This window comes from Chloroflexota bacterium, assembly GCA_014360905.1.
Taxonomy (GTDB): Bacteria; Chloroflexota; Anaerolineae; order UBA2200; family UBA2200; genus JACIWX01.
The window spans coordinates 1-50,567 of the sequence record JACIWW010000023.1; the positions used below are offsets into that span (position 1 = coordinate 1).

Here is a 50,567-nt window from a genome sequence, read left to right on the forward strand (position 1 = left end):
ACCAGGAGGCCAAGGAGATATGCGAGCAACTGGGCGACCAGCGGGGCAAGAGCGCCACGCTGCATGAGATGGCCTATATTTACCGTGTGCGCGGCGACCTGGATGGGGCGATGCGCCTGTACCAGGAGTCGCTGGCCATCAACGAGCAACTGGGCGACCTGCAGGGCAAGAGCGCCACGCTGCATGAGATGGCCTATATTTACTGTGTGCGCGGCGACCTGGATGGGGCGATGCGCCTGTACCAGGAGTCGCTGGCCATCAAGGAGCAACTGGGCGACCTAAGGGGCAAGAGCGCCACGCTGGCCATGATGGGACAGGTCCTCGCACTGCAGGAACAAAACGAACTAGCCCTGCGCGCTTTTCTGGAAGCTTTCATTACCCTGTCCCGCATGGGCGCCGCCGACGCCGTAAAGGTAGCAGAGATTATCCAGGACTTTCGCGCACAGATTGGCGCAGACGCCTTCGCGGAACTGTGGCGGCGGGTTACCGGCCAAGAGGAACTGCCTGCCTGGTTGGAGGGAGAGCAATCTTGAAAGCCCTCATCACTGGTGGCGCTGGCTTCATCGGCAGCCACTTAGCCGAGTACCTGCTCGCGCAGGGGCATGAAGTTGCCGTCATAGACAACCTCTCCACGGGGCGGCTGGAGAACGTCCAGCACCTGATGACCCATTCCCGCTTTCACCTCGCCATTGACACCATCACCAGCGAACTGGTGCTGGACCGCCTGGCGAGCGAATGCGACTGCATCTACCATCTCGCTGCCGCCGTGGGCGTGAAACTCATCGTGCAGTCGCCAGTGTACACCATCGAGACCAACATCATAGGCACTGCCGCCGTCTTCCGCGCCGCCAAGCGCTATCGCCGCCCGATTATCCTTGCGTCCACCTCCGAAATCTACGGCAAGAACGAGCACGTGCCCTTTGCCGAGGACGACGACCGCCTGCTGGGTCCCACCACGCGCAGTCGTTGGTGCTACTCCGAGTCCAAGGCAGTGGACGAGTTCCTGGCGCTGGCTTATTGGAAGGAATGCGGCTTGCCCGTGGTCATCGTGCGCCTCTTCAACACCATCGGACCGCGCCAAACCGGGCGTTACGGCATGGTCGTGCCGCGCTTTGTGGCGCAGGCGCTGGCGGGGGAACCGCTCACCGTGTATGGCGATGGGCGCCAAACCCGTTGCTTCGCCGACGTGCGCGACATCGTGCGCGGCATGGTCGCCCTGGCGGAATGCCCGCAGGCGCGGGGGCAAGTGTTCAACCTGGGCTCCGACCGCGAGATTGCCATCGCCGATCTGGCACGTCTGGTCATTGACATCACGGGCAGCAAATCGGAGATCGTCTACATCCCATACGAACAGGCGTATGAGGCGGGCTTCGAGGACATGCAGCGTCGCGTGCCGGATGTCTCCAAAGTCGCTGCGTTCATCGGCTGGCGGGCAACCATCCCGCTCGAGGAGAGCATCCGCGCCGTGGCGGAGTACATCAAGTCCCAGAAACCAGGTTTCTGAGAGAGAATTACCACAAAGGCACCAAGACGCAAAGGTGATTCGATTCCTGCTTGCGGCGGACAACAGTCCGCCGTGTCGTGGAGTGGGCTGTTGCCCGTGTCGAGCAGGTGACAACGAAGACCTGACCAATTGCGCCCCTACCCTGGCTTGCGGCGGACAACAGTCCGCCGTGTCGTGGCGTGGGCTGTTGCCCGTGTCGAGCAGGTGACAACGAAGACCTGACCAATTGCGCTCTTACAGCGCTCATGGGCGCCAGGGATTGAAATCCCTGGCTAAAATTGACAAGCCCCTTCAGGGGCTTCTCACATTCAGCCGGGGAATTCATTCCCCCGCCCATGCCCTGCAATGCCTGCTTGCGGCGGACAACAGTCCGCCGTGTCGTGGCGTGGACTGTTGTCCACGCCGAGCAGGTGACAACGAAGACCTGACCAATTGCGCCCCTACCCTGGCTTGCGGCGGACAACAGTCCGCCGTCTCGTGGCGTGGGCTGTTGCCCACGCCGAGCAGGTGACAACGAAGACCTGACCGGTCTGGAACAAGCGAGGCAGACACAGAGCATGCAGAGAACTCAAGACGCGCGTCGTAAAAGGGCGGGGATAGGGCTTGTCCTCGTGGGCATCCTCTTGCTGTTGCTCTCCATCGTCTGGTATGCCCTCACCCCTAGCCCCTCTGCCAAAGGTCGAGGGGAGTTCTTCACCCCCAGCCCATCTGCCGCCGCGAGCGTGGCAACGCTCATTCCCAGCGCCTTTGCCCAAGCCACTATCCGCCTCGCTCCTACTGCGGCTGCCATAGCCACGGAACTGCCCCCGCCGACTCCCATCCCCACTGCCGGCCCTGCCTCGAGCCGAACTTCCGCACCGGTGCGCATCGTCATCCCGTCCATCAGCGTGGATGCCCCTGTGGTAGAAGTTGGCTGGCATGTGGTTTGGCTTGAGGGCGAGGCGCGTGGCGTATGGGATACCGTTGCAGGAGCAGCCGGGCATCACCGCGGCAGCGCCGATCCTGGTCACTCTGGCAACTGCGTTCTCTCTGCCCACAGTTCCGATGCTGGCGGAGCGGTCTTTCGCCGCCTGGACGAACTGGCTGAAGGGGACTTGGTGCAACTTTACAATCTAGACGGAATGTGCTATACTTATATTGTTACCACTGTATTTACCGTGGATGAGACCGGGGCGACAGCGGCAGAGAAGCGTCAGCATGCCACCTGGTTAGACCCGACCGATCAACCTGTCCTCACGTTGGTTACCTGTTGGCCGGCTTGGGCCTATACGCACCGCATCATTGTCCGGGCAAGTCTGCATGTGCCCTGATGGTATTGACTTTGTCAGACCTGCGAAGTTTAGGGAAATGTTACAGGTCTGAATACAGGAAGACGAGTTGGGGATTCGTACATTTTCGCTCGCCCTGGTGTGTGCACTCCTTTTTGCCTCGGGTTGCCATTCCCCGCGACAGAAGGAAGCGCCTTTCTCCACCCCCTTTGGCGTGGGCGTGGGCGATGCGCCAGTTACGGCAGCACAACTGGATGCACTAGGGCCAGTTTGGTACCTGGATTGGACTTGGCGTGGGCCAGCCTTGGAAGGGCATGAAAGGCTCTACATGATCGGTTGCGCTGAAGTGAAGGGGGATCGTGGCGCCATTCCTGCAGCGATGCGCGCTAGCGGTGCTTCCTGGTGGGCATTGGGCAACGAACCCAACGATCCCTCTCAGGATAATCGCACGCCAGAGGAATACGCCGAACTGTACCATGTCTTTGAGGAGTGGGCCAAGAGCGCTCCCCGCTGCCGTATCCTGCCGGCAGGGATCGCCAACGCGGACTGGCGGTGGACCGAAGCCTTCCGCGAAGCGTTTCGCCAGAAGTACGGACGCTATCCGCGCGTGGATGGCTGGAACATACACAACTACATCCTGGAAGCAGGCCTGGACCCGTATGATGTAGGCGAGTTCCAACGGCGCATCCTGGCTTTCCATCGCTGGATGGAGCGCATCGGCGATGGACACAAGCCGCTTTTCCTGACTGAGTTCGGCGTCCTGTATGGGAATGGCTGCTGCGACCGTCCAGTGGACCCGCCGGAAAAAATCCAGCAATTCATGCGCGATGCCGTGCATTGGCTGGTTGAGTCGGAAGTCGTGTCCTGCTGGGCTTGGTTTGCGACTTACTCGAAACATTACAATGGCAGCCTGATGACCAAAGAAGGGCAATTGAACGATTTGGGCGTTCTGTACCGTGAGCTAACCAAAAAGGCTGTCAACGAATAAGACACGAATGAACGAATGATATGGCCAATGAAATGCCTCTCAAGTCAGAAGTGTACTAGCGGCAACGCGAGCAAGGCAAATCGTCGCCATATCAAATCTTGTTAGGGTGGGAGGAGGAAGATGGATAAAAATCGCTCGTTTTGGACTGCTCTCCGTAACAAGGAGAACATTATCCCCAGGTTCGTGCTCGTTTTGGGAGTCGCCCTATTATTGACCATTCTTTACGGAACTGCGCGCACGCCGTGGGCTTTGCCGGCAAATGCACTGGCGGGTCAGGGTGTGGCCCAGACGGAGACGCCGACAGAGTACACCATCCCACCTCCCACAGAGACGCCCACGCCGACGGAGTACACCATCCCACCTCCCACGGAGACGCCGACACCTACTTCTACCTGTCCGCCGTGTCCGCCCTGTCCCACCTGTCCCGCTCCGCCTACGCTGACGCCAACGCCCACTCCGTATGCCACTGGCCCAGGTATCTGCCCGCGTGCCGGCTACCCGGACTATGCGCCGCACGGCCCGCCTGACTTTGACATGCACCAGGGCGAATGGCGTGCTGCTGGGCAGTGGACGCACTCTGGCCCGGCTGTCGCAGCGAATGCCCTGTGGTGGCTGGACTCCAAGGCGGAGTACGAACTGGGGAACAAGTACGGGTTGGTGACGGCCTATGGCCCCTGGTATGACCATCACGCCGACAACGTTCCGCCGTTAGCGGAAGAACTCGCAGGCAAATTGCAGACGAGCAACCGCGGCACGAAAGTGGAGGACATGGTCGCTGGTCTGGAGGAGTACATCTTCACCAAAGGGCTAAGCGATTCCTACGTCGTCGAGGTGATCAAGGGGCCCGACAAGGACTGGCTGTGGCTGGACGCCCAGTACCATGACGATTTTGTGCTGCTTTTGCTTGGCTTCTGGCAACAGGAACGCGGCGCATGGACCCGTGTAGGTGGCCACTGGGTGGGGGTCTGCTGTGCAGACCCGTATGCTTGGGGCGTGGAGCTCGTGGATCCGTTCTTCGACCACGCTGCCCATGGCTATCCTGGTTGGTCTTTTGGCGGCATACCTATCACCTATACCCAGCACAACGACGCCGCTGAGGTCAGTTATGACGCCTATGCCTTTGCCGATACGGACGTGCCCGGTGCGCAGTGGTCGCCGGCCGACTATGCGCACGTCCAGTTAGGGGAAATCGTGACCAACAGTCTTGGCCAGAACTTTGGCTGCATGTTGGAGAAGTACCGCGGACCGTACAAGGCTGGCCTGCCCATCCACGTGGCAGTGGATTATGCTGTCGTGATCCGTCCTGGCGCGCGCTGCAGCGTGGCGACGCCAACACCGACCAAGACGCCAGCCGCCTATGAAATGGAAATCACCAAGAGCCATCTTCCTGACACCGTCATGGTTAACTCGGACTTTTGGTTCCACATCTTTGTCACCAACACGGGTGCATCGCTGCTGCACAACGTTATGGTGACCGACACGCTGCCCAGTGCGATTGACCCCGATGCAGTGGAGCCGGGCATTGGGCCGCCATCTGCCTGCTTGCCCGGCGGGACCTTCGACCCAGCAACGATGGTTGTCACTTGGTCGCTTGGCACTCTGGAACCGGGCGCATCCGCTGCTCTCTGCATCAAGGCGCAGACCCATTCCGCTGCTGCCGGCACTTGCGTCACCAACACCGTCGTTGCGGAAAGCCTGGAATGCGCAGTGATTACCGCTACGGACACGATTTGCATCTATGCCCCGCAGACTCCTACGATCACTAGCTCGCCCACGCCTAGCGAGACCTTATCGCCGACCCCAACTAGCACGAGCACGCTGACACCCATACCAACGCCTACGAGCACTGCTACCCCAACTGTGCCGCCTGGCTGTCCTACTTGTCCGCCTTGTCCCACCTGTCCCCCGCCGACTATGCCGACGGCAACGCCCACTCCCTACGGGACCGGACCTGGTATTTGCCCGCGTGTCGGCTACCCGGACTATGCGCCGCATGGCCCGCCAGACTTTGACATGCGCCAGGAGGAGTGGCACGCTACCGAGCAGTGGACCCATTCGGGCCCCGCTGCCGCAGCGGATGCCCTGTGGTGGCTGGATTCCAAGGCGGAGTACGAACTGGGGAACAAGTATGCCCTGGTGACGAACTATGGCCCCTGGTACGATCATGATGAAGAGAATGTTCCACCATTAGTGGAAGACCTCGCGGGCAAATTGCAGACGAGCAGTTACGGTACAACTGTGGAAGACATGGTCGCCGGTCTGGAGGAATATATCCATGCTCAGGGGTTAAGCAGCTCTCTAGTTGTAGAGGCGATCAAAGGTCCAACCTGGCGCTGGCTGTGGTACGATGCCCAGGAGCATGATGACTTCATCGTGCTACTGCTGGGCTTCTGGCAACAGGAACGCGGCATCTGGACCCGTGTAGGTGGCCACTGGGTGGGAGCCTGCTGCGCAGACCCGTATGCTTGGGGCTTGGAGCTCGTGGATCCGTTCTTCGACCACGCTGCCCATGGCTATCCCGGACAGGCTTTCGGCGGCGTACCCATTACCTATACCCAGCACAACGACGCCGCTGAGGTCAGTTATGATGCCTATGCTTTTGCCGATGCGGATGTGCCCGGTGCCAAGTGGTCGCCACGCGATTATGCGCACGTCCAGTTAGGGGAAATTGTGACCAACAGCCTTGGCCAGAACTTTGGCTGCATGTTGGAGAAGTACCGCGGACCGTACAAGGCTGGCCTGCCCATCCATGTGGCGGTGGATTATGCCGTGGTGATCCGCCGTGGTGCGCGCTGCAACGTGTACGGGCTCAGTTTGCCGCTTGTGTTCAGGAATCGGGTCATATCCGCAGCGGAAGACCGCCACACGTATCGCGGACCTCGGCCATGAGGAGGTCTGGCTAGCAAATAGACCATGCGCTATCTCGCCAAGCACCATGTGCGGGCAATGACAGGCACGCGGCTGCTGTTCGTTGTTCTGTCTCTTACACTAACTTTGTTGGGGACTGGCTCATCGGCGATGCCTGCCGAGCCGTCGAGAGAGGCAGCGCAGAAAGCGCTGACGCAGGCAGGACTGAGCCTGTCCCCAGCAGAACTGACGGTGGCGGCTTTTGCGCCCTTCTCTGTTGACATCATGGTACATTGCGGCGATCATGCCGACGGCGTGGCCACTGAGTTGTCTTTCAACCCCGCCTATCTGCAGGTAGTCTCGATTGTCCCCGATACCTCCCAATTTGTGCTGCCCCTGCGCAATACGTATGATAACCAGGCGGGCATAGTGCGCTATGACGCAGGAGCAGCGCTGGATTGTCGCATCCGAGGTACCTGTCCCACGGGCATCGTACGCATTGCCACCGTCAATTTGCGTGTGGTCACGCGCGCTCTGCCCGTTACCTATCTCGGTTTGCGCGGACAGATGTCTTGGGGCGGGGCAAATACCTTTGATGGGGTTGGCAGTGGCAGCACCATCACCATTCTGTTGCCCAGCATCCTGTACTGCTACCTGCCGCTCATCAGGAACAAATGATAAAGACCTGTCAGGCCTGGACTGAAAATCCCTGGCTGCTCTAGAGGAACTCAATTGATGAATCGGTCTGTCTTCATAACTCTCTGTGTGCTGCTGTCCATCCTGTGGCTGGCTTTCCCTAGCCATGCTCAGAATCCGCAATGTCCATTGCCCACTTGGCGCTTTGGTGTGGACATGAACCCGGCATTCGGCAAGATCACGGACTATGACGTGGCAGCCTTGCACATTGGCTGGTATTCTGATTGGACTACCAGCCTGACCCCACTGCGCCCTGGCGGCATCGAGTATGCCCAATTGATTTGGGTGTACAATGGCGTGCCCGCGCTCTCCCTGGATACAGTGGGGACGTTGGTAGATGCCAACCCCGGATCGCTGTGGATGATTGGCAATGAGCCGGAGTGCACGTATGTGCCAGGTGGGGGCAATAACACACCTCAGCAGTACGCAGATGCCTATCACCAGTTGTACACATTCATCAAGGAGCGCGATCCCACCGCCCAGATCGCCATCGGAGGGGTGGTGCAGCCCACGCCCTTGCGTCTCAAGTGGCTAGACCTCGTGCTGGAGTATTACCAGACGACCTACGGCCAGCCCATGCCCGTGGATGTGTGGAACATCCACAACATGATCCTGCAAGAACTGCGGGGGTCATGGGGTTGTGGCATCCCAAAGGGGCTGAGCGAGAACCAGGGACGGCTGTACACCGTGGATGACAATGACAATTTTGCGATTTTCCGGCAGCACGTAATTGACTTCCGCACCTGGATGCGCGACCGAGGTCAGCGGGACAAGCCACTCATCATCAGCGAGTACGGCGTGCTGATGCGTGCGGACTGGTATCCCCAGTTCAGCCCAGCACGGGTCAGTGCCTTTGTGAACGCTACCTTTGACTACTTGCTGACTGCTCATGACGATAGCCTGGGTTATCCCGCCGATGGCAACCGTCTGGTGCAGCGCTGGCTATGGAACAGCCTCAACGATGCCCCTTATAACTTCAATGGGGGGCTTTTTGCCCACGACTACCCCATCTATCCCGGCAAACTCACACCGATAGGACTCAACTTCAAACAGTACATGGATGGGCTGCTTGCTGGGTCTTCCTGCTTCACTGGGGCTATCCAGCTGGAAGGGCGCCCGGCACCTCCGCAAGCCTCCTACGTACTCACCGCAACGGTGAGCCTTTACCCTGTTGGCTGTCCTTATCCCGACATCCGCAGCGTACAGACCGACGCCATGGGACGCTTTCGCGTGTGCCACGTGGCGCCAGGCATATATGACATCGTAGTCAAAGTCTACAACACCCTTGCTAACCGTCTGGACGGAGTGGCGATAACGACAGCGGAGCCGCTCGTTGATTTTGGTCTATTGCGTTCCGGTGATGCCAACAACGACAATTGCGTCAATATCCTGGATTTTTCCCTTCTAGGTGCCGCTTATGGCACCTGTGCTGGCGATTCTCGTTTTGATTACCGCGCCGATTTCAATGGCGATGGCTGCATCAGCCTCCTCGATTTTTCCTGGCTGGTCACTCGTTTCAGCGAGGTCGGGGCTACCTATCCGTGAAGGCGCAGGAGTTCATTGGTGTCGTGGCCTGATCATCGGCGTAGCATGAGCAGAGGGTTATGGCTTGCTGTCTTTGTCATTTTGGTGCTGGCGGGCGCCATGGGCGGGAAATGGGCGCTGCCGGGCACAGTGGCACTTGGACAGACTATCCCCAGACCCACCGCAACGGCCACTCCTACCGCGACAAGCCCTGCGCTGCCCACGCCCACCTGGACGCCACGCCCCACCTGGACACGGGTGCCAACCAGCCCGCCAGAACTGCCTACCGCCACGCTACTGGCTGTGCTTGCATCGCCCACGCCAACCCAGAGCCGGGTGCCCACACTCACCCCAGCAGGCTTGCCTACCCCTACCGCTTCGCCTACGCTGCCTTGGGCGACGCCCTCCGCCAGCCCGACACCCATAGCCGAACCAGCCGCTCTGCTGTTGGTGGTTGAGGTGCCACACCCCATTGCCGGTCCCGCTGATCGCGTTACTTTCATCTTGCAGGTGGCCAATGTGGGCTACGAGGCAGCCGAGGGAGTTCGTGTATCCGTCACCTGGCCTGATGACCTCCTGGTGCAATCGGTTGATTGCGCCACTTGTGCCGTCAGTCAGATGCCAGGGCGCTTGACCTTGGCTATTGGACGCTTGGCACCTGGAGGGCAGGTCATTGCCCCTGTTGTGGCGGTGGTGGCTGAGGATGCTTGGCCTGGTCAATTGCTGCGCACGGATTGGACGCTGACTGCCGAGGGCATGCCCGCGCAGCAGGTAGAAGCCATGGTCGAGTTGCCTTGGGCCGAGTTGCCGGCCACCGGATGATATATGTCAAACAACCAGGGTGGGACGTGTAGTTCAATATGAGAGGCCATACCATGCTAAATTCTTCGCGTTCTCCGCGGCTTGGCTGTTGGCTCTTGCTCATCGTCGCGCTGATCGTCTTGCTTGTGCTTGGCTACAAGGCAGTCAGGCTCTGGCCGCATGTCTCTGCTTTGCTGAACAGGGCCGAGGCGCTGCGTACGCTGATTGGTGCCGATGTCGCCAGCCTGAGTCCCGCTGACATGGCTCGGATACGCGCACAACTGGGCGATACACGGGAAGACCTGCAGGCTATTCGCCAGGAAATCGGCTTCCTCCTGCCGCTGATCGAGCGCCTGGGTTGGGTGCCGCGCATTGGGCATGACTTGGCAGCAGCGCCGGCTTTGTTGGAGACGGGCATCCACTTGTGCGATGCCGGCTGGTGGGGGCTATTGGGGTTGGAACCGCTCATGGAGACCCTCTCTAAGCCCATCCAGCAGCTAGGTCAGACGACTCTCGAAGCGGCTTTGCCTGTGCTCGTCGTCTCCCGTCCCCGTTTCGCCGAGGCAGAAGCCGCTCTAGCCCAGGCGAACAAGGCATGGAGCCGCCTGGATGGGCGAGTGCTTTCCCCGCGCCTGGCCGAATGGAAAGCGCGCCTGGATCAATACCTGCCCCTTTTGTACGGAGCAACCCGATTAGCCCAAGTTGCCCCAGACCTTTTGGGACAGGGGCAGCCGGTCAACTACCTAATCCTGGCACAGAACAATCACGAACTACGTCCCACCGGTGGTTTTATCAGCGGCGCTGGGATGATGCAGTTTTCCGCGGGCAAAATCGTCACCATGACCTTCCAGGATAGCTATGCCGTGGATGCACAGTGCGACCTCGGCGCACATCCACCCCCGCCTGAACCGCTGCGCGAGTACATCTGGGCACCAGCGCTGATGTTCCGCGATGCCAACTGGTCTCCAGACTTTCCCACCTCAGCCGCGGTCATGACGAGTATCTACCGCCTGTGTCGCGGGGTGCAGGCTGACGGCGTGATTGCCTTTGACCTCGATGGCGTAGCCAATTTGCTGCGCGGGCTGGGGTCCGTGCAGCCGGAGGGCTATCCGGAAGCGGTGACCGCCGATACGTTCCTGCAATACGTTGCCCAGTACTGGGCGAATCCTCTGCATGCGCTCGACACGGCGGAGCAGGAGACCGGAGAGTGGTGGCTTCGCCGCAAGGATTTCATGGCCGATCTGCTCCAGGCTGCGTTACGGAGAATTACCACCGCGCCGCAATCCATCAATGTGCCGCAATTTGGCCTGACCATGCTCCAGTCCCTGCGCAGCAAGCATCTTCTGGTCTATCTGCGCAACCCTGCAGCAGCGCATGTCTTGTCTGACATGTCTTGGGATGGCGCACTGCGCCCCTGGGACGGCGACTATTGCCTGATTGCGGATGCCAACGTTGGCTTCCGCAAGGTAAACCCCCATATCCAACAGCACATGAATTATCAGGTAGATTTGAGCCCAGACAGCCCGCCACGGGCTATGCTGACCTTGTATTACCAAAACAAGAGCACGGGGACACAGGAATGCATTGCCGGGTCGTATTACGATGATACCTACCAGGAAATGATGCAGGGCTGCTACTGGGACTATGTGCGGGTGTATGTGCCTCGTGGCAGCCGCCTGCTCGCGGTGGAGGGCAGCGACCTTGCGCCAGGAATCACGGAAGATGAAGGCAAAACGGTCTTTAGCGCCTTTCTGGTCCTCGCTCCTGGCGCAAGTCGCACGCTAACATTTCACTATGAATTACCCTCCTCCGTTTTCCCTCAAGGGGAGGGGGTGAGGTCCTACCGTCTGCTCCTGCAGAAGCAAGCCGGCACGTTCAACATACCCGTGCAGGTGAGCATCTCTGGACGCCTGCTGCTTCTCGACCCATCCCAGTCGGATGTGTGGACAACCGATGAAGCAGGAAGGGTGTACTTCGCTCTGGACAGCGATATCCGCTTGACCTGGGTCGAACCAGGCGCGCGAGAAACGCCAGCAGTGTGGATGACTGCTATTCTCGGCCTTGCAGGCCTGGCGATGATCCTGGTGGGGCTGGGGATTTTCTACCGTGGTCTCACCACCAAAACACAAAGGCACAAAGAACAAGAGTGACTGCTTTTGTATCTTGTTGACTTACTTGCTCCGCGTGGACAACAATCCGCGCACAAACCATATCGCTCCGCGCGGACAACAGTCCGCGCAAAACGGCTGGGCTGTTGCCTAGCCTGAGCGAACTGTATTGCTCTGCGCGGACAACAGTCCGCGCAAAACGGCTGGGCTGTTGCCCAGCCTGAGCGAACTGTATTGCTCTGCGCGGACAACAGTCCGCACCAGATGGAGCGAACAAGCGCACACTTAAAACAGTAAGGAGATACCCTTGAGTACACGCTGGCGACCCATATTTGATCCAACTCATCTCTACTTTGTGACTACAGCAACAGCCAACCGCACACAGATCTTCCGAAGGGATATCATCAAACGGACTCTTGTAGACGCCCTGTACTTTACCAGTCTGATGAACAATACCCACTTGTTCGCCTTTGTTGTAATGCCTAATCACATTCACGTCATCATCCAATGCACGGAGGGCTTTCCTCTACAGAAATGGACTCGCGCATTCAAAACGTGTACCTCGCAATTGATTGTCCGCCTCTATCAAATGGAGCAAAACTGGCATGAGCTGAGCCTTCTCGCCACTGCCGGCACACAAGCTGGGACGCAGAGGTATAAGGTGTGGGAAAACGGTTATCTAGCTAAGAATGTAGTTGGACCGGAATTCCTGATTCAGAAACTCACGTATATTCACAACAATCCAGTGCAGTCCCATTGGCAATTGGCTAGTGCGCCAGAGGAGTACCAATGGTCAAGCGCGCGTTTCTACTTGCAGGATGACAAAGAATGCCTGATTCCCATTCAGGATGTAAGGGAGTTGTTGGCTTGAGGGAATCCGTGCTGTACAGCATTGCTCTGCGTGGACAGCAATCCTTTCTCTTGCTCTGTGCGGACAGCAGTCCTTTCTCCTGCTCCGCGTGGACAACAATCCGCGCACAAACCATATCGCTCCGCGCGGACAACAGTCCGCGCAAAACGGCTGGGCTGTTGCCCAGCCTGAGCGGGTTTGTATCAAAACGGCTGGGCTGTTGCCCAGCCCAAGCACTATGATGAAGAAAAGCAAACCCTTTCCCATGCCAGGCAAAGAAGTTGACACACCACGCTCTGCACTGCCCACCATTTACGCGGTGTCCGCTGCTGTCGCCGTTGCTCTGTGCGTGCTGGCCATCTATGCCCGCACCATGGCTCCCACTATCACCCTGCGTCACAATGGCGCGGATAGCGGCGACCTGGTTACCGCCGCCATCAACTTGGGCGTGCCTCACCCAACTGGCTATCCGCTGTACACTTTGATCGCCCACTGCTTCACCCGCCTGCCCGGCATCGAGCCTGCCCGTGGGGTGAATCTCCTGTCGGCATTGGCGGCGGCGTTATCCGTTGCCGCCGTTTTCTGGGCGTCCTATCGCCTGCTTGTCATGCATGAGGACGATGGCTTGCTTGCGTTGGTAGCATCCGGCAGCGCTGCCGGGCTGTATGCCTTCAGCGAGTTGCTGTGGTCTCAGGCTACCATCGCCGAGGTCTATAGCCTGAACGCCCTCCTAGTGGCAGTGTTGTTGGCATTGATGCTCTCCCTTCCTCTGCCAACTCGGCTTTATGCGGTGGCGTTCCTGTTTGGACTTGGTCTGGCGCATCACCTCACCATCGTCTGGCTGATTCCTGCCCTCTGGCCCTACGCAGGTGTTGCCCGCGCATGGCTGAGCAGACGGCGGGTGTTCTACCTGGCTCTCTGCCTGCTCCCGGGATTGCTCCTGTATCTGTACATTCCCATCCGTGCGGCTGCCCGTCCCGTGCCCAACTGGGGGGGAGCGGATAACCTCTCCGGCTTCCTATGGCTGGTCACCGGCGAAGCCTACCGCCGTTACCTCGGCGGTGTGTTGCCTCTCCACTTCCTACAGCGCCTCTCGGCATGGGCAGGCATTTGGGTGCGCGATCTACATGTCCTCGGATTGGCGCTGGCTTTGTTGGGACTGTGGCGCGGACTGGAGACCGACCGGCGGTTCACCTGCTTTGGGCTGACTTATGTCGTGCTGCTCAGCGTGTACGCTATGCTTTACATAACTCATGACTCCTACCTGTATCTGCTCCCTGCAGCCGGGGTCATCGCCCTGTGGACCGCACGGGGTGCCATGCTCTTGTTGCACGACGTGCAAAAGCAGGCAAGGGCGAAACGTGTCCCGCAACTAGTTCTCGCTGTTGCCATCCTCCTCTTGCTGGCATTGCCCGTTGCTTCCGTGATGGCGCGCTTTCGCGAGATGGACCTCAGCGCAGACCGCCAGGCCTATAACTTTGCCCAAGGAGTACTCCAGATGGCTGCTCCCGGCGCCATTGTCATCTCCAAGAGCGACACACAGACCTTGCCGCTTTGGTATGTGCGCTATGGACTGGGCATGCGCCCCGATGTCATGGTAGTGGATCGCTATCTCCTGGCATTTGATTGGTACCGCCGTGATCTGGCTGTGCAGCATCCAGCCCTGGCGATGGTGACGAAAGCACATGACAGCCAAGAGGCAGTGAGTCTTCTGGTGTTGGAAACCCCTCCGGGGCAAGCCGTGCACCTCACCTATGCCGATAACTTGCTTTTCACCCTTGCTTCCTGGGTGCAGGAAGGCTCCTTGTTCACCCTCTTCCGCCAGTGAAGCGCTATGCTGGCCTCCGTGATCATCCCTGCCTATAACGCACAGACAACTATTGCCCGCTGCCTGACGGCATTGCGCCAACAGACCCTGCCTCCAGAGGAGTACGAGATCATCGTCGTGGATGATGCCTCAACCGATGGGACAGTAGAGATAGCACGGGAGCATGGCGCAGCCGTCATCGTTCAAACCGTGCGCAGCGGCCCAGCGGCTGCGCGCAATGCGGGCGCTGCTCAGGCTCAGGGCGATGTCCTCCTCTTCATTGACGCTGACTGCGAAGCAGCCCCGGACTGGTGTACAGAGATGCTGCGCCCCTTTGCCGACCCAACTGTCTGTGGCGTGTACGGTGCCTACCGCACGCGCCAGACCAGCCTGGCGGCTCGCTTTGCCCAGGCGGAATTTGAGGAGCGCTATGCCCGTCTGATCCAGCGACAAGACATTGACTTCATCGCCACGCATGCGGCAGCCATCCGTCGGGATGTGTTTCTGGCGCAAGGAGGCTTCCGTCTCGATATGTGGGGCAATGAGGACGTGGAGCTGGCCTTCCGCCTGTCGCGCAGTGGGTATAGGTTGGTCTTTGCGCCACATGCCATTGTCTACCACGAGCATCCATCCACGCTGAGGCGCTACCTGCAGGCCAAAGTTTCGCGCGGCTACTGGCGCACGCTAGCCTACGCTCGGCATCCACCCAAAGCGCTTTCCGACGCGTATACTCCTCCGTGGCTGAAACTGCAGGTTGTGGGGCTGGTGGCGCTGGCCATTGCCATGGTGGCCGGCGCGTTGCGCCCATCGTTCCTTCCCTTTGCTTTGTCTCTGCTGGCGGCTTTGCTCCTCACCACAGTGCCCTTCGTTCGCTTTGTGTGGCGGACGCAACCAGGGCTTCTCTGGATAGCACCCTGGCTCTCCCTGGCGCGCTCTGCGGCTCTGGCCCTCGGCGTCTGTGCTGGGCTGATTGCGGTTGCCATCCATTTGCTGCGCCGTTAGTTCGTTGGTTCGTAATGAGCGCTTTAGCGCTCAGCGCACTGGAGTGCGCATGACCAACCCGTTTGAGTAACCCTTGACACACTCCTCGAAGAGGCTGCTCACAACCTACCGCCCATTGCTTGGCCTAGCCTTAGGCGTGCTGGTTACTGCTAGCGCATTCCTGTTTGTCGCACGCGAATGGGACTGGCGCGTCACCTGGGCTGTGCTGAGCCAGTCCGACCTGCGTTACCTAGCGCTCGCCCTGTGCGCCATGCTGGGCAACATCGCCTGCAAGACACTGCGCTGGCAGTGGCTCTTCTATCCTCAGGGGCAGCATTTCAGCCGCAGAAATCTGTTGATGGCGCTGCTGCTTGGCCAACTTGGCAATATCCTGCTGCCCACGCGCTTGGGAGACCTCGCACGTATCTGGGTGCTGAGTCAGGGGCAGCGCATCGCGCTGAGCCTGTCCCTGCTGACCGTTGTGGCGGAGAAAGCCATGGACAGCGTGATGATGCTGCTCGTGCTCGCAATCCTACTCCCCTTTGTTCCGCTACTGCCTTGGCTGAGCAAGACTCATCTTGTCCTCGCAGGTGCACTGATTATCCTCCTTGTGGCATTGGTCTGGTTGGCAGTGCAAGAGTCGCTTCGTCAGCGCCTAATGCGGGCCATGAGGCGCCTGCGCCTTGGTCCTGTCGCGAATTGGGCAGAACGGGCCATGGATGCCATTGTCCACTTGCGCAAACTGCAGGCATGGCCAGTGCAATTGCGCCTATGGGCGCTGTCTGCTGCTATCTGGCTGCTCTCTGGCTTGGTCAACCACTTTGCGTTCCGCGCGGTGCGACTGAACCTGCCCTTTGCCGCGGGGTTGCTCCTTGCGGTGACCGAAATCAGCGGCACGAACGTGGCCTACGCTCCTGCGGCGTTGGGCGTGTACCATTCCATCTGTATCCTCACGTTGTCCCTCTTCGGCGTGCGCTTTGCGCCTGCGTTGAGCGCTGCTTTGCTGTTGTACCTGGTCGTGTATGCGCCCATCATCGTGGGTGGCTTGCTAGCAGTGTGGCTAGAGGGATTCGACCTGGGTCAGTTCAGCAAGCGGAGCAGCCCGCTCGAACAAAAACCTTCCTGACCAACCTCCTCACTCTCCACTCCTCACTCATCACTCCTCACTTCTCACTCTCCATTCCTCACTCTAACGAAATTCTAACATTTCTCTTGTGCAATTCTAATACACGTTTGCTACGATATAGGTGCAAAATTAGAGCAGCAGGAGGTGAACTATGGCTAGCCTGATCAAGTGGGAACCCTTCAGCGATTTGATCTCTCTGCGCGACGCAATGGATCGCCTCTTCGAGGAGAGCTTTGTCCGCATGCGTGGCCTGCCTACGCTCTGGGGCGCCGAAACGCTGGCTCTGGACATGTACGAGACGCCCGATAGCGTGGTGGTCAAGACCGCAGTGCCCGGGGTCAAGCCCGAGGACATCGAGATCACCATTACCGGCGACATCCTGACCATCAAGGGCGAGACCAAGGCTGAGGAGAAGGTTGAGAAGGCCAATTACATCCGCCAGGAGCGGCGCTATGGCGCATTCCAGCGCTCGGTGCAACTGCCAGGCGCACTGGTGTCGGACAAAGCAGAGGCCACCTTCGAGAACGGCGTCCTGACATTGACTATCCCCAAGTCTGAAGAGGCGAAACCCAAGACGATCAAAGTAGAGACCAAGAAGAAATAACATAGCGCAACCCTCCTGCGGGTCCCCCACCTGCAGGAGGGCGAGTTTTCTAACGCAGAACACGCTGAGAACGCAGGGATTTCTCGATGATTTCCCTCTGCGTTCTCTTCGTTGTTTTTAGCAAGGGGTATCAAGCGGCGCGAGATGCTTCACTTCGTTCAGCGTGATATCAGAGGGTTGCATTTTGAGCGCAGCGAAGAATTTTGCTGCCAGAAGCCTGGTTTTTGTGGCTTTTTTGCGCTGTAAGTGTTCAGATTAGGGCTGGGTTCGGTGAGTTGGAGGACAGCTCGTTTTCTACTATTCGTGCCTAGCTATCGTGGCACTACTGTATCTTGCGACACGAGGGTGCTCGCTTAAGATTCTTTACCTCAAATCTGAACAGTTACTTTGCGCTAAACTATTGACATAGCCCTTAAAATACGCTATAATATATATACTAAGATGAACAGACAGGAACACTGGGCCTCCGTTCATTCCATCCTAAAAGTCGTTGCTTTGTGCAAGGGGGCACCATTTGTGGTGTCCCCTTTTCCCTGCATTTACGGTGTAACCAGTGTTCCTTAATCCCATAGATAGGTGAAGGAATGGCTGAAGCGACTTTAAAAGAAAAAGAAAAGACCCTGGATCCAGCGCGAGAATTGATCGAGAAAGCCGAAGAGCAAGGCTATCTGACGGTAGAAGATGTGCTCGAGTACTTCCCTGAGGCGGAGAAGAACTTGCCTCAGTTGGAGGACCTTTTGACATACCTCTATAACGAGGGCATCGAGATCATTTCCGAAGAAGAGGAAGAAGAGGAGAAGGAAGAGGCCAAAGAGCAGGAGGAAATGGAGCCCGAGATCGAGGAGGAGGTCTTTGATCTAAGTGGCATCAGCAGCGACGATACCATCAGCCTCTATCTGAAGGAAATGGCCAGCGTGCCCTTGCTGAAGGCGGAGGAAGAGATCCAGTTGGCCAAACAACTGGAGCGGGGCAAAGCAGCCCGGCGCAAGTTGGAGAAGGATGGGCAGAACCCCGTGCTGCGCGAAAAGTACCTGCGCGAGATCGAACTGGGCAACGCGGCGCGTGCCCATCTCATCAAAGCCAACACACGCCTCGTGGTCAGCATCGCCAAACGCTATATGGGGCAGGGTGTGCCCTTCCTAGACCTCATCCAGGAGGGCAACCTGGGCCTGATGAAGGCGGTGGAGAAATTCGATTACCGCCGTGGCTGCAAGTTCAGCACCTATGCTACTTGGTGGATCCGCCAGAGCATCACCCGTGCCTTGGCGGAGCAAGGGCGCATTATTCGCCTGCCGTCCCATGTAGGCGACCGCATCCGCAAAGTATATCGCACGGCGCAACAATTGGAGCAGGATAGCGGGAAAAAGCCAACGCCTACCGAGATTGCGAGGCGCATGGGTGTGGATCCAGCCAAGGTTCGCTGGTTGCTGAAGGTATCCCGTCGGCCGCTTTCCCTGGAAAAGCCGGTGGGCGAGGAAGAGGATAGCGAACTGGGTGAGTTCATCGAGGACGAGGACAGCCCTACGCCCACCGACACGGTGACGCAGAACCTGTTGGCGGAGAAGGTGGAGGAAATCCTCTCCACACTCAGCCCGCGTGAGGCACGTATCCTGCGCCTGCGCTTTGGCCTGCAGGATGGACGCTCCTACACTTTGAAGGAAGTGGGCGAGAAATTCGGACTGACGCGCGAGCGCATCCGACAGATAGAGCGCGAAGCGCTCAACCGCTTGCGCCACCCCAGCCGCAGCCGCCAACTACGCGATTACATGCGTTAACAACAGAAGCCAGGTTTCTGAGAGAAGCCTGGTTTCTTCTACAGTCCGTCAGACCCGGCGCGGGCTGTTGCAGGGGTAAGCCATCAACAATAGGAAAACGAATCCTCGAATGATGCTGCGGTGATTTGTTTATTCGTTCCCCCATTTTTTGACGGCCGTCACTCAATAGCTCGCGGCGGACTGTTGTCCGCCTGGAGCGTGGAGGGATAGGACGGCTTTTCTGTCTGCCTTCCTAAGTTTTGACAAACAGCCCCATCTTGGACTAATATTGCATAGATCGTGGCGCATATCTGCGTTTGAGCGTATATTCGAGACCACTTTTACGTCATGAGTAATGACAGAATGAGGAAGCTTCTTGGCTGATGATGCCGCGTTGCTGGACCGCATTCGTCAACACGATACGGTAGCCTTGGCTCAAGTGTACGATGAATACTACGAGCGCATCTATCATTACGTCTATCGCTATGTAGGCCAGGTTGATGCTGCCGAAGACTTGACGGCTAATGTCTTTCTCCGTCTGCTGAAAGCGGTCCAGAGTGGTTCCTGCCCGCGCACGAATCTCTCTGCCTGGCTCTACCGCGTGGCGCACAACCTGGTGGTGGATACCTTCCGGCGCAAACCAGTAGCGGAGTTGGAACTGGCCGATTGGTTGGAGAGCAGCGATGGGGACCTGCTGCAGACCGTTGAGCAACGCCTGCAGATGGAACGTGTGCATCGTGCGTTGCGCCAACTCACGCCGAGTCAACAGCAGGTGCTCGTGCTGCGTTTTCTGGAGGGATTGGACAACCGTGAGATTGCGCTCATCTTGGGCAAAAGCGTAGGAGCAGTGTGCGCATTGCAACACCGCGCTTTGTTGGCGCTGCGTCAAGTGCTGGCATATGATCAGAATCAAGGGCCAGGAGCGACTCCGGTCTCCGCAGAAAGTGGACATGACCAGGAAGAGATGGAGCAGCAAGCACTCCAAGAGCGCCACAGGTCTTGCGTGGCCGCACCCTTGATCACGCGCATTGGACTGCATTTCTTCCTCGAGGCGTTGCCCCTTCTCATGGCAGCCATCCAAGGTGAGGAAGGCGCAAGCGAGGCGGCTTGTGAGGTCATGTCATGATGCACACCGAAGCCAAAGTACTGCACAAAGGCATTGACCATCTGCTTGCGGGCGGGACAGTGGAGGAATACCTGGGGCAGGCAGAGGTCAGTCGTTTGCCTGCCTCCAGCCGGGAAGAATTGCTCTCCCTCCTGGGACTCGCCACCGTTCTGCTACAACTGCGCCAAGTGCCCATCCCCGCACCGCAAGCCAAAGCAGCCAATCGCGCTCGCTTCTTGGGCGAGGCGGTGCGGCTGAAGGAAGAACGCCGTGTGCAACCCCTGTGGCTCCGGCTGCGCCTCCCAGAGCGGATTGGACGGGGTCTCTTGGGCGCGGCGCTTGCGGTGATCCTCGTGCTAGCCATTGGCTCAGGAGTGGCCAATGCTGCGGCAAATAGCCTGCCTGGTTCATCGCTGTACCCATTAAAACTGGTGATAGAGGATGCGCGGCTGGTTTTTGCTTTCAGCCATCCCACACGAACCCAGCTCTACCTGCACTTTGCCAGCGAACGTACGAAGGAGATGGCGCATCTGGCTGCTGCAGGACGGCCTGTGCACGAGAGCATTGTGATGCGCATGGCGGAAGAATGGCAGGGTGCTGTGCATGCCGCTGCAGCCAGTGGCATGCCACAAGCCCATGAGTTGCTCCAGAAGGTGATCGAGACCAGCGACAAGCAGAAGGAAGTATTGCGCCAGGCCAGTATGCAGGCAGCACCGGAGGGACAGGTGCTGTTGGAGCAGGCCATCGCCGTAACAGAGCAGGCTTCGCGCCAGGCACAAGCAGCGCTGCAGAGTCTGGTTGCGCCCGAGGTCGTGCCCACGCTTACCGTAACAGGGATAGACGCAACATGTACTCCAACGGCCATGGCCACGCCAACTACGGTGAGTGGCGGAGGTGTCCCAGCAGTCGCGGCCACGTCAGCCCCAGTGGGTGGTGGCGGTGCCCCAGCAAGCACGGCTACGCCCGCCCCGGTGAGCGGCGGGGGTGCCCCAACGGTCACGGCCACGCCCACCGCGGTGAATGCAGGGCTTCCTCCCACGCTTGCTGCCACACCCACTGAGGTGAGCACACGGTTCACTCCAGCGCCTACTGCCACACCGAGCGCAGAGCCAGGTGCCACACTAACTCCCACCCCCTCCATCTCATTGCGCATTGCCCTGCGAGATGTGCCCGATCCAGTGCCGGCATCGCACCGCATCCACTACGACGTCTATGTCATCAACGACAGCGATGTGCCGATGACGAATGTGGTCGTGGTGGTAAGTTGGTCACAGCGCGATTGCATCTACCTATTGCCGGACAACGCCGCGGAAAAGACCTGGACGGTGGGCACGCTCGAGGCACACAGCACGCATCACATCTATTTCGCGGTGAGCACTTTCGTCATCTGTGCCGGGAACACAGTGACGATGGAAGCGGTGGTGACTTGCGATCAGGGCACGGCAAGAGCAACGGAGACCACGAGCATTGGCCCTCCGCCCACGCCTACGCCAACGCTCACGCCTACGCCACAGTTCATTTTCCGCGTGACCAATACGGATTGGCCAGATCCGGTGCCGGCAGGGTATAATGTCCATTACGATATCTGCGTCGTAAACGATGGGGATGTGCCGCTGACCAACGTTGTCCTTGTGGACCGCTGGTCGCCACGTGATTGTGTCTACCTGGCGCCAGATAATCCCGAACAAGTGACCTGGAACATTGGTACGGTACAAGCGCACTCCCGCTATTGCGTGCATCTTGTCTTGAGTACATTCAGCATCTGTGCTGGAAATAACGTGACGAACGAGGCAATCATGATCTGTGACCAGGATACAGCGCGTGCTGAGCAAACTACATCCATTGGTCCGCCGCCAGCGGCAATACCGAGACCCACATTGTCGCTTATCTTCACTCCAACCGCGCTGCCTGAGGGTACACCTACTGCGACGTCCACGTTGCCTCCTCTGGAAACGGTGACTCTGACACCGCCTCCTCTGGAAACGATGACCCCAACGCCGCCACCACTAGAGAACATGACGCCAACGCCCACGCTCATCCCGCGCTATGTTGGCCACCTGCGCAGGCAGGACATGGCTGGGGAATGAATTCCCCACCTGAATATAAAAAGCCCCTGAAAGGGCTTGGCGCTTTTAGACAGGGATTTCAATCCCTGGCAGTGTCATTGCGAGGATCGCTTTTGCGACGAAGCAATGTCGTGGGTGATGAGTAGGGCGGCTTTTCTAGCCACCTTTCCGCTCGGCGTGGGCAACAGCCCACGCCAGGAATGACGTTGGACTGTGGTCCGCCTGGAGCAGGGCGGCTTTTCTAGCCGCCGTTAATCGGGGTCAGACATGGGTGGCAGGCTGGTGCCTCCTATTTAGAAAATATGAGGAAAGGAGCATGAAAATGAACAGGTACGATATTTTCAGAGTGGTGATTTGTGTGAGCGTATTGTTGCTGGTGCTGGCGGGATTGAGCCAGGCACAGGAACCCGCAACAGAAGGGCAAGCAAGCACGCTGGATACAGTGGGCAATGAATTCACCTACCAAGGACGCTTGCTTAGGGATGGCAGCCCGGTCAATGGCAACTGCGACTTCCAGTTCCAGCTCTGGGATGCGGCAAGCGGCGGCACACAGGTCGGTTCAACGTTAACAAAGACCAATGTGCCCGTGAACAACGGCATCTTCACCGTGCAGTTAGGTTTCAGTGGGCAGCCTTTTACGGGCGATGCACGCTGGTTGGCAATTAGCGTGCGCTATCCTGCCGGCAGTGGTTCCTACCAGGCACTAAGCCCACGCCAGCCCCTGACGGCTGTGCCCTATGGCCTGTCCCTGCAGCCTGGCGCACGGGTTGTGAGTGGGGACTCTACCGCGCAGCTCATTGGCATCTATATCAGCGGAGGTATACCACCTGTACTCTACCCTTACGCTGTCTATGGCAGTAGCCGATGGGGCGTGTGGGGCGACACCAGCGAAGGCTTGGGTGTACGCGGGACGGCGAATTCGGGCACGGGCGTGTACGCCTACAGCACCACGGGCACAGCGATCTATGCCGGTGGCACGGGCATCATCAAGAGCACCGCCAAGTCCTACCTCTGGATCAGCGGCAACAGCATGGTGAAGAACCAGTCATTGGACACGACACAGTGGGATATGTGGACCAATGGTGCGGCTAGAATCTGGAGGGGCAGCGCTGCGGGTGACAAGTCCGTCTACTATCCTGTTACCATCCCCAGCGTGCTCTACGGGCAGCCGGTCAAGGTGACCAAACTCACCGTGTATTACGGATGCCAGGATGGCAGTAAGAATTACATCACCGGCACCACCCTGAACAAGCAGACAGATGCCGATAATGCTGCGCCAATCATCTACGATACAACAGATCGAACCAGCAACCTCCCCACATCCTACACCTTGAATTTGACCTCCAACAATACACTCAGTGCCGAGCAGGGTGGGCTGGCTCTGTACCTAAACCTTGCCTTCGCCGATGCCACAAACTACATCCAGATTGGTGGCATTCGCCTGGAGCTGGAGCACCAGTAGGATGAGCGGGCAAAGGAGGCGTATCATGCGTACGAAAGGGATAGTCTTCCTGGGCTTGCTCATCATGCTGCTCCTGGCGCTTGTCGTGCAGGCGGATGCCCCGGGTTTCTCCATTAACTGGTATGTGGTCAGCGGCGGAGGCGGGCGCTCCACGGGCGGGGCTTTCACCTTGGATGGCAGCGTGCTGCAGCCGGCGGGGGTGATGACCGGCGGCGCCTATCAATTGCAGAGCGGCTTTTGGCCTGGCGCGTTGGCGTTTGTCCCCTCCCATCGCCTCCATCTCCCCGTGCTGTTGAAGAACTTGATTACACCCTAAATACCTCCTCCCGCAGATGCCAGCCCATCTGCGGGAGGACACTCTTTGGATAGCCCGTGGCGGGGATGGTCTGTCCAGGATGGGCATGGCTGGACCTATACTTTTCCGACTTTCACATTTCGCACGGGTAACAGCCTGGGCACAAAACGGCTGGGCTGTTGCCTAGCCGGAGCGGAGGATAGAGTGCTCAAAACCCCTCTCCTGCGCTGCGGGAGAGGGGTCAGGGGGTGAAGTTAACAACTTCTCCTATTCCCAAGGACCCACCCGTGCGTCTGTGCCTGCAACTTTGACCTCTGCCAGTGCCTCCAGCCGCCGGCCGCACTCCGCCAACCGCTGCTCTCCCCACTGCTGCAACGTTCGCGGCACATCAGCCCCAATTGTTACCTGATTCATCAGTCCCCGCGCCTTGGCAATTGCCGCATAACCCGCCGCCCCGATGACAAGAGCCGCTTTCTCATCACCTCTCAGCGTCGTCTCAGTCGCCGAATCCAAGCCCTCCAGAGTATGCCGTGTACTGTAAAAGATCCGTATGTCATATTCCGCATCTGGATCATCCCCACACTCCAAGTACAGCGTCAACCGATCCAACATCCGAAAGGACACTGGGTGAGCCTTTGCGTAATCCTCATCGTCCGCATCATACGGATACCACACCTCGATGACATCCACCAGCCCATCCACTACGCTCAGATCATACTCCCGCTGCTTATCCACCGCATCCACCGTAGTGTCCGCCAACGGTGGCAGGCTCACGCTCAATTCATCCAGCGCCAGACGTATCGCTGCATCCAAATCATCCGTAGACCACTCCCCGTAACTCGTATCCATCAATAGCGCTGCCACTCGCTCTCTAACCGCATCTAACTCTGTTGCCATTGGCTCCCCGCTCCGTGCCTATTTTGTGTTGCGTGATCCGTTTTGCATTTACGCCAAGCCTGGTATGGAACACGCAACATGCAATACTTACACGTAAACTACCGCTACCTCTGGCCCCGTTCCCGCATCCACTGTAACATACAGCGACGAGAAACTTACAGGCATAGAGGGAGAAAACGCCACCGACCCAGCACCACTGAGCCGCAGCCCCACAATCTCCGTCCCGTCAGACCCGCCATCCTTCACGTGGATCTGTGCTGCGTCCGAGTGCGTGAGCACCACTGCCACCAGCAGCCCAGGCGCAGCCTTGACCTCGCCCGACTCTGTTAACATGACTATCTTCGCTGCCATTTATGCCCCCTTTTTACGCTGTCTTTTTCTTCTTGGCGCTGGCTGTCAACGAGCCGTGCTCCAGTGCTGCCAGCCGCCGCTTTAGTTCAGCCAGTTCTGCTTCCAGCCGCTCCAGACGGTGGGAGATCTCACGCAATTCCGATGACCCACCTCCTGCCATTTCCTCCTCCTTATATATGCCTCACCTCTTGCTAGACCTGACGGGTCTCTCAGACCCGTCAGGTCTATAATAGAGAGTGTTGAAAAAGTCGGAAAGACTTTACAATAGCCACAATATGTTGTATGGCCAAGCATTGTAAACACAACATGTGGCTATGATTTCAAATAACTCCTATATTTTTCAACACCCTCTATAATAGGGCAAGGGATGAGATCTTCCCTGCCTCCCCCCTGGTACGAATACAAAATTCGCCCCGCCTATTTGCGGCGCGCCACGTACCGTGCTGAGGCAACCTTCTTGTCATAACCCAGCAGCGCCAGCAGCGCCACGAGGAACGCAATCAGCGCTTGCTTCAGGATCGGCCAGACGAATGCCCACACCGCGCTCCAATCAATCTCAAACATCGCTCCCTCCTTCACTCCTCACTCCACATTGCTCTTGTACAGCGGACGATAGTCGCCAACCCCCACCGCCACGACGAACCGCGCCTTGATGCGCATCTCATCGTTGGTGAACATGCTGCCCACCGTCTCTTGATCCGCTACGAACACTTCCGGCACGTTGCTGAAGCGATAGCCCACGACAATCGCGGGAAACACCCGCGGATCCGCTACAGCCAGCCAATCGTTGGCATCCGTCATCTCCGGGCACACGATCACCCGCGATGAGCCACGCCGCACATTCGCATCGTTGTCCGCAGTCCCTGGCTCGCCTTCGCTTTGCATAATTGTGAGCGCCGTTTTCTCCAACTCGATGGGCACGACCAGGTACGCTGGCCTGATCCCCATGCGTTCCCCACTTGTTGCCTCCGTCTGCTTGTACATCGCTTGGATGACTGCATCCCAAGAGGATGCGCTCAATGCCGAAGTGCCCAGGTTGCCGTAGGTGCTGCAAAACAAGCGGTTGGTCGTCTGTCCGCTCGGCCAATATGGCCCCACGCCTGAGTTCGCCATCCACAGGTTGGCAATCATCCCGCTCAGCGTCCGGTAGCCGGCTATGGCTAACTTGCGCGGGATGGCGCGGAATGCCCGCGTCTCGTCCTTGTCCATCATCTCCAGCGTGACGCCCACATACGCGCCTTTCTTGACGAAGGACACCACTTCTTCCTCGTCGCTCCACGATAACTCTGTGTAGGCGCCGCCTTCCGCAACTGTTGGCAGGTCGGCAAAACCGCCCAGGGTGACCAGCGTCACGTCCTTCATGCTGCCGAAATACTCCTCCGAGACAATGGGCTCCCACCAGCGATCCGCCGTGTTGAAATAGTCCAGGATCACCTTGTTGAAGGCGTTCTTGACCAGGCTGGTCATGGTGCTTGACGTAACGTTAGCCAGCGCGGCGCGCTCCGCATCGAAAACGCCGCGAAAATCATAGTCGCCCGTCACCATCAGATACAGCTCCCTGATGCCCGACACCGGACGTATGCCCTGCAGCGCTTCGCTGGCCGGCTTCAGACCACACAGCCGATCCATCACCGCTTGCAGCCGGTCCATCTCGTTCAAACCAACTTCCAGCGCTGAACCCCGCGTTCGTCCCACTCCGAGCACCTGGGGCCCGGCCTGTGCTACGCTTGCCGCCCACGCCGACTTGGCCGCCTCGATGGCAGAATCAATCGCACCCATCTGTCCAGACTGCCCTGCCAAATGTTGCCGAATCAAGCCCTGCAGTGGAACAGGCAAGCCACTGTTGGATAGCCGCATGTCCAGCACCATGTCCCACATTTGAGCCAGCGCCCCATCCACCCCTCGCTCCAGCGGAGAAGAGTTGTGGGTGAGGGTCTGCACACCATGCTCTACCTTTTCCTCCATCCTTTCATCTCCTATTTGGTTGATACTGCACGTTCCCGTGCGCTGATTCAACGCGCGTATGAATTCACCGCCGCGCGCTGGGTCAAATACTGCATCCACACTGATCATTTTTCCAATAGACACCACCTCCCTTCCCTTTGTTTGCACATCCACCACTGCCGATAAGCCGAGCCGTGGCACTGGACGCCCCGCCGCTCTGTCCGCCAGGTATTGATCTACCATCGCACAGAACCACTCCGCATCTGGTCCGGGGTACACGCGCAGTTCGCCGCATATCCCATTCCATTCATCGGAGTAGGTACAGTGCTCGAGCACTCCCAGCAAGTTGCGCAAGCTCCGCCCGCCTGTCTGCGACCATATCTCCGGTAGTTGCGCATGATCCACGAACACGCTTGCCCCCTCGAAGAGCGGGAGCGCAGCCCGCAGCACCTCCGCGCCATAGTGCAGTCCGTTGCCCTCGCCGGCGGTGATCGCCACCACTTCGTAGCGCCGAAAACCTACCGCGCATCCCACCACATCCCCCTGCAACGTGGCCCTGCTCCGCTCACAGAGCGATTCCTGTGCCTCCTCGCATCCCTTGCGAGAGGAGACCAGCCCTCGACCCGCCAACTCCACCTCTTGCTGCACCATCACCACCGCCTCCTCACTCATCACTTATCACTTATCACTCATCACTCATCACTCATCACTTATCACTTATCACTCATCACTCATCACTCATCACTTATCACTCATCACTCCTCACTCCTCACTACAGGCAACTCAGGATTCGCCTCTACCAATGCGCTCCAATATCCCTTTCACATCCACCAATTCACCCGCAAAGCGGAAAGCCATCTCGATCGCCGTCTCACGGTCAACCCAGCCATGTTGCGCCATGATGTCCAATGCCTGGGCGATCTGCCATGCGCTCTGGGCTAGCATCTGGTTGTCCCGTTTGGTCACGTCCGTGAATTTGACCGTCAGATCCAGGTCTGCCAGCGGGCGCCCACGTCCGCGCGCTTGTGCCCGCCGCACCGCCACTTCCAGCAAGTTCTCCAGCATCCGCCCGAAGGTCAGTTGCCGATGGTAGTAGTGGCGAAAGGTTGGGTCGCCCATCTCGGCAGCAGTCGCGCGAGTGGCTGTTTCACCCTCGGAGAGAAAGTGCAGTGGAACACCCGCGCCTGCCGCCACCATCAAGCGGATCGCCTTGCCGTCTTCTTTGGCATCCCAGGCCTCGATCTTGGGCGTGATTGCTTCCCACTTCTCCGTATCCCCGTGCACGATGATGGAGCCAGGTTCGGGTGGGGTCTTGTATTGAGAGCGCTTCCTGCGCAGCGCATCATCCGAGCCGGGACGGCTGGACACGGTGACATCCCAGAGGAAAGCGGTCTTGTATTTGTTCAGCCGCACGCGATTTTCCAGCCAGTCCTTGTAGCGCTTCAGCCAGGGCAGAAGTGGGGTGAGGTCGCCATCGCCGCGCACACAGCCCACCGCGCGGTTGATGGTATAGTGCAGCATCACCTGTTCTTGCTGCTCCGAGCCGGGCATCGCCGCTGGCCACCAGCGTCCCTCCACGTTGCCAGGCACCAGTTCGTGGTAGCACAGTTCTCGCTCGTAATCGTCATCATCCGTCTCGATGCGGTCAATCCATGCCGCAGGAATGGCGCGCACAAAAGAGGCGCCGCTGACCTGCTCCGTGCGCATGACGATGAAAAGCTCTCCGCTGCGCGTCAGTTCATCGCACCAGTCATAGCAGCGCCGCTCCATATGGTTATTGTGCCAAAACTCGTCTATGAACCTCTGCACCCACTCGTGCTCCGACTTCACGCTGATCCCAGAGCCCACCACGTAATCGGTGGTCAGACACACGATACGCCGCGCCAGCGGATTGATGCGCCACGCCTCCAGCGCTTCGTCCAGCCCTGCCCTCCGCGCCGACCATTCTTCGTCCCGGCTCCTTGCCCCACCGCTGATCTGCGACCAATAGGCGTCATCCACGCACTTGACCGCGTTCTCCACTCGCCGGTCCATGATGTCGCCAAAGAAACGCTCTGCCAATCCCTCTCTGACCCGATCGAATCGTCCCATAGCACCCCTCCGTTTGTTTATCGCATCCCATCCTGTAGGCGAATTTTGCCTTCGCCCTTACGCTAGTCCACCCAAGCGCAGCAGCGTGCCAATCGCCGCCGTGATGATGGCCACGATGATGATCCGCCGTATCCATGCCAGTTCCGCCTTGATATCCTCAATCTCCCCGGCCAGATCGTCCACCATATCCCTGGTCACCACGCCAAACACGCACTTGGGAGACACATCCACGCCATCCACATCCGCTTTGGCACCGGCGTGCAGCGTCCGCCATTTGCGGATTGCTGCGCGCAGTTTCGCCTCTCCATCCCTAGCGTTTTCATCCGCCATCCAATCCCATCTCCTCGCCGATTTCGCGCAAAGCGACGGCAAATGCTTCTGCCAACGAATCCGCTGCCTCGCCGGACAGCACGCGCTGGTTGCGCAGCGCACGCCCAATGGCATCCACTCCCAAACGAATCGCTGCCAGCGCTTTCAGCGGATCCTCTTCGCCCATGCGCTCGATCGCCCGCCGGATCATCACCCTCAGCAGCGCCACTTCCATCTCCAGCGAAGCCTGTGGGGACGCCAGTTGCCGTTTGATCTCGCGCCACTCCTGCTCCGTGAAAATGCCCTCATAGAAGCGAGCCACTTCCTCTGCAACGCCCTCTGTAGTGCCCTCACTAGGCAAGGCTTTCGTACGCTTTTTCCTGCTCATCACCTAACCTCCTTTGCTCCGCATAGGCAACAGTCCACACCACGAGGCGGCGGACTGTTGTCCGCCTGAAGCGAGTGGGATTGCTTTGCCACCTGCGATGCGCACTGACGCACCTGATACAGAACCGTGCCATCTGCTCGCCTCACAACTGTGCGCAGACAAAAAAGCAGGGGCACTATTCAATTGTGCCCCTGCTTGCTCGGTTTCGATACTCTCGCCATTCCTTGGGCAAAGAAGCCATCTCCTATATATTCTAGTGAAAAATTATAGCATAAAATTGTATTTTAGTCAAATTCACAGAAGAGAGAAAAACGAGCAAAATCTATTGACAAATGAACACAATTGTGCTATAATATAAGCGCAAATGAGCAAGAATGGCTTTTCGATTGTGGTGATTTGAGCAAGTCCTGTTGAATCGGTGTGCGCATCCATGTTTAACTCCGAACGCAAACAAGCCATGCTGCTCCTCATTCGTGAACGTGGGCGGGCGACCGTGGCCGAACTGAGCGAACGTTTTGGCGTCAGCGCGGCTACAGTGCGTCGCGATCTGGATGCCCTGGAGGACGAGGGGCTCATCCTCCGCGCCCACGGTGGCGCTTTCGTCGCCGAGCGCGCGCTTCCTGAACCGCCCATCATCCAGAGGATGAAGGAGAACGAGGAGGCGAAGAGGAGGATCGGGAGAGCAGCCGCAGAACTGATACAGGATGGCGAGACCATCTTCCTGGGGTCTGGCACGACGACCTTTGAAGTAGCCCGCAACCTAGCCGGCAAGAAGAACCTGACGGTGATCACCAACGCCCTCAATATCATCAACCTCTTGACAGACCAGCCCGACGTCACGGTCATTGTCACGGGTGGATTGTTGCGCCATTCGGAGTTATCCATCATTGGCCACATCGCAGAGCAGACACTGAAGGAGTTGCGGGCGAACAAAGTGATCATGGGCATGAGGGCTATCAGCATCGAGGATGGCCTGACCAGCGATTATCTGCCCGAGATCATGACGGATAGGGCCATCATCCGCTCTGCCCCTGAAGTGATCTTGGTAGCCGACCATAGCAAATTAGGGAAGGTATCCACTGTTTTGGTGGCCCCTGTTACCGCGGTGCACAAAATCGTGACGGATTCGGCTGCCCCAGCGAATGTCGTAGCGGAGTTAAGGGCATTAGGCATAGAGGTAATCCTAGCGTAGAGCAAATCTGCATGTCTTCGGAGTCAGGATCATCGCAGGTTATAGTTAAGGAGGATATTACTATATGAGAATTGCTACTTTGTGTGGAATGGGCTTTGGCAGCAGCATGATGCTCAAAATGTTCATCGAAGAAATCTTGAAGGACCTGCACATGAAAGCAGAAGTTGTGCCGTGGGATCTGGGTACGTTCAAGGGGCAGCAAGCAGACATCATTGTGGCTCCGGTGGACATGGAGATGCATTTGCGGAGCACGCCGGCCAAGGTAGTGCTCATCAGAAACCTGGTTGATAAGAAAGAGTTGCGCGAAAAGCTGGTACCGATCTTGCAGGGGTGTCAAACTTCGTGAACGGTTTCTTTGCTGGGGGATGAGACGACGGATTAGGTGTGAGAAAGCCTTTGCGCTGGCTCAGGGGCATGTACGCAGTGGAGACGTCATGGGCAGTGATAGATCGAGAGAAAGGAGGTGATGGACAAAGTACAGTTGCTCAGGTGATGAATATTGATTGGGAACCCTTTCTACCTTAAAAAATCAAAAGGAGGAAAATCCAATGTTTCAATTTATCCTACAGTTGATTCAGACACCGGCAGCAATCCTTGGATTGATCGCGTTGGTGGGCTTGCTCATCCAGCGCAAGAGCGCTGGTGAGGTCATCAGCGGCACGCTCAAGACCGTTCTGGGCGTACTTATTCTGAATGTGGGTATCGGTGCTCTGATCAATGCGCTGGTCCCCATTCAGAGCATGTTCACCAAAGCGTTCAAAGTCGAGGGCTTCGTTACCTTTGACGAAGCTTGCCTGGGCGCTGTGCAAGCGGCAAACATCGGCGGAATCGCTGCAGAAATCTCACTTACCATGCTCTTCGGGTACATTGTCCATATCCTCCTAGCTCGCTTCACGCCGTGGAAGTACATCTACCTTACCGGTCACATGTTCTGGATCCACGCCGGCGCTTTCGCTATCCTCTACCACTCCTTCGGTTTGCCCTTCTGGCTGGTCGTGCTCTTGGCCTCCATCACCGATGGCTTGTACATGACGCTGGCTCCGGCCTTGGCCCAGCCCTTCATGCGCAGGATCACAGGCTCGGATGAGATCGCCTTTGGTCATGGTCAGACGCTGTTGAATGTGACTGGTGGTTGGTTGGCTAGGTTGGTTGGTAAGCCCGAAGAAAGCGCCGAGGAATTGAAACTGCCTCAAGGGCTGGCCTTCTTCCGCGATATGGCCATCTCCATCTCGCTGATCATGCTGATCATCGTTCTCATCGCAATGTTCATCGCGGGACCAGCCTACGTGACCGAACTCAGTGGGGGCCAGAACTGGATCGTCTTCTCCATTCTGCAGGCCTTGGGCTTCACCGCAGGTGTGCTCGTTTTGATACAGGGTGTGCGTATGCTCATTGCCGAAATCGTTCCTGCTTTCAAGGGCGTTGCGGATGTGGTCGTTCCGGGCGCTAAGCCGGCGCTGGACTGTCCGGTGATTTATCCTTATGCGCCGGTTTCCCTGATGATCGGGCTCATCACGGGGAGCATCGCTCAGGTGGTTGCCATTGCTCTCCTGGCCGCCCTTGGCTGGCCGATCCCCATCCCGAGCATGATCGCTGCGTTCTTCGCCAGTGGCTCGGGGGCTATCTTCGGCAATGCCTATGGTGGCAGACGGGGAGCGATCCTCGGTGGCTTCTGGTGGTGCTTCGCTGCTTGGATCATGATCAGCCTGGGCTACAGACTCCAGATCTTTGGCAACTTGGCAGCCATGGGCGCGGAAAACCTGTTCTTCACTTGCCCAGACGCGATCTTGCCTGCCTTTGGCATCTGGGGTATAGCAAAGCTCCTGGGGCTCGGCTGATAGCCAGGCTGTATGTCCTCGCTACCTAAATCATAAGGATCGAGACGCTTGATTTAGGGCTGAGGGCCAGTCCAAACTGTGCTGGCCCTCAGTCCTTATGCGCTCGTTTTCTCGGGCTCATGGTGGCTCTACCAGATTTGCTGAATGCAAAAAGCAATCCAATAATATTTTAAGATTTGACGCATGACCTAATCACTGAATAGAATGACGGATAGAAATGCTTTCGAACTCTATCTGGATGAGATCCAGAGCACGCTGAACGATATTCGCGAGAAGCAAAAGACAAATATCCTCGAAGCAGCGGAGATCATTGCTCAATCGGTCGCTCAGGGTGGCATTCTCCATGTTTTCGGTGCTTCTCACTCCCAATTGTTGGCGCAAGAGATCTTCTACCGAGCGGGATGTTTGGCGCCCACGAATGTGATGGTCGAACCAACGTTGGGATTGCGCAAGGCAAGCGAGAACTGCTACTGGTACGAGCGTCAAGAGGCTTATGGCAAGGTTGTCTTTGACGCTTATCGCATTGAACCCGGCGATGTCCTCCTCGTTATCTCCACTTCGGGGCGTAACGAGGTGCCGGTGGAGGTGGCCTTGCAGGCGAAGAAACGAGGCTTGAAAGTCATCGCTCTTTTATCTCAACCCTATTGCGCCAGCGTCGAGCCCCGACATTCCAGTGGCAAGAAGCTCCCCGACATAGCCGACGTGGTTCTGGATAACCGAGCGGTGTTTGGAGATGCCGCCATCGAACTCGAGGGCGTCTCTCATAAGGTGGGTCCCACGTCAGGGGTCATTGGCACAGCTATCCTTCAAGCACTGATCGTCCAAGTTACTCAAATGTTAGCAGAAAAAGGCGTGGAGCCGCCTATTTGGGTTTCTGTGAACGTTCCCGGCGGCGCTGAGATTAATGTCAAGTATCTGGAGAAGTACAAAGGTAGGATCAAACATCTGTAAAAATCTTGTTTCAGAAAAGGTGACGAAAAATGCATCGGCTTATCATTCTCAATGGACGGGTGATCACTCCATGGCAAGTGTTAGAGAAGGCCACAGTGGTCGTCGAAGAGGGTAAGATCGTCGAAGTGCGAGAGGGGTACGAGCTCTCGGACCAGAAGGACACCATTATTGATGCCACGGGCAAAATAGTGAGTCCTGGCTACATAGATATTCACGTTCATGGCGCAGCCAGCTATGACACTATGGATGCCAGTCCGCAGGCCATCCAAGGGATGGCGCGTTTTTTCGCCGCTCATGGCGTGACTGGCTTTCTGCCTACAACGACCACGGCACCTCAAGAAGCCATCTTGGCTGCTATTGCGAATGCCTCTCTGTGTCAAAGGGAAGGAACAGGCGGCGCGCGTGTACTAGGAGTGCACTTGGAGGGGCCTTATATTAGTCCCAACCAGCCTGGGGCTCAGCACCCACAATATATTCGACCTGCGCACCCCGAGGAATACCAGCAGTTCTTTTCCTGGGATAACATCAAATTGATCACCCTGGCTCCAGAGATCCCCGAGAACATGGCTTTTATCCCTTATGCCATGAGCCGAGGAGCGGCCGTAGCTGTTGGCCACTCGGCAGCCAGTTATGAGGATATTGTGACCGCGGTAGCAGAGGGGCTCAGCCAAAGCACCCATACCTTCAACGGCATGGTGGGGCTCCACCATCGCCAGCCAGGGACGGCAGGAGCGGTCTTGGCTCTCGATGACATCTATGCCCAGGTGATCGTGGACAACGTGCACATTCACCCGGCTGTGGTCAAGATCCTCGTACGGGCCAAAGGGACGGCGCGCACAGTGCTGATTACGGACGCCATGCGCGCCACAGGTATGCCTGATGGTGAATATGAACTTGGCGGACGGAAGGTGACGGTCTCTCGCGGCGAGGCGCGGCTGCCCTCAGGAACGCTGGCGGGCAGCACCTTGACCATGGATCGGGCTGTGCGCAGTGCCATGGCGGATACAGGTCTCGCCTTTGAGCAGGTGTTACCTATGGCTACCAGTGTGCCTGCCGAGTCCATCGGTCTGGCTGACCAGGTGGGTTCTATCGCACCCGGTAAAACCGCGGACATGATCCTGCTAACCCCCGATTATCGGGTAGCTGCAACCATTGTACAGGGTCAAGTAGTGTATCAGAAGAATAATTAGTTAAGGAGGACAGAGATGCTAGCACGTGATTACCTGGACAAAGTAATTGACATGATGAAGCAGCTCCGGGATACGCAGCTGCAGGCTATTGACCAGGCCGGAGAGATGATTGCTCAAGCAATCGTGGATGGACATTCGCTGTTTGCTTTTGGCTGCAGCCATTCTGCGGTGCCTGTGGAGGATATTTTCTACCGCGCAGGTGGCCTTATGCTCGTCAATCCTATCTTTGGACCGGGCTTGACACTGGACATCCATCCACCGACGATTACCAGCCAGGTCGAACAACTCCCTGGCTACGCCAAGATCTTGCTCAACCGCTTGCCCACGGCTCCCGGGGATGTGCTCATCCTAGTTTCCGTCTCAGGACGCAACCACGTGCCAATCGAGATGGCTATGGCAGCAAAAGAAAAGGGCATGAAGGTGATCGGCATCACTTCCATGCAATATACGAATGCCGTGACCTCGCGCCACCCCAGTGGAAAAAAGATGTACGAGTTCGCGGATTTGGTGATTGACAACCTCTCGGCACCAGGCGATGCGGTGCTGGAAGTAGAAGGAGCGCCCCAGAAGATCTGCCCTACCTCTGGTGCAATTGGTTGTGCCCTCCTGCACGCTGTCATCGCCGCTACAGTGGAGAAGCTGTTGGCCAAGGGTTTCACGCCACCTATCTATCTGGCCGCTAACGTGGATGGAGGAGCGGAATACAACCGCAAGATGATGGCGCAGTACAAGGAGCGCATGTACTACTTGTGAGATGCGCACATCCTTGGTTATAATCTTCACAGCCAAAGGGGAGGGACACATGCTATGACCGAACGAGGGATGCACACGCTCAAGGAGATTCGCGGGCAGGCCAAAGCCTGGGCGCAAGCACTGCACGAAGCCCAGTCCGCCTTGCCCAGAATTCGGAAGTTGTGGTCTCAGCAGGATGTGGCTGAGGTGCTATTTTGTGGCTGTGGCTCAACGCACTACCTATCTCTCGCCGCAGCAGCCGCATTCCAAGCCGAGACAGGCATCCGAGCGCGTGCCTTGCCTTCGTCGGAGGTCTTCCTGTTCCCAGACATCGCCATACCTCCTGGGAAGAGCCTGCTGGTCACCATTTCTCGCTCCGGCGAGACCACCGAGACGGTGCGGGCAGCCAAAGCCTTTGCCGAGCGCAAGGGCAAGGACAGCGTGCTCGTCATCACCTGCTACGGCCAAAGCACCCTCGCCGGTCTGACGGCAGCGCCGCTTATCGCGAGCGCGGCTCAAGAGCAAAGCTATGCCCAGACAGCCTCTTTTTCCTCCATGCTGGTGCTGGCTCTCAGTTTAATCGGGGAGGTGGCAGGGCGGCCGGCTCTGGCCCAGGCTCTGCACACGCTCCCCGAGCGCGGTGAACTGCTCGTCAGTGAGCGGATCGAGGAGGCGATGCGCCGGCTGGGTGCGGATGAGCGCTACCAACGTTTTTTCTTCCTCGGTTCAGGCCCCAATTATGGACTGGCCTGCGAGGGCATGCTGAAACTGAAGGAGATGTCGGTTTCTCCCTCCGAAGCCTACCACTTCTTGGAATTTCGCCATGGGCCGCGTTCCATGGTGAATGACCGTTCCCTTGTGATCGGGCTGCTCTCCGATCGCGCGACGCAGGAGGAAGTGTCCATGCTGGCCGAAATACAGAAACTTGGTGCACATATCATGGTCATCGGCGAGAGTCCATCCCAACTTGGCACGCTGAAGCCCGAGTACGCTGTCTGGGTGGAGTCGGGATTGCCGGAGACTCTGCGCGGCCCTCTCTACTTGCCGCCCATGCAATACCTGGCCTACTATCACGCCATGCACAAGGGGCTGAACCCCGATCGCCCCACCAATGTCGAGGCTGTGATTTACATATAAACACGTACAATCTAACCCCGCTGCACTTGTACATAACATAACTGAAATAACAAGGAGCCGATGTGATTGACTTTCATACCCACCCGATGCTCGTGCGCGAGATGATCGCCAAGTACCCTGAGCTGGAGACTGCGGCGCGAAAAGTGTTCTTCATCCAGAACATCCTGCAGCCTTTGGAGACCTTTTTCCTGGAACTGGATATCTCTGGCTTGGAACGGGCTGTGCTTCTGCCCATTGACGCCACTTCGACTCGGGGCTGTTGTTTGTACACCAACGAGCAGATCGCCGAACTTTGTGCGCTGAGCGATCGTTTCGTGGGTTTTGCCAGCGTAGACCCGCATGACTCCGCTGCCCCGGAGAAGTTGCGCCGCGCTGTCGAGCAACTAGGGCTACGCGGCTTGAAACTTGCCCCACCCATGCAGGAATTCTACCCCGATGACCGCACGCTTGCCTATCCACTCTACGAGGTGGCGCAGGAACTACGCATACCCGTGGTGCTCCATGCAGGTATGTCGTGGGAGCCAGGCAGCAGGGCGAAATATGGCCATCCCATGCATCTGGAGGACGTGGCGGCTGACTTTCCGCAACTCAACATCGTCATCGCCCATTTCGCCTGGCCGTGGGTGCTGGAAGCAGTGATGCTGGCGCTGAAGTATCCCAACGTGTACATTGACACGTCCTGCCTCTATTTCGACAACCCGACCGATTTCATGCGCTTTGTCATCGGTGGGCAGGTACCGGTAAGCCTCATCGAAAAGAGCCTACGCAACCAGATCGTGTTCGGCTCCAACTATCCGCGGGTGGAGATCAAGAACATGGCACGGGCAGTGCGCAGCGTGGGACTGAGCGAGGGGTGCCTGGACTTGATCTTCCGCGACAACGCACGCCATTTGCTGGGAGAGGTATAGCATGAAAATCGTGTTGGAGAAAATCGAACTGCAGACGCGGCGCGACAAGGAACTGATTGACATCACCCCGCAGGTGGAGCGCATCGTGAGGGAGAGTGGTGTCCGCGAGGGCGTGGTGAATGTGCTGACCATGCACACATCGTCTGGGCTGCTCGTGACCGAGGGGCTGCCGTGTCTGGAACGTGACATCATCAAGCACCTCGAGACACTGGCTCCAGACGAGGGTGACTACTACCATAACCGTTACCTGGACATTGACGGACGACTAGGCTTTAACGCCGGAGCGCATCTGAAAAGCGTGCTGGGCGGTATCCAAGTCTTCTTTCCCATCCACGAAGGCGCTATGGTCAAAGGTTCGCGTCAGCGCATCTACTTTGCCGAGTACGATGGACCCCTGTGCCGCACGTATTGTGTGCAAGTGCTGGGCGAGTAAGGACTGTCCGTACTGCTTCCTCTCTCGCTATGTCCAGTGTCGCTGCCCAGCCCTCGAGCTAGTGCGGGCGACGCCTGGCTTTGCTGCCACTGCCGGGAACTGCGGCTAGCCCTCGCCGCGCAAGGGTACCAGGCACATGAAGCGCAGCGTCTCCTGGCTGGTGTTTTTGATGCTGTGCATTTCGTTGGGGGCGATCAGAATGGCATCGCCTGGCCCAATGGGCGTCTCGCCATCGCTGGATACGGCCAGCCCGCTGCCTGCCAGCACAAAGACCTCATGCTCCCAATCGTGCTGATGCCAAGGCGAGGCTGTGCCTGGGGGCAGGTCGAAGATGCGCATGACAAACCCGGGCGCGCCTTGCTCAGGTCCGATGACAACCCGCTTCTGGATATTGCCTTCATAGGATATGGCGGGCACGTCCTGGTAATTTCGAATCAACATGTACTGCTTCTCCTTTCGCGGTCGTGGTCAGCAAATCCCTCGCACCCAGGCGGCATGCATCATGAAAGTTATCCGGGTGCGATTGTTGGAGGCTGTTTCTCCCATTCGCTCCGCTCCAGCACCATCTCGTAGAAAAGGAGCTGCATGCGCCCCAGGTGATGTCGAAAATAAGGGCGCAAGTTGCGGTACTGCTCTTGCTCCAGAAAGCGCAGGTCAATGCCTTCGGGGATATTGCGGTAGTTGGATCCGATGCGCTGGAAACCGAGCTTCTCGTAGACATGCAGCGCGCGCCGATTGGCTGCCGCCACATCCAAATACATGCGACGAAAGCCCATTTCATGGAAGTAGTGGGGCAGGAAGAGGCGCAGTGTTTCTGTGCCATAGCCCTGCTCCACGAAATCAGCGCCGAGAGTGATGCCCAGCCGTGCCGAGATGCGCCGCACGATCTCGCGCAGGCTCAACGTACCAATGACCTGTCCGTCTGATTTGCGCTGGATGACCATCCACATGCGCGTGGGGTCGTTGTCCTTTATCATGAACCACAGTTCTCGGCTCAGGGGGGTGCTGCGCGGGATGTTCCACAAGCGGTAGAGAGGGTCGGTGAAAGGTCGCCAGGATTCTATTTGTTCGAGATCGGTGTGGTGTAAATCGCGGACGATCAGACGCGAGCTTTCCAGGTACATCCGGTCTATTTCGCTAACATTCATTCCCCAGTTCTGTTTGCCTCGATCTTTGCAAAGTCGTCGGAATAGTCGAAGAAACGCAGCAGTTTGTGCTCTTGAGTATAGTAGGCAATCTGCTGGGGTAGATTTTCCTCCTCGGGGAGGATGGCCAACGCGCGCAAGATAGAAGTCGCAGCGGCTTCTGCGGAGCGCTTGCGTAGCCGCTTCCAAGGCAGCACACAATCGCCGGTGCAATGCACGCCGATGATGTCGGTGACCAGCTCTTCTTCCAGCGACCAGTTCAGCGATAGGACAAAGGACAGCATCCGCCCAGGGATGTGTTCAAAGATCACCTCGCACAGCGTCGGCTGCTTGCCCAGGGCCAGCACGGTCAGGACGAAATCGTCTTCGCGCAGTTCCTCCACGCCGAGCAAGGGCACTTGGAGCAATTGCGACAGGGCGATGGCCAGAGGCTGCGAGTCCTCATCCATGCTGACCACAGCAGTGAAGTGCCATTCGTAGGCACGGATCAAATGGAGCAAGCGGCGTGTGGTCAGCGCCACATCGCGGTAGGTGAAGGTGTATTGGTCGTAGATGGGGATGTCCAGGCCGTTGTCGCGTCCGGACCCCAAACAGATCACGCCAGAGTCCCGATACAATCGGTCTTTCAGTCCCAGTTCTTCCTGTCCTGCGAACTCCATGTGCCGCCGTATGAGCAGCAGCGCCTCGCGCAATTGAGATGTGTCTGCGTTGGGCGGCGCGCTGTGCCAGGCCTCGATCAACAACCGCTCTGCCGTATCGTAATCCTTTTTCCCCATATAACAATCTGCCTGGGCAAACTTGAGCTCCCAGTCCTCGGGGTATTCTTCCGTGAGCGTCTGGAAATGGGCAAGGGCTTCGTCGAACTGCCCCAAAGCGCACAGGGCATAGCCTAACTCGTAAAGCGCTGAAGGGTCGTTGGGCTCCAGGGCAAGGCACTGGCGGAATGCCTCCGCCGCCTCTTTGTATTGTTCCAGTTCGGTGAGCACACGACCCAGGTTGAAGTAGTTCTCGTAATCGCTGCTGAGCAGGACCGCGCTGCGGAATTCGTCCGCTGCTTTGGTCAGCAACCCCTTGCGTCGGTAGTGATGACCAAGCGCAGTGTGCGCTGCAGCAATGCGTGGATCGGCTTCGACCGCTTGCTTGAACTCGAGCATGGCCTCATCCAGCAGACCCAGGTTCTCCAGTTGCTGTCCCTTCTCGATATGCTGATAGGCTTGGATGTGGTTGAATTCGCTTGGCATAGAACATCCTCACGCCAGGCTATGCGTCTGGCTTCTTTCTAGTGTCAATGCTATTATAGCGTATTCCTGACAGTAGTCAAGACGGCGTTTGACAGGAGCATAGCCAGGGCATGAATTCCCCAGCTGAATGTGAGAAGCCCCTGAAAGGGGCTGGTTCGTAGTGCGCACTTCAGTGCGCCTGGAGCATGGCCGGGGCGTGAATACCCCAGCTGAATGTGAGAAGCCCTTGAAAGGGGCTGGTTCGTAGTGCGCACTTCAGTGCGCCTGGAGCATGGCCGGGGCGTAAATAGGGATTTCAATCCCTGGCGCCAATGAGCTGGCCGCCTTCTTCTAGTAAAAGTACTCCACCGGCCAGCCGCGCTGACGGGCTGCTACCTTCAGGCGGGCATCAGGGTTCACCGCCACGGGATGCCCTACCTGCTCCAGCAAGGGCAGGTCGGAATAGCTATCGGTGTAGAAATACGCCTGTGCCAAATCGGCGCCGTGCTTGCTGGCATATTCCCGCGCATAGTGGAGCTTGCCTGGGCCGTAGCAGGGTGGCGGGATGATCTTGCCTGTGAAGTGCCCATCCACCACTTCCACCCGCGTGCACAGATACTCCTCCACGCCCAAGTAGCGTGCCAGCGGCGCCACGACATAAGGCGTCGAAGCGGAGATAATGGTCACCAAATGCCCCTGCGCGCGGTGCTCGTCCATGCGTTGCACCGCTTTTTGCGCGACATAATGTACGGCCATCTCGTCGAACCAGCGCTGGCAGAAAGCGATGGTCTCTGCTTCGCTGCTGCTGGAAAGTCCAGAGGCCAGCTTGGCTGCTACTGCGGGGTAATTGAAAAAGCCCAGTTTGTATAGCAAAGCATACCAATACGACCGCGCCATAGCTCGTCGGCTAACCTCTCCGCGGTGCCACAGATAGCGCATGTACAGCATGCCGGAGCTATCGCTCAGAACGGTGCGGTCCATATCGAAGTAAGCGATGATGTTAGTCATGGCGCGATTGTAGCACAGATGAGGTGGGGAAGCAAATATTCGAGGCCCCGCAGAGCACGCACTGTAGGGGTGCAATTCAATTGCGCACCTACAGCGCATGGGCAACATCCCACGCAAAAAGCCCCTCTCCTACGCTGTAGGAGAGGGGGCCGGGGTGAGGCAATCCGAGCGCTGAAGCGCTCACTACAAACCCACGCCAGGAGACGGCGGACTGTTGTCCGCCTGGATCAAGAAAGGTGAGGCAGGTTCGTAGTGCGCTTCAGTGCGCTATGACTGCACCAGTTTTTTGCACAACGCTCTTTGACCAACTTCCGTTCGTGTGCTATACTCGCTCTTGCGAACATTCCTGGCACAGGGAGGCGTAGGCAATGAAAATCGTCGTTCTGGGTGGCTATGGGGATATGGGTCAGGGTGTGGTGCAGGACCTCATCGCGCACACGCCTGCGGAAGTGGTCATCGCCGACTACCGCGTGGAGGGCGCGAAGGCATTCGCGGCGCAATTGGGCGAAAGGGCGAGTGCGGTTTTCGTGGATGCCAACGATCCCGCCTCACTGGATGCCGTGCTGCGCGGTGCGGATGCCGCGGTAGGCGCCATCGGACCGTTCTACCGCTATGCGGCCAAGATGGCGAGCGCGGCGGTCAAAGCCGGGGTCAACTATGTGGACATCTGCGATGACTATGGCCCCATTCAGGAGGTCTTTGCCCTGGATGAGGCGGCCAAGGCTGCCGGCGTGACGCTCATCACCGGCCTGGGCTGGACGCCGGGCATCACCAATTTGATGTGTCGCCTAGGCGCTTCACGCCTGGACTCGGTGGATGAAATCAAGATCGCCTGGGCTGGCGGGGCAGAGGATTCGCAGGGGCTAGCGGTGGTGATGCATGTGTTCTACGCCGTCACCGGCAAAGTGCCCACTTACCGCGATGGGCAATGGGTTGAGGTCGAGGCGGGCAGCGAAAAAGAGCCTGCAGATTTCGGCGGGGTGCTGGGCACCGTGAAGGTGTTCCACTGTGGACACCCCGAGCCAATGACCGTGCCGCGCTACATCAAGGTACGCACCGTCAGCCTGAAGGGTGCATTGACCCCTGAATGGAACAATGCACTGGCCGATGTCTTTGTCAAACTGGGGCTCACCGCCACGCCCAAGCGCATCGAAACTCTCTCCAAGATCATCCACAAAGTAGAGCATATTCTAGGCAAGGGCGGTGTGCCATTTTCTGGAGCGCGTGTGGATGTCATCGGACAGAAGGATGGCGAGCCATGCACCTACACCTATCGCACGGTGGATAAAATGAAGCGCCTCACGGGCATCCCGGCGGCGATTGGGGCGTGGATGCTGGCGCAGGGGCAGGTGCTGCACAAGGGTGTCTACGCTCCAGAGGGCTGCCTGGAGCCAGAGCCCTTCTTCGCCGAATTAGCCAAGCGTGGCATCACGATCGAAGAGATAGTGAGTGCTGGATAATCACGAGATCGCTTCGGGCGCAGGGCGCCCTCGCAATGACACCCTTCCCTGCTCCAGGCGGACAACAGCCCGCCGTCTCCTGGCGTGGGTTTGTAGTGAGCGCTTCAGCGCTCATTGATGCCAGGGATTGAAATCCCTGGCTAAAAAGGAAAAGCCCCTTTCAGGGGCTTTTCACATTCAGCCGGGGAATTCATTCCCCGGCCATGCTCCAGGCACACTGAAGTGCGCACTACGAACCTGCGGACAACAGTCCGCCGCCATCCCTGGTGCGGGTTTGTAGTGAGCGCTTCAGCGCTCATACGCGCCAGGGATTGAAATCCCTGGCTAAAAAGGAAAAGCCCCTTTCAGGGGCTTTTCACATTCAGCCGGGGAATTCACGCCCCGGCCATGCTCCAGGCGCACTGAAGTGCGCACTACGAACCAGCCCCTTTCAGGGGCTTTTCACATTCAGCCGGGGAATTCATTCCCCGGCCATGCTCCAGGCGCACTGAAGTGCGCACTACGAACCAGCCCCTTTCAGGGGATTTTCACATTCAGCTGGGGAATCCATTCCCCAGCCACGCTCCAGGCGCACTGAAGTGCGCACTACGAACCTGCTCCAGGCGCACTGAAGTGCGCACTACGAACCAGCCCCTTTCAGGGGCTTTTCACATTCAGCCGGGGAATTCATTCCCCGGCCACGCTCATTACCCAGCTTGTTGCCGCTGACGGTACGCCCGAATGTAGCGCATGGCGTATTCGTCGCGTCCCAGGAGCAGATCCGTCGCCAGGACAGCCGGCCTCACTTTGGCGACGTCCACAGTGGGGCAAGTGACGCCTGCCGCAATGGCCATGGCCAGGAAGGCACTGTTCAGGATGTCGCGGTCGGGCAGACCGAAGGAGATGTTGCTCGCGCCCAGGGTCTGATTCACACCCAGTTCCGCCTTGACGCGGCGCACCGCCTCCAGCGTCACCAGCGCTACCCGGTTGTCAGTTGCTACGGTGAGCGCCAGGCAGTCGATGATCACGTCCTCGCGTGGGATGCCCAGCGCTTCAGCACGCGCGACGATCTTGTGCGCGATGGACACACGGCGGTCGGCATCCTTGGGGATGCCCTCGTCATCCATGGTCAGACCAATGACGGCTGCTCCGTATTCTTTGACCAGGGGCAGCACTTCCCGCAGGGATTGCTCCTGGCCACTGACGGAGTTGATGATCGGCTTGCCGCGGTACACCTCAAGCGCGGCAGCCAGGGCGCGGGGGTTGTCGCTGTCCAGGCAAAGCGGCACATCCACGACCTCCATGACCGCTTGCACTGCCTGGGGCAGCAAAGCGACCTCGTCCAAGCCAGCGACGCCTACGTTGACATCCAGGATGTCAGCGCCAGCTTGCACTTGGGCGATGGCTTCGCGGCGCACCGGTTCTAGATCGCCAGCCTGCAAAGCAGCAGCAAGTTTTTTCTTCCCCGTGGGATTGATGCGTTCGCCAATGAGCACGGTCGGCCCATCGGTGCTGATGACCACCTCTTTCACTGCACTCGCTACCCTTGTCTTCATCTCCTCCCTTTCTTTCGGTTTTACTGTAGAGAGCGCGGAGGTTTCTAATTGATCTCGGCGTTCTCTGCGAGCTCTGCGGTGAGCATTTTTAATCCCTTCGCGGTTAGGTTCCCAGATACATAGAGGCGGCGAAGAGGCGCTGGAAGTTGGGCACGGTGGCCAGTTCGATGTAGCGCACACGGCGCGCAATCTCCTGAGCTGCGCGGCGCTTGCTCTCCGAGATAAGCGCCAGCCGCGCCCCTGTCCCAGCAGCATTGCCCACCTGTACGAAGCGCTCCAACGGCAGCGCCGGCAACATGCCGATGGCAACGGCACTGGACACGTCGATATAAGAGCCGAAAGCACCGGCAATGACCACCCGCTCGATTTCTTCCGTCCTACGCCCCGCATCCTGCAAGAGCGCCTCGATGCCCGTGCGGATCGCCCCTTTGGCCAATTGCAACTCGCGCACATCGCGCTGGGTAATGGTGATAGCGGGGCTGCCGCCGCGCTCCTCCTCGTTCACCAGCACGAACTCGCGCTCCCCGTTGCGCACGCGCACCCTGGGATGCTCGCCCATCCTCCCCGACCTGTCCACCACGCCATGGAGATAGAGTTGCGCCAACGCATCGAGAATGCCCGAGCCACAGATGCCCACCGGCGGCGCCCCGTCAATGGTCTGGTATTCGACCCAATCGTCCACCAGGCGCAAGCGCTCAATCGCCCCCGCCGCGGCGCGCATGCCATGCGTGATGTGCGCCCCCTCGAAGGCTGGACCAGAGGCGCAGGAAACGCTGGTCATCTGCCCATTGCTGGTCAGGCACACTTCGGTGTTGGTGCCAATGTCCAACGCCAGCACCAGCCCGTCCAGGCGCGCCATCTCCGTGGCCAGCAGCATTGCCACGTGGTCTGCCCCGACAAAGCCCGCGATATTGGGCAAGAGATGCACATACGCGCCAGGTGCGATGCGCAGGCCCACGTCGCGCGCCTTGATATCCAGCGCACTGCGCACTGCCGGGACGTAGGGAGAAAGCGCCAGTTGGCTGACCGGCAAACGTAGCAGCAAATGGTGCATGGCGGTATTGCCCACCACCACCGCCTCCACAATCTGCTCCGGTTTGACTCCTGCCTCTGCCGACAGTTCCTCAGCCAATTGATTCAGCGCCTCCACTGCCAGGGACTGCATGCGCTGTGCCTCAGCCGGGTCCTTGTGCGTGCGCGAGATGCGCGTGATGACATCTTCCCCATAGGCAATCTGTGGGTTCATCATCCCCCGACTGGACAGCGTGCGCCCCGTCTCCAGATCGAGCAGGTACCCCGCGATCTTGGTCGTGCCCAAGTCCACCGCCAGCCCGAGCAGGTGAGCATCAGGGGACATGGCAGCGATCCACTCCCCACCCCGCACCGCAATCCGCAATGTTTCCACATCGCGCAGGGACGCAAATCCCCGCAATAGCTCGATGTCCACGCTCTGACAGCAGACGTCATGCTGCTCTTGCAGCGCCTGAAGCACGCGCTCGGCATCCGCTTGTGGATCGGCAAGCGAGGGCAACGTCAGGCGCAAGTCATAGCCGCGCACCGGCGGCTCAGGCGCCACCGCCACTTCCTGCCCTTCCACCTGCGTGCGCTGAGGCGTGCTTAGCGACTCGGGCGGCACGCGCACCTTCAGGTCGCTCAGCGCATATACTTGGCAAGCGAGGCGATAGCCTTCCTGCAACTCCCTGGCGCTGAGCGCCTCAACCTCCGCCGCCGTGAGCGGGGAAACTTGTCCAGAAAGTATTTGCACCTTGCAGCGTCCGCAGGTTCCGCTGCCGCCGCACAGGCTGATCAACGCCACGCCCAGTTGCTGAGCGGCGTCCAAGAGCGAGGCATCGGCAGGGCACTCGCCTCGTCTGCCTACCGGTTCGAAATCAATGTAATAGGTCAAATCTGTCATGGTGTCTTAGCGATCCTTGTCATTTTGTTCAAATGCATGCATCGTGCGCAGTCGGTAATGGCCGCACTTGTCCCGACGCTCACAGAAATCGCACTGCGCCAGGTCGTGAGTTGTGGGCAGGTCGCGCCCCAACCCAATGAGCAGCGAAACCGACTTGAGCGGCACCATCAGGAGACTATCGGTCAGGCGCACGCCAATGCGCTGCGCGGGCAATAGGTCGAACACCACCCGTTGATCCTCCAGGGTGCAATCCGCACTGCCAGGGCTGATGGGAAAACTCGCCTTTTGCCCCTGTTGCTTGGCGCGTTCCTGCACCTGTTGCACGACCTCCCGCGCCATATGGCTCACTGCCAGCGACCCTGCGCTATCGTACAAAAAGCCCATCACGCCCTGCCCTGCGGCAAAAGCCCGCGATGCCTCCTCCTCCAGGCGCGACCCAATGGTGCAGATGGCCACGGCAATCTGCTCCGCACGCGCCAACTGTGCGACGACCAGGTGACTGCGCAGGACATGGCCATCCGCCAGAATGAGTCCATCGTCCTGTGCGGCACGTACGGGGAACACATCGTACATCGCGACCGGCTCTGCCAGTTCCTTGGCCTTGTCAATGGCCTGCTGGTAGAGGCGCACCATCTCGGCGGGAGCTGGGCCAACGCCAGGCGCCCGCCCCTGTTGCACCAGCATCTGCTCAACGGTCAAGTTCAAAGAAAAGGAATGAAGTAGTTGCAATGAGCCTCCTGATATATGCCCCACTCCCGACCCCTCTCCTGCAGCGCAGGAGAGGGGCTTCTAGCGTGGGCTGTTGCCCACGCCGAGCAGAGAGGGTGATAGCCATCAACGAATAGGAGAACGAATAGGAGAACGAATAAACGAATGGACTGAGATTCGTTCATTCGTTTTGGCGCAGCCATTCGTTGATGGCAGGTTTGTAGTGAGCGCTTCAGCGCTCATACAGGTTTGTAGTGAGCGCTTCAGCGCTCATACGCAGGTTTGTAGTGCAGGTTTGTAGTGAGCGCTTCAGCGCTCATACGCCGGCCACGCTTCCCCCAACACAAAGTAAGGCAGGCCTAAGGGCCTGCCTTACCCAAACCCTAAGCGCCTAATATACCCCGTAGGTCTTGGTAGTCTGGATCATCTTGTCCACCAGTTCAAAGCGCGAATCCACAGTCAGTTCGGCGCTGATGATCAGCCCGCCACCAGCAGCGCAACTATCAATGATACGCTTGACCTCGCGCTCCACCTCCTCCTCGGTGCCAAATTTGAACAGCGACGGCTTGAGATTGCCGAACAGGCACAAGTGGTCTCCCAGCACTTGCTTCGCTTTGACGATGTCGGTGCGCTCATCCAGATGCAGGAAGCCAGACTTGGGCGGTAGTTCCTTGAGATATTCTAGCATCGGCGTCCAGTTCGTGTCAAAGTGATACTGCAGCCGATAGCCTGCAGCCACCGCCGCATTCGCCGCCCGCAGGATAAAGGGCAGTTGGAACTTTTCGAACATCTTGGGCGACCACAAATCCGCCGAACCCAAGCAGCCCAAGATGAGCGTCTTGGCCTGCACCATCTCCGCCAGGTTCAGCGCCGCGGCAATCAGCCCATCGCAGGTGATGTCCAGCACTTCCAGCATCTTGTCTGGATGGCGGCGCACATCCAACAGGAAATTGGTCGTGCCGCGCAAGCGGGACAGCCAGCCCACCGGTTCGCTCATCGAAGAATCAGTCATGGTGGGCACCTGGTACTGCTCCCACCATTTGCGCGCAATGGCAGCCGTTTGCGGCACCATCGCTCCCACCAGCCCGAGATCTGCGATTCCTGCCCGTCGGAAACTGAAGAAGCGATGGAAGCCCTCCTTGAGGATCAGGTCATAGTCCTTCTCCGTCATGAGCGGGTTATCGCGTGAGCGCTCATTCAGGTTGGGCTCTGTGTCGGGCGGAAACTCGCGTCCGGGGAGATACCACTCCAGATAGTAGGTGGAGAACATATCCGGGATGGGGTTGAGGTACATGGCGAGCAAGAAACCAACCTCGGCCATGTCGAAGCCACCGTGCTTCTTGAAGCCATACTCGAAAGCCTCGTCCGCCTTCCACGGGTCCATCAGCACATCTGCCACGGTCATGCCCGCCAGCCCTGCGTAGTAGAACTCGCCCATTGGGGCAATGCCCACACGGTCTGGCTGTTCCAGGTTGATGTGCTTGTTCACTCGTTCGATTGCAGTCATCTCGGCCATTATTTCACCCCCATGAATGCCTGGATTATTTTCAGGCCTTTGTAGGCGTCATCGCTGGCAGCATCCGCCCCCACCAACTCGCGCCATCGTTCGTCCACCGGCAACCCGCCGATGATCACCTTGACCTTGTCGCGCAGACCTGCTGCCTTGAGCTGCTTGACCGTCTCGGCCATGGGGTCAAGCGACATGGTCATGATGCCCGACATGCCCAGGATGTCTGCGCTATCCTTCTTGATCTGCTCGATGAACTTGGCCGGCGGCACGTCAATGCCCAGGTCGGTAACGGCAAAGCCGGCGTTGCGTGCCAGTGCGACGAAAATGTTCTTGCCGATGTCGTGCAGATCGCCCTGCACGGTACCGATGACCATCTTGCCGCAGACCTTTCTCTCGGGCGCACCCTGCGCGAGCAGCGCTGGCTCCAGCAACTCCATGGACTCTTTGAAGATCTCGGCGCCCATGACCAGTTCGGCCAGGAAGTACTCGCCGGCGGCGTATTTTTCGCCGACGATGTTCATCCCCTTGGTCAGCGCATCCAAGATGTTCCGTGCCTGTTCCCCGTTGTCCAGAAGGCGCTTGACTTCGTCCAGGACAGCCGTTTCCTCCAGATTGACCATCAAATCCGTAAGTGTCTGAGTTTTGCTCATTGTCTTTGCTCCTTGCGTCTCCTTCAGTGTTGTGGAGGTGGACCGCCATGCGGTCCACCGGGAGGGCCACCAGGGGGACCAGGTGGGGCGATGCCCCACGCACCCATCAGCATGAACATGGCTATCTGGGCCTGGGGCGCGGCTTCTCCGAACATCATGCGTGCGATCAACTTGTTCCTCTCTGCTGGTGGAAGTTTGGCAATCGCTTTTCCCTTCTCTTTCTCTTCCTCGAGCATCGTCTTCTCCTCCTAGAATGATTTGATAAGATGGGATTGGTGCAATTCCCATCGCGAAATGCAGGAAAATCCGCCACGCACAAACAGTGGTGTGATAAGGGGTGTTGCTATAATGTTGTCTATAGTGCTATTGCTGGGGGTCGCGCACGGTAGCGAAAAGGCGGTTGAGCAATCGTTGCAGTTCGTTCACCTCCTCCTCGCTTAAACTGCGCAAGGCGTCCTGCAGAGCCGCTGTGCGCACGGTTTCGACCTTCTCGCATAACTCACGCCCCTTGGGAGTCAGCAGCACTAGCCGCTTCCTGGCGTCTTGTTCATCGCCGACCCTTGCTACAAAGCCATCCTGCTCCAAACGCTGCAGCATACGGGTGATAAAACCAGGCTCCAGGAACATGCGCTTGGCGAGAGCATCCTGGGAGATGGCATCGCCTTCGGAGAGACCAACCAACACCTGCAATTGCTGGAACGTGACACCCAGGGGTTGCAGGCGATGAAGGAGATAGTTTCTCATAGCTCTATCCGTACGTCCTAAGAGGAACCCAAGATCATTCTCCAGCAGGATCACGTCTTTACCTCCCCATTGAGTTGTTAATGAGGAAAGCAAGCCACTAGATTGCTATGGCAACCACATTATAGTACGATTTGCGGCATTTGTCAAGTAGGGCACGCCTGCTTCAGGCGGACAACAGTCCGCCGTGTCCTGGCGTGGGTTTGTAGTGAGCGCTTCAGCGCTCGGATTGCCTCACCCCCGGCCTGGCGTGGGTTTGTAGTGAGCGCTTCAGCGCTCGGATTGCCTCACCCCCGGCCTGGCGTGGGTTTGTAGTGAGCGCTTCAGCGCTCGGATTGCCTCACCCCCGGCCTGGCGTGGGTTTGTAGTGAGCGCTTCAGCGCTCGGATTGCCTCACCCCCGGCCTGGCGTGGGTTTGTAGTGAGCGCTTCAGCGCTCGGATTGCCTCACCCCCGGCCTGGCGTGGGTTTGTAGTGAGCGCTTCAGCGCTCGGATTGCCTCACCCCCGGCCTGGCGTGGGTTTGTAGT

At 58.3% G+C, this 50,567-nt stretch carries 48 protein-coding genes; 29 read left to right on the top strand and 19 right to left on the bottom strand.

The genetic code is table 11. From position 1 onward, the window contains the following. The 19 genes from H5T67_09680 to H5T67_09770 form a co-directional block, all read left to right on the top strand. On the top strand, positions 1–533 hold a 533-nt coding region (locus tag H5T67_09680), incomplete at its 5' end, for a tetratricopeptide repeat protein (protein ID MBC7245582.1). Then, complete coding sequence (locus tag H5T67_09685) at positions 530–1,504, top strand: GDP-mannose 4,6-dehydratase (GenBank protein ID MBC7245583.1); 975 nt, start codon at positions 530–532, stop codon at positions 1,502–1,504. The genes H5T67_09680 and H5T67_09685, both read left to right, overlap by 4 nt. Before the next feature lie 557 nt (positions 1,505–2,061). Continuing rightward, on the top strand, positions 2,062–2,814 hold the full coding sequence (locus H5T67_09690; GenBank protein MBC7245584.1) for a sortase: 753 nt from the start codon (positions 2,062–2,064) through the stop codon (positions 2,812–2,814). 67 nt (positions 2,815–2,881) lie between these two features. Continuing rightward, a complete protein-coding gene (locus H5T67_09695; GenBank protein ID MBC7245585.1) occupies positions 2,882–3,760 on the top strand; it encodes a hypothetical protein in 879 nt (292 codons plus the stop codon). 120 nt (positions 3,761–3,880) lie between these two features. After that, positions 3,881–6,649, top strand: a complete 2,769-nt coding sequence (locus tag H5T67_09700) for a DUF11 domain-containing protein (GenBank protein MBC7245586.1) — start codon at positions 3,881–3,883, stop codon at positions 6,647–6,649. Positions 6,650–6,673: 24 nt separating this feature from the next. Further along, positions 6,674–7,285, top strand: coding sequence for a hypothetical protein (locus tag H5T67_09705; GenBank protein ID MBC7245587.1), 612 nt, complete (start codon positions 6,674–6,676; stop codon positions 7,283–7,285). 57 nt (positions 7,286–7,342) lie between these two features. Next, positions 7,343–8,848, top strand: a complete 1,506-nt coding sequence (locus tag H5T67_09710; GenBank protein MBC7245588.1) for a hypothetical protein — start codon at positions 7,343–7,345, stop codon at positions 8,846–8,848. A gap of 18 nt (positions 8,849–8,866) precedes the next feature. Continuing rightward, positions 8,867–9,649, top strand: coding sequence for a hypothetical protein (locus H5T67_09715; protein MBC7245589.1), 783 nt, complete (start codon positions 8,867–8,869; stop codon positions 9,647–9,649). Between the two features lie 53 nt (positions 9,650–9,702). Continuing rightward, entirely contained in the window at positions 9,703–11,778 is a 2,076-nt protein-coding gene (locus tag H5T67_09720; protein ID MBC7245590.1) for a DUF4012 domain-containing protein, read from the top strand. A gap of 265 nt (positions 11,779–12,043) precedes the next feature. Further along, positions 12,044–12,607, top strand: a complete 564-nt coding sequence (locus H5T67_09725) for a transposase (GenBank protein ID MBC7245591.1) — start codon at positions 12,044–12,046, stop codon at positions 12,605–12,607. 244 nt (positions 12,608–12,851) lie between these two features. Further along, positions 12,852–14,414 (top strand): DUF2723 domain-containing protein, encoded by a 1,563-nt coding sequence (locus tag H5T67_09730; protein MBC7245592.1) that lies wholly within the window; start codon positions 12,852–12,854, stop codon positions 14,412–14,414. 6 nt (positions 14,415–14,420) lie between these two features. Beyond that, the gene (locus H5T67_09735) at positions 14,421–15,395 is read left to right on the top strand and encodes a glycosyltransferase (protein ID MBC7245593.1); all 975 of its coding nucleotides are present in this window, start codon (positions 14,421–14,423) and stop codon (positions 15,393–15,395) included. 73 nt (positions 15,396–15,468) lie between these two features. Then, positions 15,469–16,500 carry a flippase-like domain-containing protein gene (locus tag H5T67_09740; GenBank protein ID MBC7245594.1) on the top strand — a complete coding sequence of 344 codons (1,032 nt, stop codon included), beginning with the start codon at positions 15,469–15,471 and terminating at the stop codon, positions 16,498–16,500. 151 nt (positions 16,501–16,651) lie between these two features. Continuing rightward, positions 16,652–17,104 (top strand): Hsp20/alpha crystallin family protein, encoded by a 453-nt coding sequence (locus H5T67_09745; GenBank protein ID MBC7245595.1) that lies wholly within the window; start codon positions 16,652–16,654, stop codon positions 17,102–17,104. Between the two features lie 584 nt (positions 17,105–17,688). After that, entirely contained in the window at positions 17,689–18,879 is a 1,191-nt protein-coding gene (locus H5T67_09750; protein ID MBC7245596.1) for a sigma-70 family RNA polymerase sigma factor, read from the top strand. Positions 18,880–19,234: 355 nt separating this feature from the next. Then, positions 19,235–19,984: a sigma-70 family RNA polymerase sigma factor gene (locus H5T67_09755; GenBank protein MBC7245597.1), complete on the top strand. Its 750-nt coding sequence runs from the start codon at positions 19,235–19,237 to the stop codon at positions 19,982–19,984. Then, positions 19,981–22,050, top strand: coding sequence for a hypothetical protein (locus H5T67_09760; GenBank protein ID MBC7245598.1), 2,070 nt, complete (start codon positions 19,981–19,983; stop codon positions 22,048–22,050). The genes H5T67_09755 and H5T67_09760 overlap by 4 nt, the downstream gene beginning before the upstream one ends. A 301-nt stretch (positions 22,051–22,351) precedes the next feature. Then, positions 22,352–23,491: a hypothetical protein gene (locus tag H5T67_09765; protein ID MBC7245599.1), complete on the top strand. Its 1,140-nt coding sequence runs from the start codon at positions 22,352–22,354 to the stop codon at positions 23,489–23,491. 25 nt (positions 23,492–23,516) lie between these two features. Beyond that, complete coding sequence (locus H5T67_09770) at positions 23,517–23,807, top strand: hypothetical protein (GenBank protein MBC7245600.1); 291 nt, start codon at positions 23,517–23,519, stop codon at positions 23,805–23,807. A gap of 246 nt (positions 23,808–24,053) precedes the next feature. Here the strand turns inward: H5T67_09770 and H5T67_09775 are convergent, their stop codons facing one another. From H5T67_09775 to H5T67_09810, 8 genes are all read right to left on the bottom strand, one after another. Then, positions 24,054–24,683: a hypothetical protein gene (locus tag H5T67_09775; protein MBC7245601.1), complete on the bottom strand. Its 630-nt coding sequence runs from the start codon at positions 24,681–24,683 to the stop codon at positions 24,054–24,056. A gap of 87 nt (positions 24,684–24,770) precedes the next feature. Next, the gene (locus tag H5T67_09780) at positions 24,771–25,034 is read right to left on the bottom strand and encodes a hypothetical protein (protein MBC7245602.1); all 264 of its coding nucleotides are present in this window, start codon (positions 25,032–25,034) and stop codon (positions 24,771–24,773) included. Positions 25,035–25,047: 13 nt separating this feature from the next. After that, positions 25,048–25,194 carry a hypothetical protein gene (locus H5T67_09785; GenBank protein MBC7245603.1) on the bottom strand — a complete coding sequence of 49 codons (147 nt, stop codon included), beginning with the start codon at positions 25,192–25,194 and terminating at the stop codon, positions 25,048–25,050. Positions 25,195–25,451: 257 nt separating this feature from the next. Beyond that, positions 25,452–25,598, bottom strand: coding sequence for a hypothetical protein (locus H5T67_09790; GenBank protein MBC7245604.1), 147 nt, complete (start codon positions 25,596–25,598; stop codon positions 25,452–25,454). A gap of 18 nt (positions 25,599–25,616) precedes the next feature. Next, positions 25,617–27,629, bottom strand: coding sequence for a Mu-like prophage major head subunit gpT family protein (locus H5T67_09795; GenBank protein MBC7245605.1), 2,013 nt, complete (start codon positions 27,627–27,629; stop codon positions 25,617–25,619). A gap of 132 nt (positions 27,630–27,761) precedes the next feature. Continuing rightward, a complete protein-coding gene (locus H5T67_09800) occupies positions 27,762–29,069 on the bottom strand; it encodes a hypothetical protein (protein MBC7245606.1) in 1,308 nt (435 codons plus the stop codon). Positions 29,070–29,126: 57 nt separating this feature from the next. Next, complete coding sequence (locus tag H5T67_09805; GenBank protein MBC7245607.1) at positions 29,127–29,399, bottom strand: hypothetical protein; 273 nt, start codon at positions 29,397–29,399, stop codon at positions 29,127–29,129. Beyond that, positions 29,389–29,766, bottom strand: a complete 378-nt coding sequence (locus H5T67_09810) for a hypothetical protein (GenBank protein MBC7245608.1) — start codon at positions 29,764–29,766, stop codon at positions 29,389–29,391. The genes H5T67_09805 and H5T67_09810 overlap by 11 nt, the downstream gene beginning before the upstream one ends. A 430-nt stretch (positions 29,767–30,196) precedes the next feature. Between H5T67_09810 and H5T67_09815 the strand changes: the two genes are divergently transcribed. The 9 genes from H5T67_09815 to H5T67_09855 all read left to right on the top strand — a co-directional run bounded on the left by H5T67_09815 (position 30,197) and on the right by H5T67_09855 (position 38,147). Then, positions 30,197–30,958 carry a DeoR/GlpR transcriptional regulator gene (locus H5T67_09815; GenBank protein ID MBC7245609.1) on the top strand — a complete coding sequence of 254 codons (762 nt, stop codon included), beginning with the start codon at positions 30,197–30,199 and terminating at the stop codon, positions 30,956–30,958. A gap of 64 nt (positions 30,959–31,022) precedes the next feature. Beyond that, the gene (locus H5T67_09820) at positions 31,023–31,304 is read left to right on the top strand and encodes a PTS sugar transporter subunit IIB (protein MBC7245610.1); all 282 of its coding nucleotides are present in this window, start codon (positions 31,023–31,025) and stop codon (positions 31,302–31,304) included. 202 nt (positions 31,305–31,506) lie between these two features. Further along, the gene (locus tag H5T67_09825; GenBank protein ID MBC7245611.1) at positions 31,507–32,796 is read left to right on the top strand and encodes a PTS ascorbate transporter subunit IIC; all 1,290 of its coding nucleotides are present in this window, start codon (positions 31,507–31,509) and stop codon (positions 32,794–32,796) included. 204 nt (positions 32,797–33,000) lie between these two features. Beyond that, a complete protein-coding gene (locus tag H5T67_09830) occupies positions 33,001–33,747 on the top strand; it encodes an SIS domain-containing protein (protein MBC7245612.1) in 747 nt (248 codons plus the stop codon). Between the two features lie 29 nt (positions 33,748–33,776). Continuing rightward, positions 33,777–34,937, top strand: coding sequence for an N-acetylglucosamine-6-phosphate deacetylase (gene nagA, locus H5T67_09835; protein MBC7245613.1), 1,161 nt, complete (start codon positions 33,777–33,779; stop codon positions 34,935–34,937). A 15-nt stretch (positions 34,938–34,952) separates the two neighbouring features. Continuing rightward, positions 34,953–35,690 carry an SIS domain-containing protein gene (locus tag H5T67_09840; protein MBC7245614.1) on the top strand — a complete coding sequence of 246 codons (738 nt, stop codon included), beginning with the start codon at positions 34,953–34,955 and terminating at the stop codon, positions 35,688–35,690. 54 nt (positions 35,691–35,744) lie between these two features. After that, the gene (locus H5T67_09845) at positions 35,745–36,806 is read left to right on the top strand and encodes an SIS domain-containing protein (GenBank protein MBC7245615.1); all 1,062 of its coding nucleotides are present in this window, start codon (positions 35,745–35,747) and stop codon (positions 36,804–36,806) included. A 62-nt stretch (positions 36,807–36,868) separates the two neighbouring features. Continuing rightward, positions 36,869–37,714 (top strand): amidohydrolase, encoded by an 846-nt coding sequence (locus tag H5T67_09850; GenBank protein ID MBC7245616.1) that lies wholly within the window; start codon positions 36,869–36,871, stop codon positions 37,712–37,714. 1 nt (position 37,715) lies between these two features. Then, a complete protein-coding gene (locus H5T67_09855; GenBank protein ID MBC7245617.1) occupies positions 37,716–38,147 on the top strand; it encodes a YjbQ family protein in 432 nt (143 codons plus the stop codon). A gap of 105 nt (positions 38,148–38,252) precedes the next feature. On the opposite strand, the gene H5T67_09860 is transcribed toward H5T67_09855, so the two are convergent. From H5T67_09860 to H5T67_09875, 4 genes are all read right to left on the bottom strand, one after another. Further along, positions 38,253–38,588, bottom strand: a complete 336-nt coding sequence (locus H5T67_09860; GenBank protein MBC7245618.1) for a cupin domain-containing protein — start codon at positions 38,586–38,588, stop codon at positions 38,253–38,255. 68 nt (positions 38,589–38,656) lie between these two features. After that, entirely contained in the window at positions 38,657–39,295 is a 639-nt protein-coding gene (locus H5T67_09865; protein MBC7245619.1) for a GNAT family N-acetyltransferase, read from the bottom strand. Continuing rightward, entirely contained in the window at positions 39,292–40,533 is a 1,242-nt protein-coding gene (locus H5T67_09870) for a tetratricopeptide repeat protein (GenBank protein ID MBC7245620.1), read from the bottom strand. The genes H5T67_09865 and H5T67_09870 overlap by 4 nt, the downstream gene beginning before the upstream one ends. Positions 40,534–40,863: 330 nt before the next feature. Then, positions 40,864–41,520, bottom strand: a complete 657-nt coding sequence (locus H5T67_09875; protein MBC7245621.1) for an HAD family hydrolase — start codon at positions 41,518–41,520, stop codon at positions 40,864–40,866. Between the two features lie 368 nt (positions 41,521–41,888). Between H5T67_09875 and H5T67_09880 the strand changes: the two genes are divergently transcribed. Then, positions 41,889–42,980, top strand: a complete 1,092-nt coding sequence (locus H5T67_09880; protein MBC7245622.1) for a saccharopine dehydrogenase NADP-binding domain-containing protein — start codon at positions 41,889–41,891, stop codon at positions 42,978–42,980. Between the two features lie 686 nt (positions 42,981–43,666). Here the strand turns inward: H5T67_09880 and H5T67_09885 are convergent. The 7 genes from H5T67_09885 to H5T67_09915 all read right to left on the bottom strand — a co-directional run bounded on the left by H5T67_09885 (position 43,667) and on the right by H5T67_09915 (position 50,096). Continuing rightward, positions 43,667–44,515: a dihydropteroate synthase gene (locus tag H5T67_09885; protein ID MBC7245623.1), complete on the bottom strand. Its 849-nt coding sequence runs from the start codon at positions 44,513–44,515 to the stop codon at positions 43,667–43,669. Between the two features lie 103 nt (positions 44,516–44,618). Further along, a complete protein-coding gene (locus tag H5T67_09890) occupies positions 44,619–46,430 on the bottom strand; it encodes a DUF4445 domain-containing protein (GenBank protein ID MBC7245624.1) in 1,812 nt (603 codons plus the stop codon). Positions 46,431–46,436: 6 nt separating this feature from the next. Next, positions 46,437–47,159 carry a hypothetical protein gene (locus H5T67_09895; GenBank protein MBC7245625.1) on the bottom strand — a complete coding sequence of 241 codons (723 nt, stop codon included), beginning with the start codon at positions 47,157–47,159 and terminating at the stop codon, positions 46,437–46,439. 370 nt (positions 47,160–47,529) lie between these two features. Further along, entirely contained in the window at positions 47,530–48,654 is a 1,125-nt protein-coding gene (locus H5T67_09900; protein ID MBC7245626.1) for a hypothetical protein, read from the bottom strand. Beyond that, positions 48,654–49,298: a cobalamin B12-binding domain-containing protein gene (locus H5T67_09905; GenBank protein MBC7245627.1), complete on the bottom strand. Its 645-nt coding sequence runs from the start codon at positions 49,296–49,298 to the stop codon at positions 48,654–48,656. The genes H5T67_09900 and H5T67_09905 overlap by 1 nt, the downstream gene beginning before the upstream one ends. A gap of 23 nt (positions 49,299–49,321) precedes the next feature. Then, complete coding sequence (locus H5T67_09910; protein ID MBC7245628.1) at positions 49,322–49,534, bottom strand: hypothetical protein; 213 nt, start codon at positions 49,532–49,534, stop codon at positions 49,322–49,324. Positions 49,535–49,661: 127 nt separating this feature from the next. Then, positions 49,662–50,096 (bottom strand): MarR family transcriptional regulator, encoded by a 435-nt coding sequence (locus tag H5T67_09915; GenBank protein MBC7245629.1) that lies wholly within the window; start codon positions 50,094–50,096, stop codon positions 49,662–49,664. Positions 50,097–50,567: the final 471 nt, after the last annotated feature.

What these genes read in the sequence shown, in the direction of transcription:
- H5T67_09690 (MBC7245584.1), top strand. Translation starts at nt 2,062, where the DNA reads ATGCAGAGAACTCAAGACGCGCGTCGTAAAAGGGCGGGGATAGGGCTT.
- H5T67_09700 (MBC7245586.1), top strand. Translation starts at nt 3,881, where the DNA reads ATGGATAAAAATCGCTCGTTTTGGACTGCTCTCCGTAACAAGGAGAAC.
- H5T67_09705 (MBC7245587.1), top strand. Translation starts at nt 6,674, where the DNA reads ATGCGCTATCTCGCCAAGCACCATGTGCGGGCAATGACAGGCACGCGG.
- H5T67_09710 (MBC7245588.1), top strand. Translation starts at nt 7,343, where the DNA reads ATGAATCGGTCTGTCTTCATAACTCTCTGTGTGCTGCTGTCCATCCTG.
- H5T67_09720 (MBC7245590.1), top strand. Translation starts at nt 9,703, where the DNA reads ATGCTAAATTCTTCGCGTTCTCCGCGGCTTGGCTGTTGGCTCTTGCTC.
- H5T67_09730 (MBC7245592.1), top strand. Translation starts at nt 12,852, where the DNA reads ATGCCAGGCAAAGAAGTTGACACACCACGCTCTGCACTGCCCACCATT.
- H5T67_09735 (MBC7245593.1), top strand. Translation starts at nt 14,421, where the DNA reads ATGCTGGCCTCCGTGATCATCCCTGCCTATAACGCACAGACAACTATT.
- H5T67_09745 (MBC7245595.1), top strand. Translation starts at nt 16,652, where the DNA reads ATGGCTAGCCTGATCAAGTGGGAACCCTTCAGCGATTTGATCTCTCTG.
- H5T67_09750 (MBC7245596.1), top strand. Translation starts at nt 17,689, where the DNA reads ATGGCTGAAGCGACTTTAAAAGAAAAAGAAAAGACCCTGGATCCAGCG.
- H5T67_09760 (MBC7245598.1), top strand. Translation starts at nt 19,981, where the DNA reads ATGATGCACACCGAAGCCAAAGTACTGCACAAAGGCATTGACCATCTG.
- H5T67_09765 (MBC7245599.1), top strand. Translation starts at nt 22,352, where the DNA reads ATGAACAGGTACGATATTTTCAGAGTGGTGATTTGTGTGAGCGTATTG.
- H5T67_09770 (MBC7245600.1), top strand. Translation starts at nt 23,517, where the DNA reads ATGCGTACGAAAGGGATAGTCTTCCTGGGCTTGCTCATCATGCTGCTC.
- H5T67_09775 (MBC7245601.1), bottom strand. Translation starts at nt 24,683, where the DNA reads ATGGCAACAGAGTTAGATGCGGTTAGAGAGCGAGTGGCAGCGCTATTG.
- H5T67_09780 (MBC7245602.1), bottom strand. Translation starts at nt 25,034, where the DNA reads ATGGCAGCGAAGATAGTCATGTTAACAGAGTCGGGCGAGGTCAAGGCT.
- H5T67_09785 (MBC7245603.1), bottom strand. Translation starts at nt 25,194, where the DNA reads ATGGCAGGAGGTGGGTCATCGGAATTGCGTGAGATCTCCCACCGTCTG.
- H5T67_09790 (MBC7245604.1), bottom strand. Translation starts at nt 25,598, where the DNA reads ATGTTTGAGATTGATTGGAGCGCGGTGTGGGCATTCGTCTGGCCGATC.
- H5T67_09795 (MBC7245605.1), bottom strand. Translation starts at nt 27,629, where the DNA reads ATGGTGCAGCAAGAGGTGGAGTTGGCGGGTCGAGGGCTGGTCTCCTCT.
- H5T67_09800 (MBC7245606.1), bottom strand. Translation starts at nt 29,069, where the DNA reads ATGGGACGATTCGATCGGGTCAGAGAGGGATTGGCAGAGCGTTTCTTT.
- H5T67_09805 (MBC7245607.1), bottom strand. Translation starts at nt 29,399, where the DNA reads ATGGCGGATGAAAACGCTAGGGATGGAGAGGCGAAACTGCGCGCAGCA.
- H5T67_09810 (MBC7245608.1), bottom strand. Translation starts at nt 29,766, where the DNA reads ATGAGCAGGAAAAAGCGTACGAAAGCCTTGCCTAGTGAGGGCACTACA.
- H5T67_09815 (MBC7245609.1), top strand. Translation starts at nt 30,197, where the DNA reads ATGTTTAACTCCGAACGCAAACAAGCCATGCTGCTCCTCATTCGTGAA.
- H5T67_09820 (MBC7245610.1), top strand. Translation starts at nt 31,023, where the DNA reads ATGAGAATTGCTACTTTGTGTGGAATGGGCTTTGGCAGCAGCATGATG.
- H5T67_09825 (MBC7245611.1), top strand. Translation starts at nt 31,507, where the DNA reads ATGTTTCAATTTATCCTACAGTTGATTCAGACACCGGCAGCAATCCTT.
- H5T67_09830 (MBC7245612.1), top strand. Translation starts at nt 33,001, where the DNA reads ATGACGGATAGAAATGCTTTCGAACTCTATCTGGATGAGATCCAGAGC.
- nagA (MBC7245613.1), top strand. Translation starts at nt 33,777, where the DNA reads ATGCATCGGCTTATCATTCTCAATGGACGGGTGATCACTCCATGGCAA.
- H5T67_09840 (MBC7245614.1), top strand. Translation starts at nt 34,953, where the DNA reads ATGCTAGCACGTGATTACCTGGACAAAGTAATTGACATGATGAAGCAG.
- H5T67_09845 (MBC7245615.1), top strand. Translation starts at nt 35,745, where the DNA reads ATGACCGAACGAGGGATGCACACGCTCAAGGAGATTCGCGGGCAGGCC.
- H5T67_09855 (MBC7245617.1), top strand. Translation starts at nt 37,716, where the DNA reads ATGAAAATCGTGTTGGAGAAAATCGAACTGCAGACGCGGCGCGACAAG.
- H5T67_09860 (MBC7245618.1), bottom strand. Translation starts at nt 38,588, where the DNA reads ATGTTGATTCGAAATTACCAGGACGTGCCCGCCATATCCTATGAAGGC.
- H5T67_09865 (MBC7245619.1), bottom strand. Translation starts at nt 39,295, where the DNA reads ATGAATGTTAGCGAAATAGACCGGATGTACCTGGAAAGCTCGCGTCTG.
- H5T67_09870 (MBC7245620.1), bottom strand. Translation starts at nt 40,533, where the DNA reads ATGCCAAGCGAATTCAACCACATCCAAGCCTATCAGCATATCGAGAAG.
- H5T67_09875 (MBC7245621.1), bottom strand. Translation starts at nt 41,520, where the DNA reads ATGACTAACATCATCGCTTACTTCGATATGGACCGCACCGTTCTGAGC.
- H5T67_09880 (MBC7245622.1), top strand. Translation starts at nt 41,889, where the DNA reads ATGAAAATCGTCGTTCTGGGTGGCTATGGGGATATGGGTCAGGGTGTG.
- H5T67_09885 (MBC7245623.1), bottom strand. Translation starts at nt 44,515, where the DNA reads ATGAAGACAAGGGTAGCGAGTGCAGTGAAAGAGGTGGTCATCAGCACC.
- H5T67_09890 (MBC7245624.1), bottom strand. Translation starts at nt 46,430, where the DNA reads ATGACAGATTTGACCTATTACATTGATTTCGAACCGGTAGGCAGACGA.
- H5T67_09900 (MBC7245626.1), bottom strand. Translation starts at nt 48,654, where the DNA reads ATGGCCGAGATGACTGCAATCGAACGAGTGAACAAGCACATCAACCTG.
- H5T67_09905 (MBC7245627.1), bottom strand. Translation starts at nt 49,298, where the DNA reads ATGAGCAAAACTCAGACACTTACGGATTTGATGGTCAATCTGGAGGAA.
- H5T67_09910 (MBC7245628.1), bottom strand. Translation starts at nt 49,534, where the DNA reads ATGCTCGAGGAAGAGAAAGAGAAGGGAAAAGCGATTGCCAAACTTCCA.